Here is a 56235-nt window from a genome sequence, read left to right on the forward strand (position 1 = left end):
GTGGCGGGAAGGATCAGCATGCCCAGCCGCCGGACCTCGGGCGTCAGCCGCGGCAGCCGCAGATGCAGGCGCAGCCCGGCGCGTCGCACCGCCCACCACAGATAGGCAAGCTGGGCAACCCCCGCGAGGCTGACCGCTGCCGCGAGCGCGAGCGCGACGATCCGGTCGTCGTGACTGTCGCCGCGCAGCCACCAGCCGGTGATGATCCCGCCGATCAGCACGATGTTGAGGAGCACGGGCGCAAAGGCGCCGGGCGCAAAGCGCGACCGCGCGTTCAGCAGGCCCGACAGCATCGCGACGAGGCTGATCAGCGCCAGATAGGGAAAGGTGACGCGGCTGAGGAAGACCGCCAGCTCGAACTTGCCGGGAACGCTGCCAAAATCACGCGCGAGAATCCACACGATTCCCGGCATTACGGCCATCATGACGCCCGAAAAGACGAGCAGCGTCCACAGAAAGACCGACAGCACATCGTCGGCGAAGCGCGCCGCCGCCGCTTCGCCGTCGCCTTCGCTGCCGTGCAGCGCGCGACTGTACATCGGCACGAAGGCGACCGAGAAGGCGCCCTCGGCAAACAGCCGCCGAAAGGTGTTGGGCAGGGTGAAGGCGAGCTGAAAGGCGTCGGCCGCCAGCCCGGCTCCGAGCACGCGCGCAAGCAGCATGTCGCGCGCGAAGCCGAAGATCCGGCTGAGCAGCGTCAGCCCGCCGATCGTCCCGACGTTCTTGACCAGGCTGCTCATCGGATCAGCCGGCCGCCGCTGTCGGGATCAGGCCTGGCCGACCGGCGCGGCGTCGCCCGCCTGTTCGGCCTGCGCCTGCACCTGCTGCATGAACAGGCCGTGGAAATCGATCGGGTCGAGCAGCAGCGGCTGGAAACCGCCATCGCGCACGACGTCGGCAACGACGCGGCGTGCGAAGGGGAACAGGATGCGCGGCGCTTCGGCGAGGAAGAAGGGCTGAAGCTGATCGTCGGGGACGTTGCGCACGCCGAACAGGCCCGCATATTTGAGCTCGATGACAAAGGCCGTGCCTTCGTCATGCTTGGCGGTGACATCGATCTTCAGCGTCACTTCGAACAGATTGTCACCGACGCCGTCGGCGGCGATGTTGAACTGGACGTCCATCTGCGGCGCCGACTGCCACTGGAAAACCGCCGGAGCATTGGGGTTTTCGAACGACAGATCCTTCACATATTGCGAAATCAGGCCGATCGCGGGGCTGGTGTCTTCGCCATTCGCCTGCGGTGCGGGATTGATGTCGATGCTGGTCTCGTCGGCCATGTCAGATGCGCTTTCGTTGAAACGATGGATGAACTGTGGGTCACCGTCCGCAGGCCGTGCAAGGCCCGCGTCAAATGGTTGCGGCGGCGCTTAGCAGCGGCGGCGCGCCAGCACAATGGCTGCAAGAGCCGCGGCCGGGCGCCCGTCGAAGGGACGAATCGTTGACCCGCCGCGATGGTGCGGGCATGGAGATTTGAAACATGGGCCGGCATCGCCTATGTAAAGGTGACGTCTTTACCCTTTGTCCGTATCGGATTTGCTTGTGACCGCTTTCTCGATCATCCTGCTCGCCATGATTGCCGCCTTCCTCGGCATGCGGCTCTATTCGGTGCTCGGCAAGCGGACGGGGCATGAGCAGGAACCCGTGATGCCGCGCCGCGACGACCGCGCCGCGCCGGCGCCGGTGCGGCTCGACGAAGCCGATGCGGCGGGCTCGTCGCGTGATCAGGCACCGGTGAAAAGCGGACTTGTCTATGAACCCTCTGCCGAAGCCGGTCTGCGCCAGTTGCTGGCGAGCGACCGCCACTTCGATGCCGGCCGCTTCATGGACGGCGCGCAGGCGGCCTATCGCATGATCCTCGAGGCCTTCTGGAAGGGCGACCGCGACACGCTGCGCGACCTGTGCGACGACGACAGCTACGAAGGCTTCATCGCGGCGATCGAGGATCGTGAAGCGCGCGGCGAAAAGCTGGAAAATCGCCTGATCGGGATCGATTCGGCCAAGATCACCGCAGTCGAACTCGGCCGCAATGAAGCGCGCATCACCGTGCGCTACCAGGCGGATATCAGCGCGGTGACGCGCGATGCCGACGGCAAGCTGATCGCCGGATCGATGACCGACGGGGTGCAGACCGACGATCTGTGGACCTTCCGCCGCAAGGTCGGCAGCAGCGATCCCAACTGGCTGCTCGACGAAGCCGACGTCGCCTGAGCGGCAGCATGACGTTCCGGGGGGACGCCGTGCCGGATCGCAGGCCGCGCCTTCGCTGCGTCGGCCTCGCGCTTCTCTTGACCGTTCCGCTGCTGTCGGGCTGTGCCTCGGTGATCCCGGCGGCCGCCGGACCGCGCCCCGCCCCTGCGACTAACCCGACACCGACTCCGGCCCCCACGACCGCCGCCCCGCGCCCTTATCAGCCGCGCCCCTCGGTGCCGCCGGGCGCCGCCGCGAAGCCGATTCCCGCAACCCCCAATCCGCCGCTCGCCGCCCCGCCGGTTCCCGCGACCGCGACCAGCGCGGTCGAAAGCGGCGTCGTTGCCGGTCCCGAATTTAATGCGCTGGGCATTGCGCCCGAACAGGCGACCGCCGCGCTGATCGCCTTCCGGCTGAGCTGCCCGTCGGTGCAGCGCCGTACCGATGCGAGCGGGCTCACGCAGCCGAGCGAATGGGCCGAAGCGTGCAGCGCCGCGAGCGGCTGGGCCGACCGCGATGCCGGTAATTTCTTCAGCCGCTATTTCGGCACGGTGCAGGTCGGTGCAGGCACCGCCTTCGTCACCGGCTATTACGAACCCGAAATCGCCGCCTCGCGGACGCGGCGGCCGGGCTATGACGTGCCGATCTACCGGCGCCCTGCCGATCTGGTCGATGTCGACCTTGGCCTGTTTTCGAAAGACTTGCAGGGCAAGAAGATCCGCGGCCGCGTCGATGGCAGCAATTTCATCCCCTATTTTGATCGCCTCGCGATCGAACGCGGCGCGCTTGCCGGGCGCGGCCTCGAAATCGCCTGGGCGGCCGATGCGGCCGAATTCTTTTTCCTGCAGGTGCAGGGGTCGGGGCGGCTGCGCCTGCCCGACGGCGGCGTCATGCGGATCGGTTACGACAGCCAGAACGGCCGCGATTATGTCGGCATCGGCAAGCTGCTGCTCGACCGCGGCGCGCTCCAGCCGGGGCAGGCCTCGATGCAGGGCATCCTCGATTATCTGCGCGCCGACCCGGTGCGTGGTGCTGCGGTGATGAATGAAAATCCGAGCTGGGTCTTCTTCCGCGAACTCACCGGACCCGGGCCGCTCGGCGCGCTCGGCGTGCCGGTCACGGGCCGCGCGAGCGTCGCCGCCGATCCCAAATATGTGCCGCTCGGCGCCCCGGTCTTCCTCTCGCTCGACCGCGCCGAGCCCAATGGGCTGTGGGTGGCGCAGGACACCGGCGGCGCGATCAAGGGCGCGAACCGGTTCGACAGCTTCTGGGGCGCCGGCGACAAGGCGCGTGCGATCGCGGGTGGCATGGCGGCGCGCGGTTCGGCGCTGATCCTGCTGCCGCGCGCTGCGGTCGCGCGGCTCACCGCCGCCGCGCGCTGACCGGCGATGGCGCGCCGCCTCGCTCCCGAAGAAAATGCGCTGTGGAAACGGGTCGCGGCCACGGTGAAGCCGCTCCATCGCGCACCGTCGCCGCTCGAACCGGCGGCGCCGCCGACGGTGCGTCCCCCCAAGCCGGAGCCGCGCGGCCTCGCCGTCGCCGCCGCGGCGCGGGCCCGGCCCGCCGCGCTCCCCCCGCCGCGCCGTATCCATGGGCAGGCGACGCTCGACAGCCATTGGGACCGGCGGCTGCGCAAGGGGCACGTCCGCCCCGACCTCAGCATCGATCTCCACGGCCACAGCCTTGCCTCGGCGCAGGCGCTGCTCGACGATGCGATCGGGCGGGCGCTGCTGCGCGGCGCGCGCGTGCTGCTCGTCGTCGCGGGGCGCCTGCGGCCGGGCGCCGACCGCTTGCCGCAGCCGCACGAACCGCGTCCGCGCGGCGCAATCCGCGCTTCGCTGGCCGACTGGCTGGCGGTGTCGCCCCATGCCGACCGCATCGTCGCGCTGCGCCCCGCGCACATCAGCCATGGCGGCGCGGGCGCGGTCTATGTCATCCTGCGGCGCAGCCGCGAGGATTAGGCGTCAGCGAAGGGCACGGTCCAATATGCCGCGATAGATGGCCGTCAGCGTGTGCAGGTCTTCAACCGCGACCGCCTCGTCGAGCTTGTGCATCGTCGCATTGGTCAGCCCGAATTCGACCACCGGGCACAGCGCATGGAGGAAGCGCGCGTCAGAGGTGCCGCCGGTCGTCGACATGTCGGCTTCGATGCCCGTCTCGGCCCGGATCGCGTCGGCGACGAGCGACGACAGCGCGCCCGGCGGGGTCAGAAAGGCCTCGCCCGAAATCTTGCCGATCACCTTGGCCGCGGGCTCGACGTCCTGCGCGATGCGCTCGACCATCGCGACCAGATCGGCGCCCTTCTGCTGGTCGTTGAAGCGGATCGACAGCCGCGCGCGCGCCGATGCCGGAATCACGTTGGTCGCGCCATTGCCGACCTCAAGGTCGGTGAACTCGATGTTCGACGGCTGGAACCAGGCGGTCCCCTCGTCGAGCGTCACCGTGTCGATCGCCGCCAGGATGCGCACCAGCTTGGGGATCGGATTGTCGGCCAAGTGCGGATAGGCGACATGGCCCTGCGTCCCCGGCACGTCGATCCAGATATTGACCGATCCGCGCCGGCCGATCTTCACCATGTCGCCGAGCCGGTTCACCGACGTCGGTTCGCCGACGATGATCATGTCGGGCTTCACCCCGCGCGCATCCATATGCTCCATCAGCGCGCGGGTGCCGAAGATCGCCGGGCCTTCCTCGTCGCCGGTGATGATCAGGCTGATCGTTCCTGCTTCGGCGGGGGTTGCCGCCGCCGCGGCGACGAAGGCGGCGATCGAACCCTTCATGTCGACCGCGCCGCGGCCGTAGAGCAGATCGCCGCGAATTTCGGGCGCGAAAGCATCGCCGGTCCAGCCGACGCCCGGGGGTACGACGTCAAGATGCCCGGCAAAGCCGAAATGCACCGGGCCGGTGCCCGCTCGTACCGCGAGCAGATTTTCGACCGGCCCGTCGGGTTCGATCCCATCGATGAAGCGCTCGACCGTGAACCCGAGCGGGGCGAGCGCCGCCTCCAGCAAGTCGAAGACGGCGCCGGTCGCGGGCGTGACGCTCGGCGCGGCGATCAGCGCCCGGGCAAGGTCGACGGGGTCGATGGTCATGGTCATGAGCATCCTTTATCCGTTCGTGTCGAGCGAAGTCGAGACACCATTCGTCCGTGCGCTGCGCCGAGGGGCATCTCGACTTCGCTCGATGCGAAAGGCAAAAGGGAGATCGGAGGACCGCCATGCCCAAGCTCGATCTCGACACCATCCCCCAGACCAACGTCACCGGCTATCCCGCCCCCTATGACGCGCCGGTACAGGGGCGCTGGTACCGCCGCCTCGCGCCCGCCTCCGGCCTTGCCGATTTCGCCGCGAGCCATGTCGTGCTGAAACCCGGCGCCTGGTCGTCGCAGCGCCACTGGCACGACGGCGAGGACGAGATGCTCGTGATGATTTCGGGCGAAGCCACGCTCGTCGAGGACGCGGGGCGCTGGCCGATGCGCGCGGGCGACATTGCGGTATGGCCGAAGGGCAGCACCAACGGCCATCATCTGGTCAATGAATCGGACGCCGACTGCGTCTTCGTCGCCTTGGGCGGCGGCAAGCTGCACGATACCGGCGGCGGCTATTCGGACATCGACATGCTGTTCACGCCCGACGGCTATTTCCACAAGGATGGCACGCCCTATCCGACGAAACGCCTGCCGTGACCGACGCCGACTGGATCGGCTTTGGCCTGGCGGTGCTGCTGATCGAACTGACGCCGGGCCCGAACATGGCGTGGCTCGCCGCGCTGGCGATGGGCGAAGGGCGCCGCGCGGGGCTGGCCGCAACCGCTGGGGTGGCGATCGGCCTGTTCGTCAACGCGGTCGCCGCCGCGCTCGGTATCGCCTTCATCGTGTCGGCCAGCCCGCTACTGTGGCAGGTCTTGCGCTGGGGCGGCGCCGCCTTCCTCCTCTGGCTTGCCTGGGAAAGCTGGCGCGACGCGGGCGAAAATTCACCGGCGCTGATCGCCGCGCCGGGCCGGTCGCGGCACCATTTCCTGTCGGGGCTGGTGGTCAATCTGCTCAATCCGAAGGCGATGCTCTTTTACGTCGTCGTCATCCCGCGCTTCAATGGCGGGCAGGTGCCGGGCTTCGGCCTCGCCATTGCGCTCGCGCTCGTCAGCATCGCGATCGCGACCGCGGTGCACCTGACGATCGTCGTGGCGGGGACCCGGGTCGGCGGCTGGATTTCAGACCCGGCGCGCACCCGCACCGTCCGCCGTATCCTCGCGCTCGCGATCGTCGGGGTGGCGATATGGTTTGCGCTGACCGCAGGCCGCTGACCGCCCGAATTGCGCCGAAAGTGCGCCCTCACCAACGGTTCGCCGCACAATCTGCTCATATGGACGGCGCGATCAATCAACGGCCTTGCCGGACGATTTCAGGTGCAGAAAAGGACGGCGGGAACTCGCGGGGGCGGCTCGGAATGAAGGAGTAGCGTAATGCGTGCAGTTTCCATGAAATCGAAGCGATTGTTGTTGCTGGCGATGCTTGCCGGCTCGGTCAGCACCGCAGTGGCGGTGCAAGCGCAGGATGCGCCCGAAAGCGACGGGTCTTTGCTCGTAACCGGCGCCGCGCCGCCAGATATGGCGCAGATGGCCGAAGGCCCGAAGGTCGAAGGCATCATCTCGGCGCGCAGCGGCGACCGGATGCAGGTGACGACCGCCGACGGCAGCAACACCGTGATCACCATCGCCGACGCCACGACGATCAAGTCGAGCGGCGGCTTCCTGGGCCTGAACCGCGACAAGCTCGGTGCCGAAGCGCTGCTCAACGGCCTTCCCGTGTCGGTCGAGACGCGCCAGTGGGAAGGCGGGCTGGTCGCCAGCCAGATCGATCTCAAGAGTAAGGATCTGCGCACCGCCTCGATGATCCGCAACGGGACCGATCAGCGGTTCGCCGAACAGACCGCGGCCACCGAAGCGCTGCGCGGCCGGATGGGCGACATTGACCAGTATAATGTGAAAGCCACGACGACGGTGAATTTCGACACCGGCCAGTCGGTCCTGTCGCCGCAGGCGAAATCCGATCTGTGCGCGGTCGCGCAGCAGGCGGAAAGCATGGACAATGCCCTGCTGCTCGTCGTCGGCTACACCGATTCGACCGGCAGCGAGGAACTCAATCAGCAGCTCAGCGAAAAGCGCGCCGGACGCGTGGTGAATTATCTGCAGCAGGCGTGCGGCTGGAAGCCCTATCGCATGCTCACGCCGACCGGAATGGCCGAAGCCGATCCGGCAGCGAGCAACGACACGGTCGAAGGCAAGGCGCAGAATCGCCGCGTGGCCGTAAATATCCTCGTCAGCAAGGGGCTCGACGGCCTCTAAGCCAGACACACGCGGGGCGGGTTCACGCCCGCCCCGCCCCATGGGCGGGCGCGAAGGGGAAGGGGTTGCCGCGGCGCGGCGTCGGCGCCACATCTTGCGCATGTCGCTTCCCGCTCCCTTCGCCGGCTGGTTCGCGCACCGCGGGTGGCGGCTGCGGCGGCACCAGGCCGACATGCTCACGGCGGCGCAGCGCGGCGAAAGCGCGCTCCTCGTGGCGGCGACCGGCGCCGGCAAGACATTGGCCGGCTTTCTCCCCAGTCTGATCGACCTTGCGGCCAACCCGTCCGACCGGTTGCACACCCTCTATGTCTCGCCGCTCAAGGCGCTGGCCGCCGATGTCGAGCGCAACCTGCTCGGTCCGATCGCCGACATGGATCTCGACATCAGCGTTGAGAGCCGGAGCGGCGATACCAGTTCGGACAAAAAGGCGCGCCAGCGCAGTCGGCCGCCCAATATCCTGCTGACCACCCCCGAATCGCTGTCGCTGCTGCTCTCCTACCCCGACAGCTTCGCGATGTTCGCCGATCTGAAGACGGTGGTCATCGATGAAATCCACGCCTTCGCGACCGGCAAGCGCGGCGATCTGCTCAGCCTCGCGCTCGCGCGCCTCGAACGCGTCGCGCCGGGGCTGCGGCGCGTCGGCCTGTCGGCGACGATTGCTGATGCGGACGCCTATCGCGCCTGGCTCGCGCCCGAGGGCGATCCGGCGCGCGTGACGCTGGTCGAGGGCGAGCGCGGCGCCGATCCCGACATTTCGATCCTGCTGCCTGAAGGGGCGGTGCCGTGGGCGGGGCATTCGGGACGCTATGCGGTGCATCAGGTGATGGCCGAAATCGCGAAGAACCGCACGACGATCATCTTCTGCAACACCCGCGGGCTGGCCGAGCTGATTTTCCAGGAATTGTGGAAGGTCAACGACCTGTCGCTGCCGATCGCGATCCATCACGGCAGCCTCGACCGCGAGGCGCGCCAGCGCGCCGAAAACGCCATGGCCGAGGGGAGATTGCGGGCGCTCGTCGCGACCTCCAGCCTCGATCTCGGGCTCGACTGGGGCGATGTCGACTGCGTGATCCAGATGGGGGCGCCCAAGGGTTCGTCGCGGCTGCTCCAGCGCATCGGCCGCGCGAACCACCGGCTCGACGAACCGAGCCGGGCGCTGATCGTGCCGGGCAATCGCTTCGAATATCTTGAGGCGCGCGCCGCACTCGACGCGGTCGAGGCGGGCGAGCGCGATGCCGATCGCTTCCGCCCCGGCGCGCTCGACGTGCTAGCGCAGCATGTCATGGCCCTCGCGTGCGCCGCACCCTTCCGCGAGGAGGATCTGCTCGCCGAAATCCGCGGTGCGCAGCCCTATCGCTGGATCGACGCCGCGCTCTTTGCGCGCCTGCTCGGTTTTGTGCGCGACGGCGGCTATGCGCTTAAAAGCTATGATCGCTTCCGCCGCTTGGCGCCCGACGGGCAGGGCGGCTGGCGCATCGCGCACCCCCGGCTCGCGGCGCAGCACCGGCTAAACGCCGGCATCATCGTCGACGCCCCCACACTCGACGTGCGCTTCAAGAACGGACGGCGCCTCGGCAGCGTCGAGGAATATTTCGCGAGCACGCTGACCGCGGGCGACACCTTCGCCTTCGCCGGCCTCAGCCTCGAGGTCGAGACGATCCGCGACACTGACCTCATCGTGCGCGCAACGACGCGTCCGGCGCGTATTCCCTCCTATGTCGGGGCGCGGATGGCGCTGTCGTCGCGCCTCGCCGACCGGGTGCGCGCTTTCCTGGCCGATCCGGCGAGCTGGCGGCGATTTCCAGAGGATGTGCGCTTTTGGCTCGAGATGCAGGCGCTGCGCTCGGTGCTGCCGCGCCCCGGCGAACTGCTCGTCGAAACCTTCCCGCACGAGGGCGCGCATTATCTTGTCTGCTATCCGTTCGAGGGGTGGAACGCGCACCAGTCGCTCGGCATGCTGCTGTCGAAACGGATGGAGCGCGCGGGGCTCCAGCCGCTCGGCTTCGTCGCCTCCGACTATGCGCTCGCGCTCTGGTCGCTGAAACCGGTCGCGCATCCCGAGGCGCTGTTCGACGCGACCATATTGGAAGGCGAGTTCGTCGAATGGGTCGAAAATTCGCACCTCCTGAAGCGCGCATTCCGCGAGGTTGCGGTGATCGGCGGGCTGATCGAACGCCAGCATCCGGGCAAGCGCAAGACGGGCAAGCAGGTGACCTTTTCGACCGACCTCATCTTCGACGTCCTGCGCAAATATGAACCCGATCATCTGCTGATCGAAGCCGCCTGGGCCGACGCGCGCGAGCGGCTCACCGACGTCGCGCGGCTCGGCGACCTGCTCGACCGCGCGGCGGGGACGATGGTGCATCAAAGGCTCGATCGCATCAGCCCGCTCGCGATCCCGGTGCTGGTGCTGATCGGGCGCGAAAATGTCGCGGCCTCGGACCTCGACGACGCGCTGCTTGGCGAGCTCGCCGATACGCTCGCGGCAACCGCGATGGGGAGCGAATGACGGGGTTGGTCGCACGATTGCTGAAAATCGCGAAGGGGCGTATTATAAGCGTATAACAATAAAGAGAGGATGCCGCCATGAAGCATAATGTGCATCGCCCCGCGCTGATGGCGTTGTTGCTCGCCGCACCGCTGTTGATCGGATCGGCCCAGCCTGCCGGCGCGCCGGCAGCGCCCGCAGCACCTGCCGCTCCCCCGGCCGCCGCGGAGCCAACTCCCGATATGGTTGTCGATCCCGCAACCGGCGCGCTCATTCCCTTCATTCAACCCTTCGATCTCGATGCGACGCGGCGCATGGCGGTCGATGTCATGATTGGTGGGCAAGGCCCATTCTCCTTCCTCGTCGATACCGGAGCTGAGCGGACGGTAATCGCGCGCGAACTGGCGGATCGGCTGAAGCTGGCGCCGGGCGAACAGCTCCGGCTGGCGACCATCGGCGGCTCTGCGACCGTCCCCAGCTTTCGGGTCGCCGCCCTGCAGATGACCGACCTTGAGATGACCGGCTTGGTCGCGCCCGCCTTCTACGGCCGCCATATCGGGGCCGCAGGCCTGATCGGCGTCGATATGCTCGAAGACCGGCGCGTGCTGATCGACTTTCGCAAGCAGCACATGGAGATACTGGCAACGCGAAAGCGTGCTACACCGATTATCCGCGACGACGACGCCATCGTCGTCACCGCGCGCAATGCCGCGGGCCGCCTTATCCTGTCCGACGCCCGGCTCGATGGAAAGCGCATCGACCTCATCGTCGATACGGGCGCGCAGACGAGCGTCGGAAATCTGGCGTTGCAGCGACTGGTTGCGGCGAAGCGCGCCAACCGCGTGCCCTTTGTCGAGACTATGCTGAGCGCCGTGACCGGCGAGGCGGTTTCTGCGACGCGGACGGCGATCAAGCGGATTACGGTCAAGGGTCTGGACCTCAACGACTTGCCCGTTAGCTTCGCTGACAGCCAAGCCTTTCGCGCGCTGGGTCTCGATGATCGGCCGGCCTTGCTGCTGGGGATGGACAGCATGTCACTGTTTGACCGGATCGAGATCGATTTCCCCAACCGCCGCGTCGTCTTCGATTTGCCGAGCGGTGCGAACCGCGAGACCGGCCAGCGTTTCGCGCTCAACAATGCGAGGAGCGGGAGCTAGCAAAGCGATCGGTTCGTGGCGCTTGCCCGCGGCGCGGTAGCGCGCCATAGCGGCGCGATGCCGCCCGCGCCCGCCTTCGACTTTGCCGGCCAGACCTTTCACCTGCATGCCGAACGGGCGCTGTTCTGGCCCCGGCACGGGGCGCTGATCGTCGCCGACCTGCATCTCGAAAAGGCGAGCTGGTATGCCGCGCGCGGCCAGCCGCTGCCGCCCTACGACAGTCAGGATACGCTCGACCGGCTGACCGATCTTGCGCGGCGGACGGGCGCGCGCGCCGTCTGGTGTCTGGGCGACAGTTTTCATGATCGGACCGCGGACGAGCGCATCGCGCCGGCGACGGCCGACCGGCTGCGCGCGCTGGGGGCGATGACCGAACTTGTCTGGGTCGCCGGCAATCACGACGGGCTGACCGCCGGGGCATGGGGCGGGACGATCGCCGACGCGCTGTGCGTCGATGGCATCATGCTGCGCCACCAATGCTGCCCGAAAGAGGCGTGGCCCGAGATATCGGGACATTTTCACCCCAAGCTGCGGCTGCAGCTTCGCGGCCGCCCGGTGTCGCGCCCCTGCTTTGCGCATGACGCCAAGCGCTTGATCCTGCCTGCTTTTGGCAGTCTGACCGGCGGCCTCGACGTATTCGACCCGGCGATCGCTGCCAATTTTGCCGGTTCCTATCATGCGGCGCTAAATGCGCAGGGGCGGTTGCTTGCCTTTCCCTCGACCGCGGCAACCCACGATGACGCTACGGCAAGCAAAAGGGCGGCGACGCGATAGCGGCCTGCGGAGCCGTATAGCGCCTTGACCGGGCTGTGGCCAAAAAGCATCACCTGTCCAAAAACGTCGAAAAAGCAGGGGTCTCGCTGGAATGGGCCGCCATTTGCGGTATGACATAAGGGCAACGAAAAAAGAAATTATCTGAGAGGAGTGCCCAAAGTGACATCATCTTCCCTACTGAATGCCCGTCTGCTTCGCACGACCGCGCTCGGCGTGTCGATTGCCGTCGCGGCCGTCTCGGCGCCCGCCTTTGCGCAGGATGCCACCACCGATAACGCCGAAGACACCGCCAATGCGATCGTCGTGACCGCGCAGGGCCGTTCGCAGCTGCTGTCAGACGTGCCGGTCGCCATTTCGGCGGTCAGCGCCGAAACGCTGCAGAACAGCGGCGCCAACGACATTCGCCAGCTCAACCAGGTCGCGCCGTCGCTGCTCGTTTCGTCGACGGGCTCGGAAGCCAATGGCTCGGCGCGTATCCGCGGCATCGGTACCGTCGGCGACAACCCGGGTCTCGAAAGTTCGGTTCCGGTCTTCATCGACGGCGTCTATCGCTCGCGTTCGGGCATCGGCCTCAACGAACTGGGTGAGATTGACCGCGTCGAAGTCCAGCGCGGCCCCCAGGGCACGCTCGGCGGACGCAACTCGTCGGCGGGCCTGATCAGCATCTATTCGAAAAAGCCCGACTTCAACTTCGGCGCCAGCGGCGAAATAACCTATGGCAACTATGACTATTGGCGCCTGAGCGGCAGCGTTACCGGCCCGATCACCGACAAGGTCGCGGCGCGCCTCGACGGCGTCTGGGTGAAGCGCGACGGCTTTTTGCGCGACACGACGAACAATACCGACGTCAACAACCGCGACCGCTATTTCCTGCGCGGCCAGCTTTTGTTCGAACCGACCGACGCGCTGTCGATCCGGTTGATCGCCGACTACACCTATCGCAACGAAAAATGCTGCGGCGCGATCTATGTCGACAACAGCGTTAACCCGTACATCGGCAATCTCAACAATCCGTCGACGCCGCTGTCGACCGGAGCGACAGGAACGCCGCCAAACGTGCCGCAGCCCGATGGCAATAATATTATTAACGTTCTGCGCGACCTTGGTCAGCCGCTCGGCGCCTTCAGCCAAGGTTACAGCCGCGATCTGTCGGTCAGCGCGGGCCGCAGCTTCGCTGGCAAGACCAAGGATTATGGCTTCTCGGGCCAGGTCGACTGGGATCTCGGTGGCGCTACGCTGACTTCGATCACCGGCTATCGCGAATATCGCTCGGGCCAGGCGGGTGACCTCGACTATGGCGCTGTCGACATTCTCTATCGCGCGCCGAGCGACGATGCCTATCGCCAGTTCCACACGTTCACCCAGGAAGTGCGTCTGCAGGGTGAAGCATTCGATGGCAAACTCGACTGGCTCGTCGGTGGTTTCTATGCCAATGAAAAGCTGACTGTTCGCGACAATCTGCGCTTCGGCACACAATATGGCCGCTTCGCCGCGTGCCGCCTTATCTCGGGCGGGGCGCTTGCGGGGCTCTATTCGCCGACGTCAGCCGGCTGTGTCGCTGCCCGACCGGCCGCTTTTGGCGCGGCTTCGCCGGCGATTTATGCGGCACTCGATCAACTTGATGGCATCAGCGACAAGGGCAGCATCAATGATCGCTACCGCCAGGACGATACCAACTGGGCGCTTTTCACCCACAATATCTTCCACATCACCGACAAGCTCGATCTGACGCTGGGCGTGCGTTATACCCACGATAAGAAGAAGTTCGCGGCGACGTTTACCAACGACAATCAGGCGTGCGTCAACGTCCAGAATCTGGTCGGCGGTTTTCTTGGTGTCGCTGCGTTGCAGCCGGTTTCTGCGGGGCTGATCGGGCTTGCCTGTCAAGGCAACTCGACTGCCGAATTGAACGGTGTTTCGATCAACGATCAGCGCAGCGAAGACAAGTGGACCGGCACCGCGATCCTTTCGTACAAGCCGGTCGACGATCTGTTGGTCTACGCCAGCTATGCCCGCGGTTACAAAGCCGGCGGCTTCAATCTCGACCGATCGGCGCTGAAAAATCCGATCCAGATCGTTGGCGGCGTTCCGACCTGGTCCTTTGCCCAGGCGGGCGGGGCGCAGTCGCTCGTGGGCAATCTGCAGTTCGACCCGGAAACGGTCGACAGCTACGAACTAGGCGCCAAATATTCGACCGGGCCGTTCAGCGCAGGTCTGACCTTCTTCCGTTCGGATTTCAGCAGCTTCCAGCTCAACACGTTTAACGGCAGCGTGTTCCTCGTGCAGAACGTCAACGGCTGTTCGGCTGATCTCAACGGAGCCGATCGCGATCAGAGCAAGTTCACCGGTTCGCCGAACTATAATGCTGCGGCCGCTACAACCGGTGCGTGTGCAGCCGACAATGTGGGCTGGGGCGTTCGTACGCAGGGCTTCGAACTCGAAGCTTCACTGGTTCCTGCTCGCGACTTCCGTATGACTGCCGGTCTGACGTATGCGCGGACAAAATATCGCAATAACCTTGTCGGCAATGCTTCGGGCGCTCCGCTCGATCAGGCACTGCGCCAGCTCCCCGGAAACAATCTGTCGAATGCGCCCGAACTGGTCGCGACCGGCAGCGTGACCTGGACGCCCGAAATCGGCAGCAGCGGTCTGACCGGCCTCGTCTATATCGATGGTCGCATGACCAGCGATTACAACACGGGTTCGGACCTCTTCCCGCAAAAGGAACAGGACGGGTATGCGATCTTCAATGCCCGCGTCGGCGTTCGCGGCCCTGACGAAAAGTGGGGCATCGAATTCTGGGCGCAGAACTTGTTCAACAAGCAATATGCGCAGGTTGCCTTCAACTCGCCCTTCCAGGAAGGCGGCGTGAGCAGCGCATTCTCGGATCCCCAGTATCCGGGTGGGCGCCAGATCTTCTCGCAGTTCCTTGCCGAACCGCGCACCTATGGCGTGACGCTGCGCGGCAAGTTCTGATCGCGTAACATGCGGCCGGCTTGTCCGGCCGAATAAGGGACCGCCCGTTTGCCGAAAGGCATGCGGGCGGCTCTTTTTTGTGGAACCTTTGCGCCGACCCTGCATAGGCTGGGGGCATGTTCGCAATCGACTCCCTGCTCGTAAAAATCGCGCTGATCGGCGTGATCGGCATCGGCGCCCAATGGGTGGCGTGGCGGACCAACAAACCCGCGATCGCGTTGATGCTCGTCGCCGGCATATTGGCGGGGCCGGTGCTCGGGCTGATCGATCCGGTGCGCGATTTCGGCGCCCTGCGCGAACCGATGATCAAGCTCGCCGTCGCGGTGATCCTGTTCGAAGGCGGCCTGAGCCTCAAGTTCCGCGAACTGCGCCAGGCGGGAACCGCGGTCTTCATGCTCGTCTTCATCGGGGTGCCCGTCGGCTGGGCGCTCGGCACCGCGGCGGCCTATTATGGCGCGGGCCTGCCGTTCGAGCTCGCGGCGCTGTTCGGCGGGGTAATGGTGGTGACGGGGCCGACGGTGATCGCGCCGATGCTCCGCTCGCTCAACATCGCGCCGCGCGTCAAGAATATGCTCAAGTGGGAAGGTATTGTGAACGATCCGATCGGCGCGCTGCTCGCGGTCGGCATCTACAGCTACATCACCCACGGCGGTGCAGATGCGAATAGCGTGAGCATCGTCACCGACGTCGTCGCGGCGAGCGTGCTCGCGATCCTGATCGGCGGTGCGGCCGGTTTTCTGCTGACCTGGGCCTTTCCGCGCGGCTGGGTGCCCGAATATCTGAAGGCGCCGGTGCTGCTGACGACGGTGATCGCGGTCTTCGTGCTTTCGGACCTCATCATGCACGAAACTGGTCTGATCACCGTCACCGTCATGGGCGTCGTGATGGCGAACCGCGAAACCTATTCGACCCGCTCGCTGCAGCGCTTCAAGGAGGATCTGACCGTCGTTCTGGTGTCGGGCGTCTTCATAATCCTGTCGGCGACGCTCAACTGGGACGTGGTCAAGAATTTCCAGTTCCGATTCCTGATCTTCCTCCTTCTGCTGCTTTTCGTCGTGCGCCCGCTGACGATCATGACGGCGCTGCTGTTCACGCGTATCCCGCTGAAGGAGCGGCTGTTCGTCGCCTGGATCGCGCCGCGCGGGATCGTCGCGGTCGCGGTGACGGGCCTCTTCGCGCTGCGCCTCACCGACTATGGCGTGCCGGGGGCGGAGGCGCTGGTACCCTTGGGCTTCGGCGTCGTCATCGCGACGATCTTTGCGCATGGCTTTACCGCTGGAACCTTCGCGCGCTGGCTTGGCCTCGATCAGGGCAAGGGTGACGGCGTTCTGCTCGTCGGGGCGAACAGCTGGACGATTGCCTTCGCGCAGTTCGTCAAGGAACAGGATCGCGGCGCGATGATCGCCGACGCCAGCAAGTTCGCGCTACGCCGCGCGCGGCGCGCCGACATTCGCGTCTATCACGGCGACATATTGGACGAGGTGCACGAGGACGCGATCGACATGGGCCAGTATCAGCAGCTCATCGCTGCGACCGACAATGACAGCTATAACGCGCTGGTGTGCGGCGAGCTGGCGCCCGAGATCGGCCACGACCGCGTCAGCCGCGTGGCGGGCGAGGCGACCGGCGCGAGCCAGCGGCTCGGTCGCGTGTTCACCATCGGCGGCACCACAATCGACACGCAGCTCGACCGCCTGCACGCAGGATGGACCTTCGGCCGCACGCGGATCACCGAAAAATTCCCTTACGCCGACTTTGTCGCGCGGATGAAGGCGTCGGGGGGCGACAGCCTGATGGTGGTCAAGGCGTCGGGCGACCTCGCGATCTTTTCGACGCGCCACCGCCCGACGGTGGAGGCCGGCGATACGGTGTGGACCTTCGTTCCGCCCGACGACCCGAAGGCGCGCCGCGAGGCGAAGGAGGCGACCGCGGCAGCCTGACGGTCCGGCGTCAGCGCGCTCGCGCGGCCTGATGCGCGATGTCGGTCATCAGCTTGCGGAACAGCACCGCGCCCGCGGTGCCCGATGCTTTTAGCGCACGCTCGCATTCCAGCAGCCGCGTCATCAGCCGCGCGACGCGCACCGAATCCCAGATGTGGAGCTGCGCCGTCACCGCATCGCGCTCTTTCCAGAATACGCCGCTGCTTTTCGCCGCGACCACCGTCGCCGGGTGCGCGCCCGCATCGACCTCGGCGCGCAGCCTGGCGAGCTGCATCGCGCGGATCGCCAGCGCGCGGATGATGCGGATCTCGGCGACGCCGACCGCCGCCGCTTGCGCGAGCATGTCGGGCAGGTCGCGCAGCTTGCCGCCGAGCGCGACGTTGATGCACGCGCTGACATCCTCTTCGTGCGTCGCGGCGCCCAGCGCGGCGATGTCGGCGGGCGTGACCTGCCGCTGCCGGTCGGGACCGGCGTCGAGGTAGAGTGCGATCTTCTCAATCTCGCGACGCATCAGCGCCTGATCGCCCGAGACGAGATCGACGAGCAATTGCGCCTCGGCATTGGCAACCCGCAATCCTTGCGCCGTCGCGGCTTCCATCGCGATGCCTACGAGCGCACGGCGGTCGGGCTGATAACAGATGGCGGCGACGGCATTATCAGCGCCCTCGACAAGCTTGACGAGTTTCGATCGCGCGGTGACCGAGGCGCCGGTCGCGATCACTGGGTTGAGCACGCTGTCCGCGCCGAGCAGCGCCTCGACGGCGGCGAGGCAATCGTCGCCGCCGCCCGAAATCTCGAGCCGGATCACGCGCGCGGGCGAAAAGAGCGACATCGACGCCGCTTCGGCGGCAAGCAGCGCGCCGTCCTGTGCCATCTGGCCCGATGTCAGATCGACCCGCTCGGCCTCCTTGCCGGCCAGCGCGATCAGATGCGCGGCGACGCTTTCCATTGTCGCGTCGTCGGGGCCGGTCAGTAGGATGAAGCGGACCGCGGGATCGAGGCGGCTGAGGCGTTCGAGTTCGCCGGGCTTGACCGACTTCATGCCGGTCAGGGCGCCGGGGCGGACGGCGCCGGCTGGCCGCCGCCACGATCGGCGAAGACCGCAAGCCGCGCGACGATCTGGTCGGCGATTCCCGATGCGAGCCGTTCAAGCGTCGTCGATTCGGCGGCGATCGTCGAATATTCGCTGCCGACGACGTCGATCCCGCCGTCCTGCGCCGCGGTCGCGTCGAGCAGCACTTCGCCGCTTGCCGCATCGACGAGCTGATAGCGGGCGCGCAGCGTCCGCCGCTCGCGCGTCACGGCATCGTCGGAGCGGACGCCGAGGCCGGTGATCGAATCCTCGAGCCGCACGTCGAGCCGCAGCCGCTGGCCCGCACCATGTCCGCCTTGCGTCGCCTGCAACCGGTCGCGCAGCGCGTTGCGGACGAGCCAGCCATTATGCCCCTCGATCGGCGCGACATCGACGTCGGCCAGCACCTGCGCCACCGCGCCCTTGCTGCCGTTCGCATAGAGCGGCCGGAGCCCGCAGCCGCCAAGAAGCAGCGAAGCGGCGACGAGCGAGGAGGTGAGCAGGCGTTTCATGTCAGGGAACGATATTCACCAGACGGTCGGGAACGACAATCACCTTTTTGGGTGCGGCGCCGCCGAGCAGCTCGGCGATGCGCGGGCGGGCGAGCGCCGCGGCTTCGAGCGCGGCCTTGTCGGCGCCCTTCGCGGCGGTCATCGTGTCGCGCAGCTTGCCGGCGATCTGGATCGCGATCGTCACCTCATCATCGACGAGAAGCGCCGGGTCGGCGGCGGGCCACGCGGCGTCGGCGATCATCGGGGTCGTCCGCTGCGCCGCGGGCAGCACCGCCCAGGCCTCTTCGGCCAGATGCGGCATCATCGGCGCGACGAGCAGGATCAGCGTCCGGCACGCTTCGGCGCGGGTCGCCGAGGGCTTCGCCTTTTCGATATCGTTGGCGAGCGCGTGGATCTTGGCCACCGCCTTGTTGAAGCCGAGCGATTCGATGTCGGCGGCAACGCCGGCGATCGCCTGGTGCAGCTTGCGCGCCAGCACCTTGTCTTCGCCGCCGTCGCCGACATTGTCGGTGTCGCCGAACAGGCGCCACAAGCGCTGGACGAAGCGCCACGCACCCTCGATCCCCGCCTCGCTCCACGGCAGATCGCGCTCGGGCGGGCTGTCAGAGAGCATGAACCAGCGCGCGGCGTCGGCGCCATATTGGTCGAGGATGGCGTCGGGATCGACGACATTCTTCTTCGACTTCGACATCTTGATGACCCGGCCGACCTCGACCGGCGCGCCATCGGCCTCCAGCGTCGCGCCGTCGGCGGTGCGCATCACCTCGTCGGGGGTGAAGAAGAGGGGAGGGAGGCCCTCGCCCTGCGCACGGCTGTAGGTTTCGTGCGTCACCATCCCCTGCGTGAACAGGCTGGCGAAGGGCTCCTTGATGTCGATCATCCCCAGCTTGTTGAGCGCGCGCGTCCAGAAGCGCGCGTATAGCAGGTGAAGGATCGCATGCTCGATGCCGCCGATATATTGGTCGACGGGCAGCCAGCGACGGATGACATCGGGATCGAACGGCCGGTCGGCCGGTGCCGAGGCGAAGCGCAGGAAATACCACGACGAATCGACGAAGGTATCGAGCGTATCGGTCTCGCGCACCGCTTCGCCGCCGCATGTCGGGCAGGCGACATGCTTCCACGTCGGATGGCGGTCGAGCGGATTGCCGGGGACCGAGAAATCGGCATCGTCGGGCAGTACGACTGGCAATTGGTCCTTCGGCACCGGCACGAGGCCACAGGCCGGGCAATGGATGAAGGGGATCGGCGTCCCCCAGTAACGCTGGCGCGAGACGCCCCAGTCGCGCAGGCGCCAGACGGTCGTGCCCTTGCCCCAGCCTTCATGCTCGGCGCGCGCGATGATCGCGGCCTTCGCCTCGTCGATGCTCATCCCGTCGAGGAAGTGGCTGTTCACGAGGCGGCCGGGGCCGGTATAGGCTTCGTCGCCGCGGAAGGTCTGGCCGGTTTCGTCGCCGTCCGCAATCACGCGGTGTACGGGCAGATCATATTTGCGCGCGAAGTCGAGGTCGCGCTGATCGTGCGCGGGACAACCGAAGATCGCGCCGGTACCGTAATCCATCAGCACATAATTCACGACCCAGATCGGCAGATGCCAGTCGGGGTCGAGCGGATGTTGCACCGACAGGCCGGTGTCGAAGCCCATCTTCTCCGCGGTTTCGAGCTGTTCGGCCGACGTCCCCTGACGGCGGCACTCCTCGATGAACGCGGCAAGGCGCGGCGCATCCTTGGCGAGCGTCTCGGCCAGCGGATGGTCGGGCGAAATCGCTGCAAAGCTGGCCCCGTACAGCGTGTCGGGGCGCGTCGTGAAGACGTCGAAGCCTGGCGCGCCGCCCGCGAGCTTGAAGCTGAATTCCAGGCCCTGCGACTTGCCGATCCAGTTTTCCTGCATCAGCCGCACCTTGTCGGGCCAATGGTCGAGGCTCTTGAGGCCATCGAGCAGTTCGTCTGCGAAGTCGGTGATCTTCAGGAACCACTGCGACAATTTCTTCTTTTCGACCAGCGCGCCCGAACGCCAGCCGCGCCCGTCGATGACCTGCTCGTTGGCGAGCACGGTCATGTCGACGGGGTCCCAGTTGACGTAGCTTTCCTTGCGCGTGACCAGCCCGTGCGCGAACAGGTCGAGGAACAGCGCCTGTTCCTGCCCGTAATAATCGGGCTCGCATGTCGCGAGTTCGCGGCTCCAGTCGATCGCAAGGCCGAGGCGCTTCAATTGCGCGCGCATCGCGGTGATATTGTCGCGCGTCCAGCCGCCGGGGTGGACGCCCTTTTCCATCGCGGCATTTTCGGCCGGCATGCCAAAGGCGTCCCAGCCCATCGGATGCAGCACGTCATGCCCGGTCATCCGCTTGAAGCGCGCCAGCACGTCGCCCATCGCATAGTTGCGGACATGCCCCATGTGGATGCGCCCCGAGGGATAGGGGAACATCTCGAGGATATAGGCCTTTGGCTTATTCGAACTGTCGGTCGTCGCAAAGCTGTTCGCGGCGTCCCATGCCGCCTGCCAGCGGGCGTCGGCGGCGAGGGCGCCAAAGCGCGTTTCGCGGGTCATTTGTTCGGCTACCCCGTTTGTCAAAATACCATCGATCAAAATAGCGTGCCCCCACCCTTCGACTGCCCGCAGGACGGGCGCTCAGGATAAACTTCAGCCAAAGGCCGGAGGCGGGGGCCCATCACCTGCCGTTCAAATCCGGAACAACCGGAGATGGATCCCCGCCTTCGCGGGGAAACACCGAAATCCGAAACTCAGCCCTCGATCGCGCTGCGGCGCAGGTCGCGGGCGCGGGTGAGGATGATTTCTTCCAGCTTCTGCACCGTCGCAGCCTGAACCGGCGCGTCGACCCAGGTGCCGTTCTGGGCGACCTGACGCAGCGCGGCGACGCGCAGCGCATCGGCGCGCAGGTCGCGGTCGAGGATCGACACGGTCACCTTCATGCGCTCGTTCGGATTGCCGGGGTTGGCATACCAGTCGGTGATGATGACCCCGCCCGAGCTGTCCGCCTGCAGCAGCGGCATGAACGACAGGGCGTCGAGCGACGCGCGCCACAGATAGGAATTGACGCCGATCGTCGTCACTTGGCTCGCCGCCAGGTCGGCGCGCGGCCGGTCCTTCCCGCCGCAGGCCGACAGGCCGAGCGCCGCGACCCCGATCAGGGCGAGCGCGGCCGGACGACGACCGAGCGAGGCAAGAAGGGTAAGCTTGGACATGCCGTAACACCTTATTCTGGGCGCGCGGGCAGCAAATGGCGGGCGCGCATGCGGAAATTTGCAAGCGTCTCTATCGCCCTTGCCGCCGTCCGGCAAGCGCGCCATTTCCGGTGTTTCGACCGTTCATCCCCGGCTCATCTCCGCTCGCCACTGTGCTGTTCGCGCAACATGTTCGGCGAAAAGCCGGCGACGCGCGATCAATCGGTCGGGAATCACTGGAATTGTCGCCCCCGTCGTCCTATCTCAGGATTCGATTGGGGTTGGAGTCGCAGAGCAATGGCGCGGAATTCGCGACATTTTTGGAAAGCAGGCCTGTTCGCGGTAGCAGCGGTTACCGTTGCGCTTCCGCCTGCGCTTGCGTCGATGACACGCGCCGACCGGATTCGCGACACCCAGCTTTCGAATTCGGTGCTTGGCCAATTCACCCCGGCGTCGGGCGACCCGCGCCTGATCGCCCGCTATATCAAAATCTCGGAAGAGGCGCGCCGCGGCTTCAGCTTCACGCCCGCGTTGCCCGATGACGGACATAAGAATCGCGCGATCACCGTCGTGATTCGCGCCCGCGACGATTCGTCGAGCGCACGCACCGCCGCGCTTGCCGCCGGCCGCACCAAATCGCCGATCTCGATCGCCCCTGTGACCTATAATCTGGGCGCGTCGGTCGGGTTCGAAAAATTCGTGACCCCGGCGCTGCCCAGCGGCACCGACCTGCGCAACCTGCCGGTCGCGCGCGCGCCCGAACAGGCCGACAACAAGAAATCGCGCTTCGCGACCAAGATGGTCAGCCGTCCGACCGATCCGGCCGGCGCAACCGACCGCATCACCGCGCCGGGCGAAGAGCAGACCGTCGATGTCGTCAGCAGCTATCGCCTGACCAAGAACCTCGATGTGACCGCGGGCGTCCGTTACAAGGCCGACGACCGCTTCCAGCCGCTGACCGACGCGCGCCGCGACAGTCAGGCAGTCTATGTCGGAACCGCTTTCCGCTTCTAAGAGCAGTACCGATCGTCGGGCCAGGCCGCCCATAGGCGATCATGCCCCCAGCGTCGGCTACTAACGCGCCCGACCGCGCCGCGCTTTGCGCGTCGCTGCCTTTTTCTCCCATGCGTCGATGGCGGCCCAGCCGGGCCGGACGCCGCTTGCGGCGCTGGCGCGGATCAGCGCGCGGGCGCGCGCCGGGGTCATCCCGCCCAGCGCGATCGCTTGGCCGCCGGCCGCGCGTGCGAGCCGCAGCCACGCCTCGCGGCTTAGCGGCGCGGCATCGATGTGCGACCGCGTCGGGTGAAGCGGCGAGACGAATGCGGCGTCGGCGCCCGCCCGCCGGGCGCGGTGCGCCTCGCGATGGTCATGGACCGGCATGGTGACGATCAGGCCGTTCGCGCGCGCCTGCGCCGCCCGGCGCGCGGCATGCTGCCGCAGATGGACGCCATCGGCCCCCAAGCGTCGCGCCTCGGCGGGCAATCCCGCGATCAGCAGCGTCAGCCCGCGCGCTTTTGCGATACGCGCGAGGCGGCGCGCGAGGCGCCAGCGCGCGCCTTGCGGCAGCGCGTCGTGCCGCAGGACGATGCCGCTTCCCGGCGGCAACAGCGCGGCGAGCGCCACCGTCCCGGCCGCGCTGCGTGCGTCGCTCATCAGCCAGCATGCGGGCAGGGGGTGGCGTCGGACCATCGCCCTTCCTATAGGCGCGTCGCGGGCGCACGCAACGCGCCCTTCGAGGATGACGATATGAGCAATGCGGCAAGCCGGCTGGCCGAGGTAGGGACGAACATTGCAGAGGCGGCGCGCCGCGCCGGGCGCAAGGCGGGCGACGTCTGCCTGATCGCGGTGACGAAAACGCATGATGCCGATGCGATCCGCCCGCTGATCGCCGCCGGCCAGCGCCATTTCGGTGAGAATCGCGTGCAGGAGGCGGCGGCCAAATGGCCCGCCCTGCGCGGTGAAGCCCCCGATGTGACGCTGCACCTGATCGGTCAGCTCCAGTCGAACAAGGCCGAAGAGGCGGTCGCGCTGTTCGACGCCATTCACTCGGTCGATCGCAGTTCGCTCGTCCAGGCGCTCGCCAAGGCGTGCGACAAGCTCGGCAAGCGGCCGCAGCTTTTCGTTCAGGTCAATATCGGCGACGAGGACCAGAAGGGCGGCTGCGCCGTCGCCGATCTCGCGGCGCTGCTCGCCGAGGCGAAGGCGGCGGGGCTGGCGATCGACGGCCTGATGGCGATCCCGCCCGCCGATGTGGACCCGGCGCCCTATTTCGCGCTGCTCGACGAACTGGCCGAGCGCCACGGCCTGCCGCTACGCTCGATGGGAATGAGCGGCGATTATGAAAAAGCGGTCATGCTCGGCGCGACCCACGTCCGCGTCGGCACCGCCCTGTTCGGCGCGCGCGACTAGGGCCCAAACCCGCAGGAGCCTGCGGCCCGCCTTACAAATTGCGGTCCATCGCAGCTAGTAACGCGCGCCAATGTTCGCCGAGGCGGCGCTGGAACAGCATCAGGTCGAATCCGTGGCGCGCGGCATGGCTTTGCGGGATTTGATCCCAGCCGCGATGCTCGACGGTGACGCGCGTTTCGGCGCCGACGGCGTCGAAGCGCACCTCGACTTCGGTGGTCTGGTCGGCGGCAAAGCCGGGAACGCGCCAGCCGAAGGCAAGCCGCTTGCCGGGCTCCCACGCATGGACGCGGCCGATCTCCCATTCGCGGCCGTCGGTGAAGCGCGTCACCAGCCGACCGCTCGGCCCCGCGGGGTCGAAGCGCGGCACGCCGTCGTCGCCGCGCGCCAGCTCGAACAGCGGATGGCTTTGCCACCAGCTGCCGATGTCGCGGGTGAACACCTCGAAGGCGCGCGCCGGGGTGGCCGCGACGCGCAGGGCGACGATCACCGCCGCACCGCTCATGGCGAGCGGCTCATGGCGCGCTGCGCTCGACATGCGCCTTGAAGGCGGCGAGCTGCTCACTCCACAGGCTTTCGGTTTCGGCGAGCCAGCCCTTGAGCGCGTCGGTTGCGCCGTCCTTCAGGCGATAGATGCGGACGCGGGCGTCGAAGGGCAGATAATGATCCTCGACCAGCCCGCCGTCCTTCAGCGCCCTGAGGTGCCGGCTCATCGCGGGCGGCGCGAGGCCCAGCGTGTCGGCCAGCTCGCCGGCGCTATAGGGGCGCCGACCGAGCAGTTCGACCGCGCGCCGCCGCCGCGGGTCGGCAAGCGCCGCAAACACGGCGTCGACCGCGGCCGCGCTCAATCGTCGAGCCGCGTCTGGGTGGTGAAGCCGCCCTCGGCGTCCCATTCGGCGGCGGTCTTGGCCGCGACCGTGACGCCGAAGGTCCAGATATGCCCCTCGGGATCCTTGGCGCGATAGGTGCGGTCGCCATAAAATTGCGTCTCGGGCTCGGCGATGATCGCGGCGCCCGCCGCGCGCGCGGCTGCGCAATGTGCGTCGATATCCTCGCCGGGGGCGAGCTGGACATGGACGCTCTGGGTGTTCTTGCCGCCGATCGACTGCGGGCTCTTGTGATCGTCCGACCATTCATTGCCGATCATCACCACCGAGGCGCCATAGCCCATTTCGCTGTGCGCGAGATTGCCGTCGGCATCGAGCAGCACGAACAGCGGTTCGAACCCGAATGCCTCTTCCAGCCAGCGGAACGCCGCCTTGCTGTCGCGATAGCTGATCGCGCTCGATAGCCCCTTGGGGCGGTGCGCTTCGGTCATGTCTCTCTCCCTGCGACTCATTATTTCCAGAATGGAGAATATTTATCAAAAAACGAAACTAAGTGCAATTCCGTCTGAAGTCGCTAGAAAAATGGCATGCCCGATCTCGCCCGCTGCGTCGCCGAAGCCTATCAGACTGCGCTGCCGCACCGCGGCCAGGGCAAGGTCGCCGACTATATCCCCGCCCTCGCCGGGGTCGATCCCGACCGCTTCGGCTTTGCCCTCGCGCTCCCTGACGGAACGGTCCACACCGCGGGCGACGCCGACGAGGCTTTTTCGATCCAGTCGGTGTCGAAGGTGTTCACGCTCGCCCTTGCACTGCGCCGGGTCGGCAGCTCGCTATGGGACAGCGTCGGCCGCGAGCCGTCGGGCAGTGCCTTCAACTCGATCGTCCAGCTCGAAAGCGAGCAGGGAGTGCCGCGCAATCCCTTCATCAACGCCGGGGCGATCGCGACCACCGACCGGCTGATCGACGGTCGCTCGGCCGACGAGGCGGTCGATGAGATCGTCGCCTTCATGCGGGCCAGAGCGGGCGACGCAAGTGTGGTGATCGACACCGGCGTTGCGGGATCGGAAAATGACACCGGCGCGCGCAACCGCAGCCTGTCCTATTTCATGGACGCCTTCGGGACGCTGCGCCACCCGGTGGAGACGGTGCTGTCGGTCTATTTCCGCCAATGCGCGCTGTCGATGAGCTGTCGCCAGCTGGCGCAGGCCGGCCAGTTCCTGGCCTTCGAGGGCCGCGACCCGCGCACCGGCGAACAGCTTCTCGACCCGCACCGCGCGCGGCGCATCAACGCGATCATGATGCTGTGCGGCCATTACGACAATTCGGGCGAATTCGCCTTTCGCGTTGGCCTGCCCGGCAAGAGCGGGGTGGGCGGGGGCATCCTGTGCATCGCACCGGGGCAGGGATCGATCGCGGTCTGGTCGCCGGGCCTCAACGAAGCCGGAACATCGCTCGTCGGCGCGCTCGCGCTCGAACATTTCGCCTATGCGGCGGGTTGGTCGGTGTTCGATTAATCCTGGTCGGCGACGAGCGTCAGGCTGACCTTGGCGGTGCCGCTGCGGTGCATGCCGATTTCCTTTGCCGCGGCCTGCGAAATATCGATGACGCGGCGGCCACCGAAGGGGCCGCGGTCGTTGACGCGGACGATCACGCTCTGGCCGTTGGACAGGTTGGTAACGCGGACCTTGCTGCCGAAGGCGAGCGTGGGGTGCGCTGCGGTCATCTGATCGGGGTCGAAGCGCTCGCCGCTCGCGGTGCGATTGCCCGCGAGTTCGCGGCCGTAATAGCTTGCCGTGCCGTTGCCGATTTCGGTTTCGCCGCCGCCGAACTGATCCTGCGCCACCGCCGGCATCGCCAGCATCAACGCCAAACTCATCGCCATCACGCGCCGCATGCGCAGCCTCCCCCGTTTCAGGTGGAGCGCTCAAAGCAGCGGCGCGGGCGGCTTGCAAGCTGCCCGCGCCGTGCCGGTTTGATTCTGCGCCTAGTGGTTTGGTGCCTCAGACGTCCAGATTGGCAACCGACAGCGCGTTGGTCTGGATGAAATCGCGCCGCGGCTCGACCTCGTCGCCCATCAGCCGCTCGAAGATTTCATGCGCGACATCGGCCTGTTCGGCCTCGACGCGCAGCAGCGAGCGGTTGGCGGGATCGAGTGTGGTTTCCCACAATTGCTCGGCATTCATCTCGCCCAGTCCCTTGTACCGGCTGATCGACAGGCCGCGGCGGCTGTGCGTGAAGATGGCATCGAGCAATTCGGACGGCCGCGTCACCGGCACGGCCTTTGCGGCGCTCGCGGCGGTCGGTGCCTCGCCATCCTCGCCCTCGGCATCGCTGTCGGCCTCGACGACCGTAGCAGCGCTGGCTTTCACCAGCCGTCCGGGGCCACCATAGGTTTCGGCCTGTTCGGCGGCGAGTTTGTGAAGGCGGCGCGCCTCCTGGCTCGCGAGGAAACCGGCGTCGATCGCGTGATGATCGCTCACCCCGCGCCAGCGGCGTTCGAGCGTATAGCCGCCGCCTTCGACCGCCTCGACGGTCCACACCGCTTCGGCGCCGCCGGTCAGCGCGCGCTCAGCGGCATTGAGCCAGTTCGCGGCAGTTGCCGCAGCGCTGTGGCGTCCTGCCGTATCGAGCGCGGGATCGAGGGCGCCGACCAGCGCCAGTGCCTCGACCAGCCCATGATCGAGCGTGCGGGGGACGTAACGCATCAGCGCGCGGAGCCGTCGGCCATGCTCGATCAGGCCGCGCAGATCGTTACCCGACCGTGCGCCGCCCGGCGTTTCGAGCATCAGCGCGTCGATTCCGGCATCGACGAGGTAATTTTCGAGCGCGGTGTCATCCTTCAGATACACCTCGCTGCGCCCCTTTGCGACTTTGTAGAGCGGCGGCTGGGCAATGTAGAGGTGGCCATTCTCGATGATCTCGGGCATCTGGCGGTAGAAGAAGGTGAGCAGCAGCGTGCGGATATGCGCGCCGTCGACGTCGGCGTCGGTCATGATCACGATCTTGTGATAGCGCAGCTTTTCGATGTTGAATTCGTCGCGGATCCCGGTGCCGAGCGCCTGAATCAGCGTGCCGACTTCCTTCGACGAAATGATGCGGTCGAAGCGCGCCCGCTCGACGTTCAAGATCTTGCCCTTCAGCGGCAGAATGGCCTGCACATGCCGGTCGCGGCCCTGCTTGGCGCTGCCGCCTGCCGAATCCCCTTCGACGAGGAAGAGTTCGCACTTGCTGGGGTCGCGTTCCTGACAGTCGGCAAGCTTGCCGGGCAGGCTCGCGATATCCATCGCGCCCTTGCGCCGGGTCAATTCGCGCGCCTTCTTCGCGGCCTCGCGCGCCGCGGCGGCGTCTATCACCTTCTGGATCACCGCTTTGGCATAGGCGGGATTTTCCTCGAGCCATTCGGTCATCCGGTCGGCCATCAGGCTTTCGAGCGGCTGGCGCACTTCCGACGAGACAAGCTTGTCCTTGGTCTGCGAGGAAAACTTCGGATCGGGCAGCTTGACCGAGACGATCGCGGTCAAGCCTTCGCGCATATCCTCGCCGGTCAGGCTGACCTTTTCCTTCTTCAGCAGGCCCGATTTTTCGCCATAGCCGTTGAGCGTGCGCGTCAGCGCCGCGCGGAAAGCGGCGAGGTGGGTGCCGCCGTCGCGCTGCGGGATATTGTTCGTGAAGCAGAGGACATTTTCATAATAGCTGTCGTTCCACTCGAGCGCGACGTCGATGCCGATGCCGTCGCGTTCGCTGCTGATCGCGATCGGATCGGGCAGCAGCGGATTCTTGTTGCGGTCGAGATATTTGACGAAAGCCGCAATCCCGCCCTCGTAGAACAGGTCGTGGACGACATGTTCGGCGTGGCGGGCATCGACCAGCTTGATCCTCACGCCGGAATTGAGAAAAGCGAGCTCGCGATAGCGATGTTCCAGCTTTTCGAAATCGAACTCGGTGACATTCTTGAAGGTATCGGTCGATGCCATGAAGGTGACGCGGGTGCCCTTCTTGCCCGCAGGCGCCGGCCCGTTGACCTTGAGCGGCGCAACCGAATCGCCATGCTCGAAGCGCATCCAATGCTCTTCGCCATCGCGCCAGATCGTCAGTTCGAGCCATTCGCTGAGCGCATTGACGACCGATACGCCGACGCCGTGCAGACCGCCCGACACCTTATAGGCATTGTCGTCGCTCGTGTTCTCGAACTTACCGCCCGCGTGAAGCTGGGTCATGATGACCTCGGCCGCCGAAATGCCTTCCTCGGCATGGATGCCGGTCGGGATGCCCCGTCCATTGTCCTCGACGCTGACCGATCCGTCGCTGTTGAGCGTGATGAGTACCAGATCGCAATGGCCGGCGAGTGCCTCGTCGATCGCATTGTCGCTGACTTCGAAGACCATATGATGCAGACCCGACCCGTCGTCGGTGTCGCCGATATACATGCCAGGCCGCTTGCGCACCGCATCGAGGCCTTTCAGCACCTTGATCGAATCGGCGCCGTAGCTGTTCTGATTGGGCTGCTTGGGGGCGCTTTCGCTCGCGCCGCTCGCGGGGGTGTCTGTCATGCCGATTATATAGGGTCGGCGGCCGCAAAACCCAAGCAAAAATGCGCCGCTCGGCGCGCTGCCGACGGGCGTTGCGCACGGCGGCGGCGGCGGCTAGTTTCGAAGGATGAAAAGCCCTGTGACCCCCCGTTCGATCCTTGCCGCCATCGCGCTTGCCGCGCTGCCGCTCGCCGGCTGCTCGCAGCCCGCACCGCCCGCCGACAATGCCCCTGCGGTTGCCGGTCCGCCGCTCGCGACGCGCGCGGTCATGACCGGCACCGAAGGCCCGACGCTTCCCGCCTGCTCCAGCATCAGCCGCGTCAAGGATGGCGGCACCGACGTCTATTGGGCGCCGGGCGAAACGCGCGCCGTGAAGGCGAGGCTGCCCGGCGCGATGAAGGTGTCGGTGTGCGAAGCTACCGATGACGACGCCTGGTTCGGCATCGTCTTCGCGGCCCCCGGCACCGACGAGGATATGTGCGGCGTCGGCCGCTCGGTCAGCAGCGCGCGCGAATATCAGGGACCGTGCCGCTGGGGCTGGATCCGCGGCGGAACGGTGCGGCTCGGCGCCTAGCGCGGCTGCCTAACGGCAATCCTCGATCGCGCGGCCGATTTCGGACTGGACGGGCAGCGTCAGCGCCCGGCCGTTCGCGGCTTCGAGCGCGAAGCGGCCGCGACTGAAGGCGATGCGGTCGAGCCGGATATCGCGGCTCGGTACGATCGCCGTACCGCCGTCGAAACGCACCTGGTCGGTGGCCGCGCTGGTGCGCAGTGCGACGGTGCCGTCGAGCGCGGCAGTCAGCCGGATAGCGCCGCCGCTGCACGCCATGGTCAACAGCGGCGCCGCGCCAGCGGACGGTGCGAAGATCGCGCTGCGGCTGCCGGCATCATAGCGCCAAGCGCCGCGATCGAGCGCGCGGTCGTCCCACCCTTGCGTCGGCGCGGGGGCCGGCGGCGGCGGTGTTGCGGCGGGCGGTTCCGGCGCGGGGGCGGGCGGTGGTGCCGCCGCTTTCGGAATCGCGGCGCAGCCGGCGAGCAGCAGCCCCGTCGCCGCCATGGCCGTCAGTCCCCCCGTCTTGCCGCGCAAAACCATCCTCAAAATCCCTGCCAATCGATCACCTCATCCAGTTCGGCGCGCGGAACCGGCCATTGATTCACCGGTGCGGCCGCATCGGCATGACCGATCGCCAGCCCAGTGAACAAGATCTGGTCGTCGCCCAGTTCCAGTTCGTGCCGGATCGTCGCGCCGTACATCGCCCAGCATTCCTGCGGACAGCTTGCAAGGCCATGTTCAACGAGCAACAGCATCACCGACTGGAGCCACATGCCCATGTCGGCCCATTGCGGGGGGCCCATGATGCGTGAACAATGAAGGAAAAGCATCACCGGTGCGCCGAAACCCCGGTAATTCTCCATGAACCGAGCAAGCCGGCCCGGTTTGTCCTCGCGCGGGATGCCGAGCGAGGCGTAGAGCGCCTCGCCGACGCCGAAGCGCCGGCTTTCCCACGGGTCGGTCAGTCCGCGCGGGTAGATGTCATATTCGGGTTGCTGGCCGTCGCGCCCCATCGCGATCCGCGCCGCCACCGCCGCCTTCACGCGCTCCCAGCGCTCACCTGTAACGACCGTCACCTGCCACGGCTGCAGATTGCCGCCCGATGGTGCGCGCTGCGCGTCGGCAAAAATCCGTGCCAGTACCGCCCGGTCGACCGGGCGGTCCGAAAAGGCGCGCACCGAACGGCGGCGGTGCAACGCTTCGGCAACGGACAGGGCATCATTCGCTGGCATATTTATCCTCTCGGCGTTTTCCGAATAGCAAGCCGCGTTCGAGCCGGGCCTTGAGCTGCCGATAATAGCTCGTCAGGAACACGTCATCCTCTTCGGCGACGGGGCGGCCGATTTTGCCGCGGATCGCGTCGGCGACATCGCGCATCGCGCGCGGATCGGCGCCGCGCAGCACGCGCTCCAGTTCCTGCAATTCATAGATGCCATAGACGGCGAGTTCGGCGTCGGTGAAGCGGATCGCGTCGACCCCGCCGCCATCGGCGGTGATGTCGCGGTCAAGCTTCGCGCGCTTCGCCATCACGACCCAGGTTCCGGCGATCAGGTCGCCCATCCGCATCCGGTCGCGGTTGAAAAGCAGGAACAGGCTGAGTGTCAGCGACCAGGCGACCCCCGCGAGCGCGGTCCAGCCCGATACCATATCCTCCGCCGCGCCGACGCCCATCATGGTGAGGGGGAGGAAGAGCTCAAGCTCGCGGATCAGGTTGCGCGCGACGACCGCATCGGCGGTGAGCCGGCCGCCGTCGCGCGCGACGACGCGGATGCCCATCAGCCGCTTGCCGGGCGTCGCCGCACGCGTGCCAAGTTCGAAGCCGATGAACCAGAAGGTGCGCAGAACAAAGGCGCCGAGCAGCCAGACCGTCACTGCGATCGACGAATTTGACGCGAGCCCGGCCCAGAGGATCAGCAGGGTGAACAGGATGAGCGTCAGGACGATAAGGATCAGGTCGATCAGCAGCGCGCCGAGCCGGAGCGCCGCGCTTGCAATGTACAATTGCAGATCGACTCCTTCGGGCGTCACGAATTCGCGCAGCTTCTTTTCCTGCGCCGCGCGCATCCGCAGATTACCCGCCGCGCTCAAGCGACATTCTCGCGGCGCGGGATGTAGAAATAGGCGAGCCAGAAGGCGAGCATCAGCGATCCGATCGCGTAGCGCATCACGGTATCGGTGATGAGCTGGCGCCCGAACCCTTCGAGGAGGCCGGCGGCGAGCAGCATCAGGATGACGCCGACCATCACCTTGCCTGCGGTGCGGCCTGCCTCGGCGGCGGCCTGAAGGCGCGAGCGGGCGCCGGGAAAGACGACCGCGCTGCCAATCCGCAGCCCCGCCGCTCCGGACAGGGCTGCGGCGAACAATTCGGTCGTGCCGTGGATGAACAGCCAGCCGCCGAAATCGACGCCCAGCCCCTTGGCGGAAAAGACCGCGAGCATCGCGCCCAGCCCGATCCCCTGATAATATTCCAGCATCATCGTCGGAACACCGAAGGCAAAGCCGAGCGCAAAGGACATGATCGAAACGCGGCTGTTGTGGGTAAACAGGAAGGTCGCAAAGACGTGCAGCGCGCCCTCATCCTTGCCCCCCGCCTTGCCGTGACCCAGCGTCGAGCGCAGAAACTCCACTGTCGCGCGCGGGTCGCGCCCGCCGGCCATCTCGTCGGGGACGAAATTATAATACCATTCGGGATTATGCGCGACGAGCGACCAGCTTGTCAGCGCCCCGAGCGTGATGATCAGCGCGATGATCAACGTTTCCTTCCACACCGCGCGGACCGCCGCCGGCCAGTCGTAAAGGAAGAAGCGGCGCAGGCGGCTGAGCCGCGTTTCGCGGACGCCGTAAATCAGGAAATAGCCGCGCATCGCCAACCCTTCGAGGTGGTCGAGCAGGGCCTTGTCGAGCATCGTCGCGCGCGCGATCGATAACGACGACAGCGTCGCGCGATAGAGGATCGGGAGCTGCAGCAGTTCGTCGCTCGACAGCGCCTTGGCGCCGCGCGTCTCGAGACGGCCGAGCAGCGTGTCGAAGGCGATCCAGTCGGCCTCGCGCTCAGCGCGAAAACGACTGGTCGAGAAGCCGGGGGCGTCGCTCGCGCGCGCGGTTTCCATCACAGGCTCCCCTGCCGCTTGATGCCCAGATAGGCTTCGACGACATGTGCGCCCATCGCATCGGCGGGGACTTCGATGACGTCGGCGCCCAGCCGCTGGAGCCGCGCGATAACCAGCTGACGATCGCGCAGCATCGCCGCGGCGACATTGGCGCGCGTGACGTCCGATCCGCTTTCGGGACGGCGGCGTTCCTCGTCCTCCAATTCCTCGTCCTTGATGACGACGAACAGCAGTCGGTGCTTCTTGACCAGCCGGCCCGCCGCACGGATCATCAGGTCGGCGCTCGTCGCATCGGTGAATTCAGTGAACAGGATAATCAGCGACCGGCGGTTGAGTTCGGCGCCGAGAGTCGACAGCGCGAGGGTGAAATTGCTCTCGACCGGCGCATAATCGATGCGGCTCGCCGCGCGTTGCAGCGCCGGAAAATCCTGCGTGTGCCCATAGGCGGGGGTCATGCCGATCGGCTTGGCGGCAAAGGAAAAGAGGCTGATCCGGTCGCCGAGCTTCAGCCCTGCATAGGCCAGCAGCAGCGCCGCGGATACCGCGCGATCGACGCGCGGCATCGCGCCGACGGGCTCGGCCATCGTGCGACCGGCGTCGATCGCCAGCACGACGCGGTTGTCGCGCTCGACCCGATATTCCTTGGCAAGCAGCTTGACGTGCCGCGCCGATGCATTCCAGTCGATCGCGCGCCGATCCATGCCCGGCTGATATTCGGCCAGCGCCTCATATTCATGGCCTTCGCCGCGCAGCTTCTGCTGGCGGAGCCCGAACCAGCTGTTGCGCTGGAACAGGCGGCGGCCTTCGTCAGTAACCAGGCGCATGTTGGGCACGACGCTGATCGCGCGGTCGATCGCGAAGCGACGCTGTTTCCAGACCAGGCCGAACGGTCCTGCCCAGCGCACCCAAAGCGCATCGACCGCCGCCTGTCCGCGTCGCGAGGCGGTGAGCGCTAGCCGATGGGCGAGCGCGGCATCTTCGCCTTCGCCCACCGTTTCGAAAGCCGCCGCGATGCGGCCACCGGGTGCCAGCCGGTCGTCGAGCGACAGCGCGAACTCGGCGCGGCGCGGAAGGGCTGGCGCGCGCGCCGCAAGCATCATTTCGAACGGCTCGCCGACCCCGATCTGCAGCGGGAACCGGGCGTCGAGCGCGAGCCTGCGCGGCGCCGCGCCGGTCAGCGTATCGAGGAGCAGCCCCAGGGCGACGAGCGCGATCCAGCCGAGCGCGAAGAGCCAAAGGTCCGGGCGCAGCAGGCCGAGCGCCAGCGCCACGGGGGCGCCGAGCAGCAGCAGATAGATCGCGCGCCGCGTCGGGTAGATCACCGCGGCACGTCCACCCGGTCGAGCAGCGCAGCGACGACCTGTTCGACGCCGCGCCCCTCGATCTCCGCCGCGGCCGACAGGATCACGCGGTGGCGCAATACGCCGCCGGCGAGCCGCTGCACGTCGTCGGGGATCACATAGTCGCGGCCGTCGAGCGCGGCGGCTGCGCAGGCGGCGCGGGCAAGCAGGCTCGCCGCGCGCGGACTCGCGCCGCATTCGAGGTCGGCGCTTTCGCGGGTCGCGCGCACCAGCCGGACGATATAGTCGACGATCTCGTCGGCCAGGCGGACGGTCGCGATCGTGTCGATCGCGGTACCGATCGTCGCGGCGTCGGCAACCTGCCCAACGCCGAAATCGGAGACCACGGGGCTTTTGAAGCGCCCGCCATGTTCGGCCACGATGCGCCGCTCCTCGTCGGCGTCGGGATAATCGACGACCAGCTTGAACAGGAAGCGGTCGAGCTGCGCCTCGGGCAGCGGATAGACGCCCTGCTGCTCGATCGGATTTTGCGTCGCCAGTACGGTGAAGCGCGGGCTCATCGGGTGCGGCTCGCCGTTGATCGTCACGCGCCGTTCCTGCATCGCCTCGAGCAGCGCCGCCTGCGTCTTGGGCGGGGTGCGGTTGATCTCGTCGGCAAGCAGCAACTCGGTGAAGATCGGACCCTTGGTCAGGGTGAAGCTCGACGTCTGGAAGTTGAACAGGTTCGATCCCAATATGTCGCCGGGCATCAGGTCGGGGGTGAACTGGATGCGCCCGAAATCAAGCCCGACGGCGCGGGCGAAAGCCTGCGCGAGCAGCGTCTTGGCGGTTCCGGGCGGGCCTTCGAGCAGAACATGGCCACCAGCAAGCAACGCGATCGTGACCATGCGGGTCAGATCCTGCTGCCCGAACACGACCTTGGCGACTTCGCCCTCGATCGCGGCGCCGAGCGCCTGGACGCCCTCGATAGTGTCAGCCGTCACGCAATAATTCCTTCCTGATGTCGTGCAGCGCCTGCGCGGCTGCCAGAAATTCATGGGTGTTGCGCGCCAGCGGGAGACGGCGCGCGAGAGTGGCGAAAGAGGCGCTATCCGCCTTCAGATGGCGATCGATCCACGCGTCGGTTTCCTCGGCGCTCAGACCGCCGGGGGCGTGCAACCGGCGTGCGATCGCGCCGCGCTGGCTGCGCACATAGGCATCGGCACCATCGAGTTCGCGGCGCGCCTGCCGGATCAGATCGGCGCTGTTGGCGATCAGCGCCTGTTTGGAAATCGGAATCGCGCGCGCCGGACGCAGCGCGGGGCCGAAGCGCGCCCACGCCTGCCACAGCGCGAGCAGGCCGGCGGCGATCAGGCACAACGTGATCCCGATGAAGGGCGGGACGAAGGCGAAGCGCAGCAGCGACCGACCGCCGCCGAAGCCGTTGAGCGTCAGGTCGAAGGCGAGCCCTGCCGCTTCCGCATCCTCGCCGACCGCGTCGATCAGCATGGCGGCGGCAAGCGCCTTGTCGCGCGACGCAAAGGCCAGATTGTTGAGGAGGTCGGGCTCGGCGAGAACATAGAATTCGCGGTTGGTCGTCCGCGCCAGCACCGCGCCGCCGTTCGCGCCGGGGATCAGCGTCTCGAGACTGGCGCCGCTGACCGTCTGGGCACCGGCCGGCAGCGGCACGGCAAAGCGGCGCCGTGCCACATCGGCGGTGACGCTCTGCGCCTTCGCCTGCGGCATCGCGATCTCGACCGTCCCGAAATAGCTTTGCGGCAGCAGGCGAGTGGGGGCGGGCAGCGGCACGCCGAAACCGACCCAGCCCGGCTTGTGACCCTCGCCGGTGCCCGGCATCGTCCGCCACTTGGGCAGGACGAGTAGAACCGGGCCATTGCCCTGCTTCGCCAGCATATCGGCGACATCTTCGGCATCGGTATCGGCGGCGGGCGTCAGGACGAGCAGGGGCTTGTCGTCGTCATAGGTTGCCGTCTCGACGCTGCGGCGCAGCTCGACATCGGCGCGGGCGCGCTCGGCGAGGTCGACGATGCCCGCGAAGCCGGGTGCCGCCTTCGACAGTGCGTGCCCGCCGCCGTCATTGCCGCTCGACAGCTGCGGACCAAGCGCAACCAGCGCCCACAGCGCGATGAAGGCGACGACCCCCACCGCGACCACTGCTGCGATCAGCCGCGGGTCGAAGGGGTTGTCGCGGTCGCTGCGCCCCGTCATGCGCGCGCCCAATTCTTCGGTACCGTCAGCTCCGAATAGGCGCCGCGGCACGCGTCCCACGCCGCCGCGTCGATCGACCGTCCGCCGAACAGGCTGATTTCGACCGAGCGCGCGATGCGGCTGAATGCCTTGCGCGCGACCCCCGGCAAATCCTGCGCCTCCGCCAGCTCGCGCGACGTCATCGCCGGCCGCACCAGCCCCGGCCGCCGCGCGCTGATATCCTCGACGCTGCGATAGAGCAGCAGATGAACCGCCTCGGCAAAGCGCCCCTCGGCGGCGAGCGCGTCGGCTTCGGCCAGCAGCGCGCGCGCCGCACCCGCTTCGACCGCGCCCGCCTCCTCCGCCTCGGCGCCCGCTCCGGTCTTGCGCAGGAAGGGTAACGCGTTGACCCAGCGCGCAAAGGCGGGGACCGTGAAATAGAGGATAAGCAGGACGAGCAAGATTGCGCCGCCCCACAGCATCGGCTTCAGCGCAGGCGCGCTCCATTCGAAGAATCGGCCGATCGCTTCGAACAGCGATTTCAGCCAGTCGGGAACCTCGGGCGGCGGCGGCGGCGCGGGAAAGGCCGTCTGGATATCGCCGCGGGCAACCGTCTGACCATAAGCCGGATCGACGAGTTCGGGATCGAGCAGCCAGCCCTGATCGGGTGCGGCGGCGGCGGCCGACGCCTGGGCGATCCAGATCGACATCATATTGAAATTGTGGCCTCGCCCCGCTGCACCATCGCGCTGCGGTGGTAGCGCGAGGCGCAGCGCCGACGCAAGAGGATGCTTGCACGCCCGCAGCCCGCGTTCTAGCTGCGCGAGGCGGCGGCAAATGGTTGCACGGGCAACCGGAACACCGGCAGGAGGACAGCGTGGACGCGGCACAGGCGGTACATGAAAAATTTCTCGGCGCGCTGGCGAGCGGAACGCTCGCTCGCCGCGCCGATGCGCCCGATCCCGCGCATGCCGGGCTGACGCGGTCGGATGCCATCGACATTTTCCTGTCGCAGCTCACCAGTCGCCAGATGGACCGGCTGTCGCGGACGCTGCAGGCACGCGGCGAGGGCTTTTATACCATCGGATCGTCGGGGCACGAGGGCAATGCCGCGGTCGCGGCGGCGCTGCGCGTCACCGACATGGCGTTCCTCCACTATCGCTCGAACGCCTTTCAGCTCCACCGCGCGCGCCAGCTCCCCGGACAGACCCCCGACTGGGACATGCTGCTGAGCTTCGCCGCTTCGGCCGAGGACCCGATTTCGGGCGGGCGGCACAAGGTCATCGGGTCGAAGCCGCTCGCGATTCCGCCGCAGACATCGACGATCGCGTCGCATCTGCCCAAGGCAGTGGGCGCCGCCTTTTCGATCGGTATCGCGCGGCGACTGGGCATGTGCGGCCTCCCGCTGCCCGAAGACGCGGTGGTGCTGGCGAGTTTCGGCGATGCGTCGGCCAATCATTCGACCGCGCAGGGCGCGTTCAATACCGCGGGCTGGTCGGCCTTTCAGGGCACGCCTTTGCCACTTATCTTCCTGTGCGAAGACAATGGCATCGGCATCTCGACACGCACCCCGACGGGGTGGATCGAGGCGCAGTTCCGCCACCGTGCGGGGCTTCATTATATCCAGTGCGACGGCACCGACCTTGTCGCGGCCTACGCGGGCGCAAAAGAGGCCGCCGACTTCGCGCGCCGCACGCGTAAGCCGGTGTTTCTCCATATGGGAACGGTGCGGCTCTACGGACATGCCGGGTCGGACGTGCAGGGTGCCTATCTGCCCAAGGCGCTGATCGAAGCCGACGAGGCGCGCGATCCCCTGCTCGCGGGGGCGGCGCTGATGGTCGAACAGGGATGGATGTCCGCCGCCGAAGTCGCCGATGCCTATGAAGAGATCGGCGCAACGCTGGCGCGGCAGGCCGAAGCCGCGATCCGCCGCCCCAAGCTGACCACCGCCACGGCAGTAATGGAGAGCCTGGTTCCGCCGAAGATCGACCGCCCGCCGGCCAATCGCCCCTCGACCGACGAGCGCGCGGCGCTGTTCGCCGGCGACGCGAACCAGATGGACAAGCCGATGCATATGGCGCGGCTGCTCTCCTGGGCGCTCGCCGACCTGATGCTCGCCTATCCCGAAATCGTCGTCGCGGGTGAGGATGTCGGGCCGAAGGGCGGCGTCTACAATGTAACCGCCAAGCTGCATCAGCGCTTCGGTTCGGCGCGCGTTATCAACACGCTGCTCGACGAACAGGCGATCCTCGGCCTCGCGATCGGCATGGCGCACAACGGCTTCGTGCCGATGCCCGAAATCCAGTTCCTCGCCTATGTCCACAATGCCGAGGATCAGATCCGCGGCGAGGCGGCTACCCTGAGCTTCTTTTCGAACGGCCAGTATACCAACCCGATGGTGATCCGGATCGCCGGGCTCGGCTATCAGAAGGGGTTCGGCGGACACTTCCACAACGACAACAGCCTGGCGGTGTTCCGCGACATTCCCGGGGTAATCTTGGCGGTGCCGTCGAACGGGCGCGACGCCGTGCAGATGCTGCGCGAATGCGTGCGGCTGGCGCGCGAGGAGCAGCGCGTCGTGGTCTTCGTCGAACCGATCGCGCTCTATATGACGCGCGACCTGCACGAAGAGGGCGATGGCCTGTGGACGAGCGCCTATGAAGCGCCCGGCGAAGGGACGCCGATCCGGCTGGGCGATGTCGGCGTGCATGGCGACGGAACCGATCTGGCGATCGTGACCTATGGTAACGGCACTTATCTCTCGCGGCAGGCCGAAAAGCTGCTCGCCGCCGACGGCGTCAAGGCGCGCGTAATCGACCTGCGCTGGCTCGGTCCCGTCGATGCCGACAAGCTCGTTGCCGCGGTCGGCGAGGCGAAACGCGTCCTGATCGTCGACGAATGCCGCATCACCGGTTCGCAAAGCGAGGCGCTGATGGCGCTGTTTACTGAACGCACGCCGGAGAAGAAGCTGGCGCGCATCGCCGCCGAGGACAGCTTCATCCCGCTGGGCAAGGCGGCGACGGTGACGCTGCCGAGCCGCGATTCGATCTATGCCGCCGCGAAGGAGCTGCTGGCATGACGGCGGCGAAGAAGACCGCGCTTGTCGTCGCCCCCGGCCGCGGCACCTATGGCAAGGGCGAGCTTGGCAGCATCGCGCGGCTGCACGGCGCACGCTTCGGCGATATCATCGCCGGGTTCGACGCCCAGCGCCGCGAGCGGGACCAGCCGACGGTCAGCGAACTCGACGGCGCCGATCGCTTCAGCGTCGCGACGCACATGCGCGGCGATGTCGCGGCCCCGCTGATCTACACCGCGACCCTGCTCGACTGGCTCAGCATCGACCGCGCCCGATATGACATCGTCGCCGTCGCGGGCAATTCGATGGGCTGGTACAGCGCGCTCGCGCTTGGCGGCGCGGTGTCGGTCGAGGACGGCTTTCGTATCGCCAATGCTATGGGTCTCAACAGCCAGACGCACGGGCCGGGCGGGCAGATATTGGTGCAGATCGTCGATGAAGACTGGCGCCCGGTGCCGGGGCTGCGCGCCAGCCTGCTGGGGCTCGTCGCCGACATCGCCGCGCGCCCGGGTCATGCGCTCGCGCTTTCGATCGACCTTGCCGGCATGCTTGTCCTCGCGGGCAATGAAGAGGGGCTGGCCGCCTTGCTTGCCGAGGCGGCGCCGACGCCAGGCCGCGATCCGCTGCGGCTGGCGGGACATGGCCCCTTTCATACGCCGCTGATGGTCGGCAGTTCGGACAAGGCGAAGATCGAATTGCCCCCGGCGCTGTTCGGCATGCCCAACCTGCCGATGGTCGACGGTCGCGGTCATATCTGGCGGCGCTTTTCCAGCAATCCCTGGGGCATCTGGGACTATACCTTCGGGCATCAGATCCTTGCGCCCTATGATTTCGCGCTGTCGGTGCAGGTTGCGGTCAAGGAATATGCGCCCGACGTGATCATCCTGCCCGGCCCCGGTGATACGCTGGGCGGCGCGATCGCGCAGGCGCTGATCGGCATCGAATGGCAGGGAATCGCGGGCAAGGCCGACTTCATGGCGCGTCAGGCGGCGGACCCGATCCTGCTGTCGATGGGCCGCCCGGAACAGCGCGCGCTCGTCACGGGCTAGCCCGTCTGTCTGTCGAGGTCCCGCGAAGGGGCCAGCGCCAAAGGGGCCGACGGAAGTGGAACATCCTCCGCCGGCCCGGCTGGGATGCGCGGCCAGGTGGGGATGGCACGCGCGGTCGAACGGATCGCCCTTGGGGACCAACACAGGGGCGACGGACCGTTCGATTCTCTTATAGGGGCCAATCTATCGCGCTGGCCGGAGGCGGGCAGACATCAAGCTCCGAAATGGACGGGATTGGCGCTCGGGCCCCGCGCGAATTCGACGGTGAAGCGCAGCCGCAGCAGCTCGGCGACGCTCGCCGCGCCCGACCGGCGCATGATATTGGCGCGGTGCACCTCGACGGTGCGCGGGCTGACGTCGAGCCGCCGCGCGATTGCCTTGTTGCCGAGCCCCGCCGCTATGGCATCCAATATATCGCGTTCGCGCGGGGTCAGCGCGGCGAGGCGCGCCTCGGCGGCGCGCCGGTCCGCGTGCATTGCACGCTGCCGCTCCCAAGCCGTCAACGCATCGCCGATCACCGACCGGACGAGCCGCGGATCGAGCGGGGCGGGCAGCAGATCGGTCGCGCCGCCGCGCAGGATGGCGCGGCTTTCGCCGACGCTCAGCCGACTCGCGGCGACGAAGCAGGCGATATCGGGCGACTGTGCGATCGCCGCGAGCATTGCGCTGCCATCGACCGCGCCGGGCTGGGCCCAGTGGAAAAGCAGCACGGCGCAATCGTCCGCCGCCCCCGCGTCGAGCCAGTCGGCGCCGTTCGCAAAGCTGCGGACGATATGGCGGCCATCGGCAAGCGCGCGGAAACAGGCGGCGCGCTCGGTGGCGTCGGGAAGCACGAGATGGATATGCGCACCGGACATCTGCATGACGCCATGGTGCCAGCGGTGTCCGCCGCTGCCGAGCAGCGTCGCCTCGGCTTCGGCGTCAATTCGAAGCGTTCGGGGCCGTAGCGTTCAGGCGGCCGGCGCGACGACCGGCAGCCGGAGCGTGACGACGGTGCCGTGCGGCTGCCCGGGTGTAATCGTCATCCGACCGCCGTGCATATGCGCGATCGTCTCGACCAGCGACAATCCCAACCCCGCGCCCGATCCGCCGCGCGAAGGATCGAGCCGGACGAAGCGTCGCGTCGCTTCGGCGATGCGGTCGGCGGGGATGCCGGGACCGTCGTCGATTACCGCGAGGTCGATCGCATCGCTGGCTTCTCGGGCCGCGGTCAACCGGATCTGCGTGCCGCCGGCCGCATATTTCAGGGCATTGTCGATCAGGTTCGACAGCGCGCGCACCAGCATCTCGCGGTGTGCGACGACCTCAAGGTCCGCGGGTGCCGCGACCGCAATGGCAAAGCCCTCATCCTCGGCGAGCGGACCATAGACTTCGGCCATGTCTTCGAGCAGCGGCGCGAGTGCGAACCGCGTGAACTGGTCGCGGCCGATGCCTGCCTCGGCGCGGCTGATCTCCAGCGCGGTGTCGAGCAGGCGATGCAGGCTGTCGGCCTCGTCGATCGCACCGGCAAGCGCCGCCGTCGTTTCGGGGTCGCGCGCGCGGCCCAGCGCCTGTTCCAGCTTCGCCTTCATCCGCGCGACCGGCGAACGCAGATCGTGCGCCATCGAATCGGTAAGCATGCGCAGCTCGCCGACCAGCGTTTCGATCCGGTCGAGCATCGCGTTGATCGATACGCCGAGCCGGTCGAAGGCGTCACCGGTCCGGTCGCGCTCCACCCGCGCGTCGAGCCGGCCGCTGACAATTGCGGAGGCGGCGCGCGAAAAGACGTCGATGCGCCGCCCGAGCAGCCAGGCGACGAACGCGGCGACGATTCCGGCGATCGTGATGCCGACCGCGAGCGCGAACAGAAAGGCGGCCTGACTGGCGCGCGCGAGCTGAACCTGCGCCTCGAGCACTTCGCCCGTCAGCAGGGCATAGCCGCCGGGAAGCGGCGTGGTAATCAACCCGATCGGTTCGGCCTCGGCCGCATCCTGCCGGAACAGGCGGATTTCGCGCCACGCTTCATGGTCGGACACCGTCGCCGGCCATTGGCTGAGATTGCCGACGACGCGCGTGCCGTCGGGTGCCTTCAACAGCACGACGAAATTGCGGTCGTCGCGCCGGGTGAGCCGGTCGCGGATCGCCTGAACCAGCGCTTCGGGCCCTTGCTGGCGTTGGGTTTCGGCAAAATCGTCGCGCGCGACTTCGGCCGCGATTCGCGCGTCGTCGATGATCGTCGCCTGGGTGAAGCGGTGGATGATCGTCAGGCCGAGCGCCAGCGCCGCGACCTGCGCGATCACCAGCGCCAGCGTCAGGCGGACGATCGTCGATTGAAAGAAGCCTGCGCGCATCCGGCGGTCAGCTCGCGGCGCCGAGCATATAGCCCGCGCCGCGGATCGTATGGACCAGCGGCGTTGCGAACCCGTCGTCGATCTTGCGGCGCAGACGGCTGACATGGACATCGACGACATTGGTGCCGGGGTCGAAATGATATTCCCAAACCCCCTCCAGCATCATCGTGCGCGTCACCACCTGCTCCTTGTGGCGGAGCAGATATTCGAGCAGGCGAAACTCGCGCGGCTGCAGTTCGATCCGCTTGCCGGCGCGCGTCACGCGGCGATTGAGCAGGTTCATTTCCAGATCCTCGCAGTGCAGCGCCGTTTCGACTTGGGGGCCGTTGCCGGGCTTGGCAAGGAGCAGCTTGAGCCGGGCCAGCAGCTCGGAGAAGGCGAAGGGCTTGACCAGATAATCATTGGCGCCCGACGTCAGTCCCTCGACCCGCGCATCGACCGCGCCCAGCGACGACAGGATGATGACGGGCGTCGCGATCTGCGCAGCGCGCATCGCCGCGAGCAGCGCCATGCCGTCCATGCCGGGCAGCATGCGGTCGAGGATGATCGCGTCGTAACTGCCATCGGTTGCATGAAACAGGCCGTCGCGGCCGTCGGCGGCATGATCGACGACGAAGCCTTCGCCGGTCAGGCTCTTGCTGATGAAATCGGCGGTCGTCCGGTCATCTTCGACGAGCAATATTTTCTGCGACATGCACTGTCCCCGGCTGTGGCCCGCGCGTCGCGGGAAGATGCTTATAGCTTGTCCGGATGCCACGGCGAATGCGCAGCGTCACCCCCTTGCGCGCGTCGCGGCGTAGCCGCGCGGCGGCATCGGCCGCCGACGCAATGGGGCGGCCATCGATCCGGTCGATCCGGTCGCCCGCCGCAATGTCGGCTTTTGCCGCCGGACCGCCGTCCTCGACGCTGGTGACGACGAGCGCGATCGGCTGGTGGCGCCGGACAGGCTCCGCTTCGAAGGTCAATCCCCCCACCTGCCCCCCGCCACGCGAATGCGGCGAGGCATAGAGCCGCGCCGACAGAAAAATGATCCCCGCCAGCAGCAGGATCAACAAGGCCGTCGGCGGCATGGATCGGATGCGCGGCGGGTCCATTGGACCGGCGTAGCAGGCCGCGTCCCACCGCCCGATGGCGCGAAGATGAAACTGCGGTAATCTTGCCGGCGATCAGGCCGTGGCGGCGACGGGCGCGCGCGTGTCATTGCGCACCGGCGCACGCGAGACGATCTGGTGCACCGCCGCCATCGCCTGCGCAAAGGCCATGCCGCGGGGTCCGGCGATGTAGCGCGGCTGCCAATCGGTCGCGAATTTTGCCTTGTAGCTGCGCAAACCTTCGAAACCATAGAGCATCTCGCCATGGCGAAAGACGAAGGCGGCACCCTTCGCCCAAGCGGGCGCAAGCTTGCGCCCCTCGATCCCCGACAGTGGCGCGATGCCGAGCGTGAACCAGCGGTATCCCGCTTGCTGCGCATGTTGCATCAGGCGAATGAACAGGAAGTCCATGACGCCATAGGGGATGTCCTTCACATGGCGCATCAGGTCGACCGACATTTCGGTGCCATTGGGGGTCGCCAAAATATTGGCGAAAGCGACGATCCGCCCCCCTATCCGGACCACCGCGCAGGGAAAGCGCGCCATATAGGCGGGATCGAAGCGGCCGAGGCTGAACGCTTTTTCGCGCTGCTTCTTCGCGTGTAGCCAATCGTCCGACACGGCCTTGAGTTCGGCCAGATGCGCGGGAACCTCGGCGGCGGCGATTACGGCGAATTCGGCGCCGTCCTGCACCGCGCGGCGCTCGGCGTGGCGCAGCGTCTTTGCCTGCGGCCCGGCAAGGGTGAAGCGGGCAAGCTCGACGCGCGCCTCTTCGCCATATTTGACGATCGACAGCCCAAGGTCGATCGCTTGCGGCAGGCAGGCCGCGCTGATCTGATAGAGCAGGATACGCCCCTGCGCCGCGTCGGCCATCTCGCGCAGCTTCCACAAGAGATCGGCCCATCGGTCCTCGTTGCCGACCGGATCGCCCATCACGATCCAGTTGCCGCCCTGCACCCGGTACATCAGGAAGGCGTCGCCCTCGTCGGCGAGCAGGAAGCGCTTGTCGCCGGTATAGGCCAGAAAGGCATCGGTGCTGTCGCTGAGCGCCAGCGCCGGTTCGAGGGCATCGAACCCCACCGGCGTATCGCGCACCGTGCGGGCCGACGGCGCGAATAGCCGCCACAGCGCGAGGCCGGTGATCAGCACCGCGATCCCGAAACTCGCGCGCAGAAAACGCGGCGCGTCGCCGCGCAAGCTGAATTGCCACCACAGGCTGCTGGTATAATCGATATGCTTATAGGCAAAGAGGCCGACGAAGGCTGAGCCGAGGATGGCGATCAGCGCGGCGACGATCCAGCCGGTCGACAGCGGTGCGTCGATCAGCGCGGTCTTGCGATAAAAGGCCGGGCGGCTCCATTGCAGCGCGGCGCAGATGGCGAGGAGGATGACCGCCTCCTCATAGTCGAACCCTTTGGTCAGCGAAAAGATGGCGGCCGCTAGCAACAGCGCACGCGTCGCAACGAAGGCGCCGTTGAGGCGGCGTAGCAGGCCGGGCGCCAGGAAAAGCAGCAGCGTACCCGACAGGCTGGCCGCGATATGCGATGCCTCGACGAAGGGCAGCGGCAGGATATGCCGCAAATCGTGCATCCGTCCCGCCTCGGCGGGGGTCGACCCCGACAGGAGCAGGATCAGGCCGCCGGCGAAGACAAGTGCGGCGAACAGCGGCGGTGCCAGTTCGCGGAGAAGCGATTCGCTCGCCGCGGCGAACTGGCGCGCCGGGGCGTGCCACGCCTTGCTTTCGTGCCAGGCAAGCAGCAGCGCGGCGAGCAGCAGCGGCAGCAGATAATAGATGACGCGATAGGCGAGCAGCGCGGCGAGGAGCTGCGCCTTGTCGCCGGGGACCATCGCGATCACCACCGCCTCGAACACGCCGAGCCCGCCGGGCACATGGCTGATCAGCGCGGCAATGATTGCAAAGGCATAGCCAAGGAAAAAGGCGGGGTAGGCGGCTGGGTCGGGCGCCGGCAGCAGCACAAACAGCGCCGCGCTGGCCGCAGCCAGATCGAGCGCGGCGACGAGCGTCATCGACGCACTTGTCTTCAGGTCCGGGATCGGGGTGCGCCATCCGCCGATGTCGAGCGCGGTCAGCCCGAAATGGCGGAGCAGCAGCGGGATCAGGCACAGGGTCGCGACGACCATTCCGCCGAGATGCAACCAGTGCAGCGACAGGCCGATGTCGAAAATCGGCAGCAACTGCGTACTCGCCATGGCCGCCAGACCCGCGAGCAGAACGACGCCGTTCCAGAAGCTCAGGCTGGCGAGCGCGATCACGCTGCCGACCTCTCCGCCGCTGAGCCCGGCGGCGCGGTAGACGCGGTAGCGCGCCGAGCCGCCGGTCAGCAGGGCCAGGCCCAGATTGTGGCTGAGCGTGTAGCTTGTGAAGGAGGCAAGGGCCGCGGTGCGCCAGGGCAGTTTGCGGCCGATGACGCGCAATGCCCCCGTGTCGTAGAGGGTGAGCAGCAGATAGCTGGCCGCGGTGAGCAGCAGCGCGAATCCGATCTGCACGTTCGAAACCGCGCGAAAAGCCTCTCGAATCGCGTGCGGGCGCACCGAATGCAGCAAATGATAGAGCGCGGTGAAGCCGAGCGCCGCGACGACCAGCGCGGCTGCGATCGACAACGTCCGGCGATGCCGCGAGGCCCAGGATCGCACGCCCCCGAAAACCGTCATCGACGCGTCCACTCCTGATGTTTGCAGATCAGCCCGCCCAGGATGCAACCCGAAATTCGCAAGCTGTTCGGGTTCCTTACCTCGATCGTCGAATAAAAGCGACGACCCTGGTCGGGCACATAGACCTGCCCGGTCCAGCGCCCCGCACCCGTCGCGCGATAGTCGCTGAGCAATTCGGTGCCGATCAATGCCGTGACACCGGCGTCGCGCGCGTCGGAGAGGGCGGTGGGGCTGGCCCAGACGATATTGCCGCACAGCATCGCGCCGCAATTGCGCGTGCGCACCAGGATGGTGCCTTTCGGATTCTGCCAGACGCCGATCGGGCTGGCGGCGGGCGTCGGGGCCGGAATGCCGGTCGCGGCGCCGAGCAGCAGAGCGATTGCCAGAGCCTTCATATCAGTTTCTCCGTTGGGGCGGTGCGTGCATCCGGTCGGTCGCATGCGCAATGGCAGGGAAAATCGCGGCCTCGAGCGCCGCGTCGTCGGATTGCAGCTTGTGGCCGCCCGGCAAGGCGATCTTGCGCACGCCGGGCAAGGTCAGTTCGGGACACAGGCTGTCATTTTCCTTGATGCCCCAGATGCAGGTGAGCGGCGCCCAGTCGAGCTGCGATGCGGTCGGCAGGGCGAGTTGGTCGGGGATTTCGAGACCGGCGAGTTCGATCGGCGAGGCGCGGAAGATGATATCGTGGCCGGGGACGATCAGGATGACGGCGCTGATCGGCGTCCGGTCGGCCGCGGGCATCGCGGCGAGGCCGGCGTGCAACATGTCGGCGCCAAAGGATTGCCCGATCAGGACGACGCGGCGCGTGCGGCCGAGCCGCATCGCCCGCGCCATCGCATTCTCGATCAGCGTTGCCGCTTCCTGCGGCGTCCGGCGCGGCGAGAAATAGGCGAGCGAATTGACTGTCACTACCGCGTAGCCGCGGCGATTGATCCGCCGCGACACCGGCGGGGTCATGCCGACCTTGTTCCCCATGTCGCCCGACAGCATCACGATCGCAGGCCGGTCGGGTCCGGCGGCGTCCGACGCGAGATCGCGGTAGAGGGGTCCGTGATAATAGCCCGCCCAGACATAAAAATCGCCGAGCGCGAGCAGCGCCAGCAGCAGGCCGGCGAGCGCCAGCCGGACGCCGCGCCCCACGCCGCCGCGGCGGGCGGCGGGCGAAGCGGGTTCGGCGATCGATGCCAGGTCGGCGTGCGCGGTCACGGGGATACTCCCATTGAGCAGGATCGCGTTATGAAACCGGTCGGCCGTCCGGATGCTGGCGCGCAAATTACCATATTGTCATGTCGCGGCCATCACCCCGTCGGTCGCGGCCGCCTAATAGGGGTTTGTCCAAGGCGGGATCGCCCCCTGTCCACCCAGACCCCGCCCTGGACGTCCTGTTTCCCCGCCGGCCCCGTCGCGTTGACCGGGACCGTGCGGCGGGACCATTCGGAGTGATAGAGATGGCACGTTTTGGTTCCCTGATCGGCGTCGGCCTGGCCGCGACGATGATGATCGCCGCCCCGAGCTTTGCGGCAACCACCCCGGCGAAGCCCGCGACGACCGCGGTCAAGCCCGCCGCAAAGCCCGTCAAGCAGGCTGCCGCCAAGCCGAAGGCCGCATCGCAGCGCGTCGCCGCAGCCCGCCCCACCGGCCATATGGTCAAGGCGAAGCAGGCGAACGGCAAGACCGTGACCTATAATTGCAGCCTTCCCGGCAACAAGAACAAGCAGGCTTGCAAGGGCTGACCCCGGCACCCGAAGCCCCGAACAACCTGCTGCTGGCCAGCTCTCGCGCCCCGAGAGCTGGCCTTTCTTGTTCCGGCGAAGCGCGGCGCGCGATCAGCGCGCGATGGCGGCGGTATCGGCAGGGGCGATGGTGCCGCGGAAGCGGTCGAAGCGCGCCGCAATGGTGCGGGCATAAGGCTGCGACCCCTCATCCAGCACCAGTTCGTCGCCATCCCAGCGGATCAGTCCGCGCTGCGCGACATCGGTGAGCGCCGGGCGCGCGGCATCGGCCCATGCCGCGGGCAGCGCGGCGCGTCCCTGACACAGGATGGCCTTGATGATCGCGCCGCGCAGGCGGTCTTCATCGGCTACCGCGACGCCGCGCACGGCGGCAAGCCGCCCTTCGCCGATCAGGTCGCGATAGGGGCCGGCGCGCTTTTCATTCTGGACGATCAACCCCGGAAAGCGGCTGATCGCGCTCGCCCCGAAGCCGAGGAGGACGGGGGCGTCGTCTTCGGTAAAGCCCTGGAAATTGCGGTTGACGCGCCCCGCCTTGGCCGCCGCGGCAAGCGGATCGCCCGGCAGCACGAAATGATCGAAGCCGACGGGAATATAGCCCGCCGCGGTCAGCCGTTCGAAACCGTGCGCCGCCTGTTCGAAGCGCAACCGGTCGTCGGGCAGGTCGGTCGCGTCGATGCGTCGTTGCCGCGGCAACATCGCGGGCAGATGGGCATAGCCGAACAGCGCGATCCGGCTGGGAGCGAGGCGGATCGTTTCGTCGAGCGTCGCGTTAAGATCGGCGATGCTCTGCCCCGGCAGCCCGTACATCAGGTCGAAATTGATCGCGTCGATCCCGCGCAGGCGCAGCGCCGCGACCGTCGCCTCGATATCGCGGAGCGGCTGGACGCGGCCGATCGCCTGCTGGATGTGCGGGGCAAAGGTCTGAACGCCCAGGCTGACGCGCGTGACGTTCGACGCGGCGAGCACAAGCGCCCATTCGGTCGTGAAGCCGCGCGGATCGATCTCGATCGATATTTCGGGCCGGCTGACGTCGAAGACGGTCAGCAGGCGGTCGAGGATGCGGACGAATTCAACGGGCGCGACCGCATTGGGGCTGCCGCCGCCAAAAGCGATATGCTGGACGCGCGCGCGGCCGCCGATCCGTTTCGCCACCATCGCGATTTCGGCGCGTAGCGCGACGAGATAGTCGGCGAGCCGCTGCTTGCGGCCCGCGGCCCCGGTATTGCAGCCGCAATACCAGCAAATCTGTTCGCAAAAGGGGATATGGGCATAGAGCGAAAGCGGCGTGGCCGGCTCGATCGCATCAAGCGCCCGCGCATAATCGGCTTCGCCCACCGCGTCGCCGAATTCCACCGCGGTGGGATAGCTGGTGTAGCGCGGCACGGGCTTTGCGAGCAGCTCAGGATAATAGGTCCACATGGCCATGGTCCTACGGGCGGGCGGTCTTTGCCGCATTGACCAAGGTCAAAGCGGCGGCGGCCATGTCAGCAACAACCCTTTTTGTCGTCGGTCGGCTTGCTGCGCCGCTCGGTCACGGCATGGCAGGGCTTCGAACAGGGGTGGTCGCCGGGCTTGTCCGGGGCGCCGGGAATGACGAGCAGATGCGTCCCGCCGCCGCATGCGGGAAGCAGCAAGATCTGCGCATCGCTGGCAAGCGGCGCGAAGGCGAGTCCGGTGGCGGCGGCGAGCGAGGCGAGCGGGCGCAGGATCATGGCACGGCATCCTCTTCATCCTCGACGAAGATGCGCAATGCGGCGCCGTCGAGATCGTCGAACTGGCCGTGGCGCAGCGACCAGAAGAAGGCCGCAAGACCGAGCAGTCCCAGCCCGAGCGCGATCGGGATCAGGAAAAGCAGGCCGTTCACCGGATCGCCGCCTTCAGGCGCAGCGCGTTGCCCACCACGATCAGCGACGAACCCGACATCGCGATGGCCGCGATCAACGGGGTTACGTGGCCGAAGATGGCGAGCGGCACCGCGATGATATTATAGCCGATGGCGAGCGCGAAATTCTGCTTCACGATCCGCCGCGTCCGGCGCGCCATGCGCACCGTCTGCACCACCGGCATCAGCCGGTCGCCGAGGAAGATGCAGTCGGCGGCATTCTTGCCCGCGTCGCTTGCCGATCCCGGCGCCATAGAGGCATAGCCGGCGGCCAGCGCCGGGCCGTCGTTGAGGCCGTCGCCGATCATAAGCACCCGGTGTCCGGCGCCCGCATGACGGGCGATCGCGGCGAGCTTGTCCTGCGGCGTCATGCCGGTCTGGGCGGTGATGCCGAGTTCGCGGGCGACGGGTGCCACCGCCTCGGCCCGATCGCCCGACAGGATCGTCGCGTCGATTCCCTCGGCCGCCAGCGCGTCGATTGCGGCGCGTGCGTCGGGGCGAAGCTGGTCGGCGAAGCGGATCGTCGCGAGCGGATCGCCGTCGATGGCGAGTTCGGTGGCCAGCGCGGTGCCCGCCGCGGGGCTTTGCGGGCGCCCGAGCGTGACCTTGTGACCATGCCAGTCCGCCTCGATCCCGAAACCCGGCGTTTCGCGTATAGTCTGGACCGCTTCGGGTACCACGCCGAGCGCCGACAGACCGCGCGTCAGCGCTTCGCTGAGCGGGTGGCGACTGGCCTGCGCCAACGCGAGGAGCAGCGGGCGATGGGCGGGATCGACGGCGTCGAGATCGGTGGCGACCGGCCGGCCGAGCGTCAGCGTCCCCGTCTTGTCGATCAGCGCCCGGTCGACCTCGGCCATGCGTTCGAGCGCCGAGCCGTCCTTGATCAGCACACCGACCCGCATCAGCGCCCCCGCTGCGACGATCTGCGCCGCCGGAACCGCAAGGCCGAGTGCGCAGGGGCAGGTGATGATGAGCACCGCGACCGCGATCAGGAGGCTATGATGCCAGCCTGCGCCCGCGATCATCCAGCCCGTGAATGCGAGCAGCGCGAGCGTGTGGACCGCGGGCGCATAGAAGCGTGCGGCGCGATCGGCGATGCGGACATAGCGCGACTTGCCCTGCGCCGCCTCGCCCATCAGTCGTGCGATATCCGCGATGGCGGTGTCGGCGCCCGCGGCGGTGATCCGGACGCGGATCGGCGCGCCGAGATTGAGCGTGCCCGCGTGGACATGGTCGTCGACATGCACCGCCTGCGGCGCGCTTTCGCCGGTGAGCAGCGACAGGTCGATCTGGGTCGACCCCGCGACGATCACCCCGTCGGCGGCGAGCCGTTCGCCGGCGGCGACCAGCATCACCATGCCCGGCTGAAGCGCGGTCGCATCGACCCAATGGCCGCTGTCTTCACCGCGCAGCACCGTCGCGCCGGTGCCCATGTTGCGGAGCAGGGCGGTAACGCCGCCGCGGGCGCGGTCGCGCATCACGCTGTCGAGCCAACGTCCGCAGAGCAGGAAGAAGAGGAGCATGACGACGCCGTCGAAATAGGCGTGCTGGCCGTGCGTCGCGGTTTCGTAGACGCTGAGCGCGCTGGTGATGACGACGCCGATGCTGATCGGCACGTCCATATTGGTCCCGCCGTGGCGCAGCGCGCGCCATGCCGAGCGGAAGAAGGGGCGCCCCGAATAGGCGACGGTCGGCAGCGCGATCGCCGCCGACAGCCAGTGGAACAGGTCGCGTGTCGCGCCCTCGGCGCCCGACCAGACCGATACCGACAGCAGCATGACGTTCATCATCGCGAAGCCCGCGACGGCCACCGCACGCAGCAATTCGCGGCTGCTCGCCGCTTCGGGATCGCCTTCGCCGGGGGCGTCGCCGATCGGATGCGCCTCGAACCCCAGCAGCGCGAAGGCGCCGACCAGATCGGGCGTCTCGGCGTCGGGGGTGCAGGCGATATGGACGCGCTTTTCGGTGAAGTTGACGCGCGCCGAAGCGATGCGCCGGTCGCGGACCAGCCCTTGTTCAAGCTTCGAGATGCAGCCCGCGCAGCGGATATCGGGAACCGCGAAGTCGCGCTCGACCAGTGGCGAGGCGGTGGCAACGCTCATTGCAGATCGATCTGGTAGCGGGCCTCGTCGGCGCCGTGCCGGACCGAAAGGTCGAGCCGCCAGCGGCCTGCCGGCACCGTTTCGCGCGAGATCAGGCGGCCGTCCGCTGCCGGCGCGAAATGCACCGCGCGCGCCGGCAACTGGCCGAGCGGGTGGCTGAGCGTCGCGGTCGTCGCCAGCCCGCCGAGCGGCTTGCCCTGACTGCGGACGGCGAGTTCGATGTGGCGGTCGGCATCGAGCGTGGCGCTCTTGTCCCAGCCCAGCCGGTCCTGCGCGGCGGCGCGGGCGAGCCATTCGTTGTAGTGCTGGCTCGCGATATAGCTGTTTTCGACCACCGTGCCGCCGAAAGTCGAGAGGGCAAAGCGCGCCATGACGATGTTCACGGTGATGACGACCGCAAAGAAGGCGACGAGGATCGTCGTCATGTGCCAACCGGTGAAGCGGCGCGCCTTGCTCATTGTCCGGGCTCCTGATTGTCGGCCGGCGGCCGGTCGAACTGGATGGTCTCGCTGTCGCCGCGCGGATCGCCGTCGAGGCCGCGCGTCGCGATGGTGAAATCCTGTCGCGCCGCGCCCGCGGCGGGGGCGGCGACGAACAGCTTGACGCGGGTGACGCTGTCGGGTGCGAGCGTCAGCGTGATCCGCTGCGCCGCCTTGTCGCGCGAGCCCTCCTCGGTCCACAGCGCCGCGTCCTTGAGCCCGCTGACCGTCACCTCGACGCCGCGCGGGCGCGTTTCCATATTGCGCAGCTTGAGCGTGTAATTGTTGCGGATATACCCGTCCGAAAGCTGGACGTAGAGCGGACTGCGCTCGTGCTGGACGGCCAGGTCGAGCCGCGTGCGCTGGCCCAGCGTGAACAGCATCGCGGCGCCGATCGCGCACCAGATCGAAAAATAGATGATCGTGCGCGGACGGAACAGCGTCTTGCGCACCGGCCGCGCGGTGCCCCCGGCCTTTTCCGCGGCGGCATCCTCCAGCGTGCAATAGTCGATCAGGCCGCGCGGACGGCCGACCTGCGCCATCACCCCGTCGCAGGCGTCGATGCACAGCGCACAGGTGATGCAGCCGATCTGCGGCCCTTCGCGAATGTCGATGCCGGTGGGGCAGACCGCGACGCATTGGTTGCAATCGATGCAGTCGCCGAAGGCGCCGGGGTGCGCCATCGCCTTCTTGGTGCTGCCGCGCGGTTCGCCGCGCCAGTCCTTGTAGGTCACGAGCAGCGACTTTTCGTCCATCATCGCGGTCTGGATGCGCGGCCAGGGGCACATGTAGATGCACACCTGTTCGCGCATGAAGCCGCCGAGGACGAAGGTTGTCGCGGTCAGCACCGCGACGGTGCCATAGGCGACGGGCGCCGCCTGGCCGGTCCAGAAATCGTGCGTCAGCGTCGGCGCATCGGCGAAATACATGATCCACGCGCCGCCGGTCCAGAAGGCGACGGTCAGGTAGATCGCATATTTGAGCGCGCGCCTGGCGATTTTTTCGGCCGTCCACGGCCCCTGCGCGAGGCGGATCTGCGCGTTGCGGTCGCCATCGACCAGCCGGTCGACATGCTGGAACAGGTCGGTCCACACTGTCTGCGGACAGGCATAGCCGCACCAGGCGCGGCCGACCGCGCTCGTCACCAGAAACAGGCCGATGCCCGCCATGATCAGCAGGCCGGCGACATAATAGAATTCGTGCGGCCAGATTTCGATCTGGAACATGTAGAAGCGCCGGTGCGCGAGGTCGACCAGCACCGCCTGATCGGGCGCATAGGGGCCACGGTCCCAGCGAATCCATGGCGTCGCGTAATAGATCGCCAGCGTCACCGCCATGATCGCCCATTTCAGGCGGCGAAAAGGGCCGTCCACCCGCTTGGGATAGACGCCCTTGCGCGCCGCGTAGAGCGATGCCGTGCCGCCGGTCGGATCGTCAGGGCTGGCCATCGGCTCCCTGTCCTTTCGGGGCGGCTGCGGCGACCGCTGCGGGGGCGGGCGCCTTTTCGCCGCCGCCCAGCGAATAGACATAGGCGGCCAGCATCTTGATCGTCACCGGATCGAGCCGTTCGCCCCAGTGCGGCATCACGCCGTTGCGCGGATGGTTGATCGTCGCGGTCAGGCTGGCGCGATCGCCGCCATAGAGCCAGATGGCGTCGGTCAGCCTGGGGGCGCCGACGCTGCGGCCGCCTTCGCCCCCCACGCCGTGACAGACCGCGCAATTGGCCGAGAAGAGCGCGGCGCCGCGCGCCGACGAGGTGCTGGGTTTTTCCTGGCGGCTGATCACGCGGACATGGCTGACGACATCGGCAATCTGTCGGGCGTCGAGGATGCCGTCGCGGCCGAAGGCGGGCATCTGACTGGTCCGCGTCGCTGCGACGTCGGGATTCCGGATGCCGTTGGTGATCGTATAATGGATAGCGGCAAGGTCGCCGCCCCACAGCCAATCATCGTCGGTCAGGCTGGGATAGAGGTTTTTGACCCCGGCGCCGCCGGCACCATGACATTGGACGCAATGGACGCGAAATGCCGCGCCGCCACCCTGGGTGGCCGCCTGCATCAGGTCGGGTCTGGCGGGCAGTTCGGCGATCGGCGTCGCGGCGATTGCGTCGACGATCGGAGCGCGCCGCCGGGTTTCGGCGGCGAGTTCCTTTTCGAGCTGGCCGCGGCTGCTCCAGCCGAGTGTGCCCTCGGTCGCGCTGCGGATCATCGGCCAGGCGGGATAGAGGATCACATAGACGATCCCCCAGATGATCGTCGCATAGAGTGACCACAGCCACCACCGCGGCATCGGCGTATCGAGTTCCTCGATGCCATCCCATTCGTGACCGGAGGTGGCTGTGCCCGTCACTTCGTCGATGCGCTTATCTTCGGCCATTGTCGTCTTCCTTGAAGATCATGTTCGCTGCTTCGTCATGGTGGCGGGCGGCTCCCTTGCGGAACGGCCAGGCGATGAAGAGGAGGAACATCGCCACCATGACGATCAAGCCCCAGCTATCGGCGAAATGCCGTATCTCGTCATAGGTCATCGCGCTTTCTCCTGCGCGATGTCGGCGGCGTGCGCCTGTTCCTGCGGCGCCGCCTTGTCGACGTCGACGAGCGTTCCGAGCATCTGGAGGTAGGCGATCAGCGCGTCCATTTCGGTAAGACGCGCGGGATCGCCGTCGAAATCGCGGACCTGTGCCTTGGGATAGCGTTTCTGGAGATCGGCGGCCGACGCGGGATCGACCTGTGCCTTCAAATCCTCGTTGGCCTTGGCGATATCCTCCTTGGTATAGGGAACGCCGACGCGATAGAGCGCGGTCAGGTCGTTGCGCAGATCGTCGGTCCGAAGGTCGTTTTCGGCAAGGAAGGCATAGGGCGGCATGATCGATTCGGGCACGACGCTGCGCGGATCGATCAAGTGCGCGCGATGCCATTCGTCCGAATAGCGGCCGCCGACGCGCGCCAGGTCGGGGCCGGTGCGTTTCGACCCCCATTGGAAGGGATGGTCGTACATGCTTTCCGCCGCCAGGCTGTAGTGGCCATAGCGTTCGACCTCGTCGCGGAAGGGTCGGATCATCTGGCTGTGACAAAGGTAGCAGCCCTCGCGGATATAGATGTTGCGGCCGGCGAGTTCGAGCGGAGTATAGGGCCGCATGCCGTCGACCTTTTCGACGGTATTGTCGATCCAGAACAGCGGCGCGATCTCGACGATGCCGCCGATCGCCACGGCGACGAGCGAAAAAAAGCCAAGCAGGGTGATATTGCGTTCGAGCTTCTTGTGGCTGA

At 67.2% G+C, this 56235-nt stretch carries 55 protein-coding genes (2 of these 55 running past the window's edge); 18 read left to right on the plus strand and 37 right to left on the minus strand.

Annotated elements, in window-relative coordinates; translation table 11 throughout:
- Window positions 1-740: the beginning of a murein biosynthesis integral membrane protein MurJ gene (gene murJ / locus AOA14_RS09230; protein ID WP_062901581.1), read on the minus strand. 859 nt of this gene lie to the left of the window's left edge; the window shows 740 of its 1599 coding nt (coding positions 1-740); its start codon is at window positions 738-740; its stop codon lies beyond the left edge, outside the window.
- Window positions 741-767: 27 nt separating this feature from the next.
- Complete coding sequence (gene secB / locus AOA14_RS09235; RefSeq protein ID WP_003041665.1) at window positions 768-1280, minus strand: protein-export chaperone SecB; 513 nt, start codon at window positions 1278-1280, stop codon at window positions 768-770.
- 262 nt (window positions 1281-1542) lie between these two features.
- On the opposite strand from secB, the gene AOA14_RS09240 reads away from it, so the two are divergent.
- From AOA14_RS09240 to AOA14_RS09250, 3 genes are read left to right on the plus strand one after another with little or no spacing between them, the layout of a single operon-like run.
- Entirely contained in the window at window positions 1543-2211 is a 669-nt protein-coding gene (locus AOA14_RS09240) for a Tim44/TimA family putative adaptor protein (protein WP_238929766.1), read from the plus strand.
- A gap of 8 nt (window positions 2212-2219) precedes the next feature.
- Window positions 2220-3572, plus strand: coding sequence for a murein transglycosylase A (gene mltA / locus AOA14_RS09245; protein WP_062901582.1), 1353 nt, complete (start codon window positions 2220-2222; stop codon window positions 3570-3572).
- A gap of 6 nt (window positions 3573-3578) precedes the next feature.
- Window positions 3579-4151, plus strand: a complete 573-nt coding sequence (locus AOA14_RS09250; protein WP_062901583.1) for a Smr/MutS family protein — start codon at window positions 3579-3581, stop codon at window positions 4149-4151.
- 3 nt (window positions 4152-4154) lie between these two features.
- Here the strand turns inward: AOA14_RS09250 and dapE are convergent, their stop codons facing one another.
- The gene (gene dapE, locus AOA14_RS09255; protein WP_062903096.1) at window positions 4155-5288 is read right to left on the minus strand and encodes a succinyl-diaminopimelate desuccinylase; all 1134 of its coding nucleotides are present in this window, start codon (window positions 5286-5288) and stop codon (window positions 4155-4157) included.
- Window positions 5289-5407: 119 nt separating this feature from the next.
- Here dapE and AOA14_RS09260 point away from each other — a divergent pair, with 119 nt between their 5' ends.
- The 8 genes from AOA14_RS09260 (at window position 5408) to AOA14_RS09295 (ending at window position 16868) form a co-directional block, all read left to right on the plus strand.
- Complete coding sequence (locus AOA14_RS09260) at window positions 5408-5875, plus strand: cupin domain-containing protein (RefSeq protein WP_062901584.1); 468 nt, start codon at window positions 5408-5410, stop codon at window positions 5873-5875.
- Window positions 5872-6492: a LysE family translocator gene (locus tag AOA14_RS09265; protein WP_062901585.1), complete on the plus strand. Its 621-nt coding sequence runs from the start codon at window positions 5872-5874 to the stop codon at window positions 6490-6492. Before AOA14_RS09260 ends, AOA14_RS09265 begins: the two co-directional genes overlap by 4 nt.
- A gap of 159 nt (window positions 6493-6651) precedes the next feature.
- Window positions 6652-7533 (plus strand): OmpA family protein, encoded by an 882-nt coding sequence (locus AOA14_RS09270; protein ID WP_062901586.1) that lies wholly within the window; start codon window positions 6652-6654, stop codon window positions 7531-7533.
- A gap of 100 nt (window positions 7534-7633) precedes the next feature.
- Window positions 7634-10042 carry a ligase-associated DNA damage response DEXH box helicase gene (locus AOA14_RS09275; protein WP_062903097.1) on the plus strand — a complete coding sequence of 803 codons (2409 nt, stop codon included), beginning with the start codon at window positions 7634-7636 and terminating at the stop codon, window positions 10040-10042.
- A gap of 77 nt (window positions 10043-10119) precedes the next feature.
- On the plus strand, window positions 10120-11178 hold the full coding sequence (locus AOA14_RS09280) for an aspartyl protease family protein (RefSeq protein ID WP_062901587.1): 1059 nt from the start codon (window positions 10120-10122) through the stop codon (window positions 11176-11178).
- Window positions 11179-11235: 57 nt separating this feature from the next.
- Entirely contained in the window at window positions 11236-11952 is a 717-nt protein-coding gene (gene pdeM, locus AOA14_RS09285; RefSeq protein ID WP_062903098.1) for a ligase-associated DNA damage response endonuclease PdeM, read from the plus strand.
- Between the two features lie 159 nt (window positions 11953-12111).
- The gene (locus AOA14_RS09290) at window positions 12112-14928 is read left to right on the plus strand and encodes a TonB-dependent receptor (RefSeq protein ID WP_062903099.1); all 2817 of its coding nucleotides are present in this window, start codon (window positions 12112-12114) and stop codon (window positions 14926-14928) included.
- 116 nt (window positions 14929-15044) lie between these two features.
- Window positions 15045-16868, plus strand: coding sequence for a cation:proton antiporter (locus AOA14_RS09295; protein ID WP_062901588.1), 1824 nt, complete (start codon window positions 15045-15047; stop codon window positions 16866-16868).
- Window positions 16869-16878: 10 nt separating this feature from the next.
- On the opposite strand, the gene holA is transcribed toward AOA14_RS09295, so the two are convergent.
- The 4 genes from holA to AOA14_RS09315 all read right to left on the minus strand — a co-directional run bounded on the left by holA (window position 16879) and on the right by AOA14_RS09315 (window position 21659).
- Window positions 16879-17910: a DNA polymerase III subunit delta gene (gene holA, locus AOA14_RS09300; protein ID WP_062901589.1), complete on the minus strand. Its 1032-nt coding sequence runs from the start codon at window positions 17908-17910 to the stop codon at window positions 16879-16881.
- A gap of 5 nt (window positions 17911-17915) precedes the next feature.
- Window positions 17916-18452 (minus strand): LPS assembly lipoprotein LptE, encoded by a 537-nt coding sequence (gene lptE, locus AOA14_RS09305; RefSeq protein ID WP_003041627.1) that lies wholly within the window; start codon window positions 18450-18452, stop codon window positions 17916-17918.
- A gap of 1 nt (window position 18453) precedes the next feature.
- Window positions 18454-21003 carry a leucine--tRNA ligase gene (gene leuS, locus AOA14_RS09310; protein WP_062901590.1) on the minus strand — a complete coding sequence of 850 codons (2550 nt, stop codon included), beginning with the start codon at window positions 21001-21003 and terminating at the stop codon, window positions 18454-18456.
- Between the two features lie 194 nt (window positions 21004-21197).
- Entirely contained in the window at window positions 21198-21659 is a 462-nt protein-coding gene (locus AOA14_RS09315; RefSeq protein WP_058812276.1) for a DUF3576 domain-containing protein, read from the minus strand.
- Between the two features lie 363 nt (window positions 21660-22022).
- On the opposite strand from AOA14_RS09315, the gene AOA14_RS09320 reads away from it, so the two are divergent.
- Entirely contained in the window at window positions 22023-22652 is a 630-nt protein-coding gene (locus tag AOA14_RS09320) for a hypothetical protein (RefSeq protein ID WP_231292868.1), read from the plus strand.
- A 60-nt stretch (window positions 22653-22712) separates the two neighbouring features.
- Here AOA14_RS09320 and AOA14_RS09325 read toward each other — a convergent pair whose 3' ends face one another.
- Window positions 22713-23291, minus strand: coding sequence for a thiamine phosphate synthase (locus AOA14_RS09325; RefSeq protein ID WP_238929768.1), 579 nt, complete (start codon window positions 23289-23291; stop codon window positions 22713-22715).
- 93 nt (window positions 23292-23384) lie between these two features.
- Here AOA14_RS09325 and AOA14_RS09330 point away from each other — a divergent pair, with 93 nt between their 5' ends.
- A complete protein-coding gene (locus AOA14_RS09330; RefSeq protein WP_062901592.1) occupies window positions 23385-24047 on the plus strand; it encodes a YggS family pyridoxal phosphate-dependent enzyme in 663 nt (220 codons plus the stop codon).
- A 31-nt stretch (window positions 24048-24078) separates the two neighbouring features.
- On the opposite strand, the gene AOA14_RS09335 is transcribed toward AOA14_RS09330, so the two are convergent.
- From AOA14_RS09335 to AOA14_RS09345, 3 genes are read right to left on the minus strand one after another with little or no spacing between them, the layout of a single operon-like run.
- Window positions 24079-24582 (minus strand): SRPBCC domain-containing protein, encoded by a 504-nt coding sequence (locus tag AOA14_RS09335; RefSeq protein ID WP_062901593.1) that lies wholly within the window; start codon window positions 24580-24582, stop codon window positions 24079-24081.
- A complete protein-coding gene (locus tag AOA14_RS09340; RefSeq protein WP_202988456.1) occupies window positions 24560-24892 on the minus strand; it encodes an ArsR/SmtB family transcription factor in 333 nt (110 codons plus the stop codon). Before AOA14_RS09340 ends, AOA14_RS09335 begins: the two co-directional genes overlap by 23 nt.
- On the minus strand, window positions 24889-25362 hold the full coding sequence (locus tag AOA14_RS09345; protein ID WP_062901595.1) for a VOC family protein: 474 nt from the start codon (window positions 25360-25362) through the stop codon (window positions 24889-24891). The genes AOA14_RS09340 and AOA14_RS09345 overlap by 4 nt, the downstream gene beginning before the upstream one ends.
- Window positions 25363-25458: 96 nt before the next feature.
- Between AOA14_RS09345 and AOA14_RS09350 the strand changes: the two genes are divergently transcribed.
- A complete protein-coding gene (locus tag AOA14_RS09350) occupies window positions 25459-26385 on the plus strand; it encodes a glutaminase (RefSeq protein ID WP_062901596.1) in 927 nt (308 codons plus the stop codon).
- Here AOA14_RS09350 and AOA14_RS09355 read toward each other — a convergent pair.
- Both AOA14_RS09355 and gyrB read right to left on the minus strand, forming a co-directional pair.
- Window positions 26382-26765: a septal ring lytic transglycosylase RlpA family protein gene (locus tag AOA14_RS09355; protein ID WP_062901597.1), complete on the minus strand. Its 384-nt coding sequence runs from the start codon at window positions 26763-26765 to the stop codon at window positions 26382-26384. The two genes, AOA14_RS09350 and AOA14_RS09355, sit on opposite strands and share 4 nt — an antisense overlap.
- Window positions 26766-26871: 106 nt before the next feature.
- A complete protein-coding gene (gene gyrB / locus AOA14_RS09360; protein WP_062901598.1) occupies window positions 26872-29421 on the minus strand; it encodes a DNA topoisomerase (ATP-hydrolyzing) subunit B in 2550 nt (849 codons plus the stop codon).
- Between the two features lie 106 nt (window positions 29422-29527).
- Here gyrB and AOA14_RS09365 point away from each other — a divergent pair, with 106 nt between their 5' ends.
- Window positions 29528-29974, plus strand: coding sequence for a hypothetical protein (locus AOA14_RS09365; RefSeq protein WP_062901599.1), 447 nt, complete (start codon window positions 29528-29530; stop codon window positions 29972-29974).
- Window positions 29975-29983: 9 nt separating this feature from the next.
- Here AOA14_RS09365 and AOA14_RS09370 read toward each other — a convergent pair whose 3' ends face one another.
- The 8 genes from AOA14_RS09370 to AOA14_RS09405 are packed head-to-tail and all read right to left on the minus strand — an operon-like array spanning window position 29984 to window position 37264.
- Window positions 29984-30493 (minus strand): hypothetical protein, encoded by a 510-nt coding sequence (locus tag AOA14_RS09370; RefSeq protein ID WP_062901600.1) that lies wholly within the window; start codon window positions 30491-30493, stop codon window positions 29984-29986.
- Window positions 30494-30495: 2 nt separating this feature from the next.
- Window positions 30496-31185, minus strand: coding sequence for a nitroreductase (locus AOA14_RS09375; RefSeq protein WP_202988457.1), 690 nt, complete (start codon window positions 31183-31185; stop codon window positions 30496-30498).
- Entirely contained in the window at window positions 31172-32041 is an 870-nt protein-coding gene (locus AOA14_RS09380) for an RDD family protein (RefSeq protein WP_082819885.1), read from the minus strand. The genes AOA14_RS09375 and AOA14_RS09380 overlap by 14 nt, the downstream gene beginning before the upstream one ends.
- Window positions 32038-33063: a stage II sporulation protein M gene (locus AOA14_RS09385; RefSeq protein ID WP_062901602.1), complete on the minus strand. Its 1026-nt coding sequence runs from the start codon at window positions 33061-33063 to the stop codon at window positions 32038-32040. Before AOA14_RS09385 ends, AOA14_RS09380 begins: the two co-directional genes overlap by 4 nt.
- Window positions 33063-34385 (minus strand): DUF58 domain-containing protein, encoded by a 1323-nt coding sequence (locus AOA14_RS09390; protein WP_062901603.1) that lies wholly within the window; start codon window positions 34383-34385, stop codon window positions 33063-33065. The genes AOA14_RS09385 and AOA14_RS09390 overlap by 1 nt, the downstream gene beginning before the upstream one ends.
- Window positions 34382-35347, minus strand: coding sequence for an AAA family ATPase (locus tag AOA14_RS09395; RefSeq protein WP_062901604.1), 966 nt, complete (start codon window positions 35345-35347; stop codon window positions 34382-34384). The genes AOA14_RS09390 and AOA14_RS09395 overlap by 4 nt, the downstream gene beginning before the upstream one ends.
- Window positions 35337-36572, minus strand: coding sequence for a DUF4350 domain-containing protein (locus AOA14_RS09400; protein ID WP_062901605.1), 1236 nt, complete (start codon window positions 36570-36572; stop codon window positions 35337-35339). The genes AOA14_RS09395 and AOA14_RS09400 overlap by 11 nt, the downstream gene beginning before the upstream one ends.
- Window positions 36569-37264: a DUF4129 domain-containing protein gene (locus AOA14_RS09405; protein ID WP_062901606.1), complete on the minus strand. Its 696-nt coding sequence runs from the start codon at window positions 37262-37264 to the stop codon at window positions 36569-36571. The genes AOA14_RS09400 and AOA14_RS09405 overlap by 4 nt, the downstream gene beginning before the upstream one ends.
- Before the next feature lie 164 nt (window positions 37265-37428).
- On the opposite strand from AOA14_RS09405, the gene AOA14_RS09410 reads away from it, so the two are divergent.
- Together AOA14_RS09410 and AOA14_RS09415 are read left to right on the plus strand one after the other, a co-directional pair.
- Window positions 37429-39630, plus strand: coding sequence for a thiamine pyrophosphate-dependent enzyme (locus AOA14_RS09410; RefSeq protein ID WP_062901607.1), 2202 nt, complete (start codon window positions 37429-37431; stop codon window positions 39628-39630).
- Window positions 39627-40676, plus strand: a complete 1050-nt coding sequence (locus AOA14_RS09415) for a hypothetical protein (protein WP_003041586.1) — start codon at window positions 39627-39629, stop codon at window positions 40674-40676. Before AOA14_RS09410 ends, AOA14_RS09415 begins: the two co-directional genes overlap by 4 nt.
- 212 nt (window positions 40677-40888) lie before the next feature.
- On the opposite strand, the gene AOA14_RS09420 is transcribed toward AOA14_RS09415, so the two are convergent.
- From AOA14_RS09420 to AOA14_RS09450, 7 genes are all read right to left on the minus strand, one after another.
- Window positions 40889-41539 carry a response regulator transcription factor gene (locus AOA14_RS09420; RefSeq protein WP_238929769.1) on the minus strand — a complete coding sequence of 217 codons (651 nt, stop codon included), beginning with the start codon at window positions 41537-41539 and terminating at the stop codon, window positions 40889-40891.
- 87 nt (window positions 41540-41626) lie between these two features.
- Entirely contained in the window at window positions 41627-43006 is a 1380-nt protein-coding gene (locus AOA14_RS09425) for a sensor histidine kinase (protein ID WP_062901608.1), read from the minus strand.
- Window positions 43007-43013: 7 nt separating this feature from the next.
- On the minus strand, window positions 43014-43700 hold the full coding sequence (locus AOA14_RS09430) for a winged helix-turn-helix domain-containing protein (RefSeq protein WP_058812258.1): 687 nt from the start codon (window positions 43698-43700) through the stop codon (window positions 43014-43016).
- Window positions 43669-44076 (minus strand): PDZ domain-containing protein, encoded by a 408-nt coding sequence (locus tag AOA14_RS09435; RefSeq protein ID WP_202988458.1) that lies wholly within the window; start codon window positions 44074-44076, stop codon window positions 43669-43671. Before AOA14_RS09435 ends, AOA14_RS09430 begins: the two co-directional genes overlap by 32 nt.
- 96 nt (window positions 44077-44172) lie before the next feature.
- Window positions 44173-46770, minus strand: a complete 2598-nt coding sequence (gene mprF / locus AOA14_RS09440; protein WP_062903101.1) for a bifunctional lysylphosphatidylglycerol flippase/synthetase MprF — start codon at window positions 46768-46770, stop codon at window positions 44173-44175.
- The gene (locus AOA14_RS09445; RefSeq protein WP_062901610.1) at window positions 46767-47165 is read right to left on the minus strand and encodes a DUF2147 domain-containing protein; all 399 of its coding nucleotides are present in this window, start codon (window positions 47163-47165) and stop codon (window positions 46767-46769) included. The genes mprF and AOA14_RS09445 overlap by 4 nt, the downstream gene beginning before the upstream one ends.
- A gap of 1 nt (window position 47166) precedes the next feature.
- Complete coding sequence (locus AOA14_RS09450) at window positions 47167-47976, minus strand: AcvB/VirJ family lysyl-phosphatidylglycerol hydrolase (RefSeq protein WP_202988459.1); 810 nt, start codon at window positions 47974-47976, stop codon at window positions 47167-47169.
- 242 nt (window positions 47977-48218) lie between these two features.
- Between AOA14_RS09450 and AOA14_RS09455 the strand changes: the two genes are divergently transcribed.
- Window positions 48219-48503, plus strand: a complete 285-nt coding sequence (locus AOA14_RS09455) for a hypothetical protein (RefSeq protein WP_003041572.1) — start codon at window positions 48219-48221, stop codon at window positions 48501-48503.
- A gap of 93 nt (window positions 48504-48596) precedes the next feature.
- Here AOA14_RS09455 and hemN read toward each other — a convergent pair whose 3' ends face one another.
- From hemN to ccoO, 9 genes are all read right to left on the minus strand, one after another.
- Window positions 48597-49922, minus strand: coding sequence for an oxygen-independent coproporphyrinogen III oxidase (gene hemN, locus AOA14_RS09460; protein ID WP_202988478.1), 1326 nt, complete (start codon window positions 49920-49922; stop codon window positions 48597-48599).
- 65 nt (window positions 49923-49987) lie between these two features.
- Window positions 49988-50215, minus strand: a complete 228-nt coding sequence (locus AOA14_RS09465) for a hypothetical protein (RefSeq protein WP_003041565.1) — start codon at window positions 50213-50215, stop codon at window positions 49988-49990.
- On the minus strand, window positions 50212-50367 hold the full coding sequence (gene ccoS, locus AOA14_RS09470) for a cbb3-type cytochrome oxidase assembly protein CcoS (RefSeq protein ID WP_062901613.1): 156 nt from the start codon (window positions 50365-50367) through the stop codon (window positions 50212-50214). The genes AOA14_RS09465 and ccoS overlap by 4 nt, the downstream gene beginning before the upstream one ends.
- Window positions 50364-52487 carry a heavy metal translocating P-type ATPase gene (locus tag AOA14_RS09475; protein WP_062901614.1) on the minus strand — a complete coding sequence of 708 codons (2124 nt, stop codon included), beginning with the start codon at window positions 52485-52487 and terminating at the stop codon, window positions 50364-50366. The genes ccoS and AOA14_RS09475 overlap by 4 nt, the downstream gene beginning before the upstream one ends.
- On the minus strand, window positions 52484-52945 hold the full coding sequence (locus AOA14_RS09480; protein ID WP_062901615.1) for a FixH family protein: 462 nt from the start codon (window positions 52943-52945) through the stop codon (window positions 52484-52486). Before AOA14_RS09480 ends, AOA14_RS09475 begins: the two co-directional genes overlap by 4 nt.
- A complete protein-coding gene (gene ccoG / locus AOA14_RS09485) occupies window positions 52942-54414 on the minus strand; it encodes a cytochrome c oxidase accessory protein CcoG (RefSeq protein WP_062901616.1) in 1473 nt (490 codons plus the stop codon). The genes AOA14_RS09480 and ccoG overlap by 4 nt, the downstream gene beginning before the upstream one ends.
- The gene (gene ccoP, locus AOA14_RS09490) at window positions 54401-55342 is read right to left on the minus strand and encodes a cytochrome-c oxidase, cbb3-type subunit III (RefSeq protein ID WP_062901617.1); all 942 of its coding nucleotides are present in this window, start codon (window positions 55340-55342) and stop codon (window positions 54401-54403) included. Before ccoP ends, ccoG begins: the two co-directional genes overlap by 14 nt.
- A complete protein-coding gene (locus tag AOA14_RS09495; protein WP_003041548.1) occupies window positions 55329-55493 on the minus strand; it encodes a cbb3-type cytochrome c oxidase subunit 3 in 165 nt (54 codons plus the stop codon). Before AOA14_RS09495 ends, ccoP begins: the two co-directional genes overlap by 14 nt.
- Window positions 55490-56235, minus strand: the 3' portion of a protein-coding gene (ccoO, locus tag AOA14_RS09500) for a cytochrome-c oxidase, cbb3-type subunit II (protein ID WP_003041545.1). 28 nt of this gene lie beyond the right edge of the window; only the last 746 of its 774 coding nucleotides appear in the window; its start codon lies off the right edge, out of view — the gene reads right to left on this strand; it ends in the stop codon at window positions 55490-55492. Before ccoO ends, AOA14_RS09495 begins: the two co-directional genes overlap by 4 nt.

The organism is Sphingopyxis terrae subsp. terrae NBRC 15098 (assembly GCF_001610975.1).
GTDB classification, from domain to species: Bacteria; Pseudomonadota; Alphaproteobacteria; order Sphingomonadales; family Sphingomonadaceae; genus Sphingopyxis; species Sphingopyxis terrae_A.

Bases quoted from the DNA above. Each gene is read 5' to 3' on its own strand.
- leuS (WP_062901590.1), bottom strand. From the start codon at position 21,003: ATGACCCGCGAAACGCGCTTTGGCGCCCTCGCCGCCGACGCCCGCTGG.
- pdeM (WP_062903098.1), top strand. From the start codon at position 11,236: ATGCCGCCCGCGCCCGCCTTCGACTTTGCCGGCCAGACCTTTCACCTG.
- AOA14_RS09325 (WP_238929768.1), bottom strand. From the start codon at position 23,291: ATGAGCGACGCACGCAGCGCGGCCGGGACGGTGGCGCTCGCCGCGCTG.
- AOA14_RS09275 (WP_062903097.1), top strand. From the start codon at position 7,634: ATGTCGCTTCCCGCTCCCTTCGCCGGCTGGTTCGCGCACCGCGGGTGG.
- secB (WP_003041665.1), bottom strand. From the start codon at position 1,280: ATGGCCGACGAGACCAGCATCGACATCAATCCCGCACCGCAGGCGAAT.
- AOA14_RS09430 (WP_058812258.1), bottom strand. From the start codon at position 43,700: ATGTCGCAGAAAATATTGCTCGTCGAAGATGACCGGACGACCGCCGAT.
- AOA14_RS09415 (WP_003041586.1), top strand. From the start codon at position 39,627: ATGACGGCGGCGAAGAAGACCGCGCTTGTCGTCGCCCCCGGCCGCGGC.
- AOA14_RS09280 (WP_062901587.1), top strand. From the start codon at position 10,120: ATGAAGCATAATGTGCATCGCCCCGCGCTGATGGCGTTGTTGCTCGCC.
- AOA14_RS09315 (WP_058812276.1), bottom strand. From the start codon at position 21,659: ATGTCCAAGCTTACCCTTCTTGCCTCGCTCGGTCGTCGTCCGGCCGCG.
- AOA14_RS09365 (WP_062901599.1), top strand. From the start codon at position 29,528: ATGAAAAGCCCTGTGACCCCCCGTTCGATCCTTGCCGCCATCGCGCTT.
- AOA14_RS09475 (WP_062901614.1), bottom strand. From the start codon at position 52,487: ATGAGCGTTGCCACCGCCTCGCCACTGGTCGAGCGCGACTTCGCGGTT.
- dapE (WP_062903096.1), bottom strand. From the start codon at position 5,288: ATGACCATGACCATCGACCCCGTCGACCTTGCCCGGGCGCTGATCGCC.
- AOA14_RS09250 (WP_062901583.1), top strand. From the start codon at position 3,579: ATGGCGCGCCGCCTCGCTCCCGAAGAAAATGCGCTGTGGAAACGGGTC.
- AOA14_RS09445 (WP_062901610.1), bottom strand. From the start codon at position 47,165: ATGAAGGCTCTGGCAATCGCTCTGCTGCTCGGCGCCGCGACCGGCATT.
- AOA14_RS09480 (WP_062901615.1), bottom strand. From the start codon at position 52,945: ATGAGCAAGGCGCGCCGCTTCACCGGTTGGCACATGACGACGATCCTC.
- AOA14_RS09435 (WP_202988458.1), bottom strand. From the start codon at position 44,076: ATGCCGCCGACGGCCTTGTTGATCCTGCTGCTGGCGGGGATCATTTTT.
- AOA14_RS09425 (WP_062901608.1), bottom strand. From the start codon at position 43,006: ATGCGCGCAGGCTTCTTTCAATCGACGATCGTCCGCCTGACGCTGGCG.
- AOA14_RS09400 (WP_062901605.1), bottom strand. From the start codon at position 36,572: ATGACGGGGCGCAGCGACCGCGACAACCCCTTCGACCCGCGGCTGATC.
- hemN (WP_202988478.1), bottom strand. From the start codon at position 49,922: ATGTGGACCTATTATCCTGAGCTGCTCGCAAAGCCCGTGCCGCGCTAC.
- AOA14_RS09260 (WP_062901584.1), top strand. From the start codon at position 5,408: ATGCCCAAGCTCGATCTCGACACCATCCCCCAGACCAACGTCACCGGC.
- mprF (WP_062903101.1), bottom strand. From the start codon at position 46,770: ATGACGGTTTTCGGGGGCGTGCGATCCTGGGCCTCGCGGCATCGCCGG.
- AOA14_RS09355 (WP_062901597.1), bottom strand. From the start codon at position 26,765: ATGCGGCGCGTGATGGCGATGAGTTTGGCGTTGATGCTGGCGATGCCG.
- AOA14_RS09345 (WP_062901595.1), bottom strand. From the start codon at position 25,362: ATGACCGAAGCGCACCGCCCCAAGGGGCTATCGAGCGCGATCAGCTAT.
- AOA14_RS09465 (WP_003041565.1), bottom strand. From the start codon at position 50,215: ATGATCCTGCGCCCGCTCGCCTCGCTCGCCGCCGCCACCGGACTCGCC.
- gyrB (WP_062901598.1), bottom strand. From the start codon at position 29,421: ATGACAGACACCCCCGCGAGCGGCGCGAGCGAAAGCGCCCCCAAGCAG.
- AOA14_RS09405 (WP_062901606.1), bottom strand. From the start codon at position 37,264: ATGATGTCGATCTGGATCGCCCAGGCGTCGGCCGCCGCCGCCGCACCC.
- AOA14_RS09330 (WP_062901592.1), top strand. From the start codon at position 23,385: ATGAGCAATGCGGCAAGCCGGCTGGCCGAGGTAGGGACGAACATTGCA.
- AOA14_RS09455 (WP_003041572.1), top strand. From the start codon at position 48,219: ATGGCACGTTTTGGTTCCCTGATCGGCGTCGGCCTGGCCGCGACGATG.
- lptE (WP_003041627.1), bottom strand. From the start codon at position 18,452: ATGAAACGCCTGCTCACCTCCTCGCTCGTCGCCGCTTCGCTGCTTCTT.
- AOA14_RS09335 (WP_062901593.1), bottom strand. From the start codon at position 24,582: ATGTCGAGCGCAGCGCGCCATGAGCCGCTCGCCATGAGCGGTGCGGCG.
- holA (WP_062901589.1), bottom strand. From the start codon at position 17,910: ATGAAGTCGGTCAAGCCCGGCGAACTCGAACGCCTCAGCCGCCTCGAT.
- AOA14_RS09420 (WP_238929769.1), bottom strand. From the start codon at position 41,539: ATGCAGATGTCCGGTGCGCATATCCATCTCGTGCTTCCCGACGCCACC.
- AOA14_RS09320 (WP_231292868.1), top strand. From the start codon at position 22,023: ATGACACGCGCCGACCGGATTCGCGACACCCAGCTTTCGAATTCGGTG.
- AOA14_RS09495 (WP_003041548.1), bottom strand. From the start codon at position 55,493: ATGACCTATGACGAGATACGGCATTTCGCCGATAGCTGGGGCTTGATC.
- mltA (WP_062901582.1), top strand. From the start codon at position 2,220: ATGACGTTCCGGGGGGACGCCGTGCCGGATCGCAGGCCGCGCCTTCGC.
- AOA14_RS09270 (WP_062901586.1), top strand. From the start codon at position 6,652: ATGCGTGCAGTTTCCATGAAATCGAAGCGATTGTTGTTGCTGGCGATG.
- AOA14_RS09375 (WP_202988457.1), bottom strand. From the start codon at position 31,185: ATGCCAGCGAATGATGCCCTGTCCGTTGCCGAAGCGTTGCACCGCCGC.
- AOA14_RS09350 (WP_062901596.1), top strand. From the start codon at position 25,459: ATGCCCGATCTCGCCCGCTGCGTCGCCGAAGCCTATCAGACTGCGCTG.
- ccoG (WP_062901616.1), bottom strand. From the start codon at position 54,414: ATGGCCAGCCCTGACGATCCGACCGGCGGCACGGCATCGCTCTACGCG.
- AOA14_RS09370 (WP_062901600.1), bottom strand. From the start codon at position 30,493: ATGGTTTTGCGCGGCAAGACGGGGGGACTGACGGCCATGGCGGCGACG.
- AOA14_RS09385 (WP_062901602.1), bottom strand. From the start codon at position 33,063: ATGGAAACCGCGCGCGCGAGCGACGCCCCCGGCTTCTCGACCAGTCGT.
- AOA14_RS09295 (WP_062901588.1), top strand. From the start codon at position 15,045: ATGTTCGCAATCGACTCCCTGCTCGTAAAAATCGCGCTGATCGGCGTG.
- ccoP (WP_062901617.1), bottom strand. From the start codon at position 55,342: ATGGCCGAAGATAAGCGCATCGACGAAGTGACGGGCACAGCCACCTCC.